Origin of the sequence: Streptomyces malaysiensis subsp. samsunensis (assembly GCF_024519315.1) — a bacterium.
Taxonomy (GTDB): domain Bacteria; phylum Actinomycetota; class Actinomycetes; order Streptomycetales; family Streptomycetaceae; genus Streptomyces; species Streptomyces malaysiensis.
This window is the reverse complement of sequence record NZ_JANIIC010000065.1, coordinates 1-55727: the sequence shown is the minus strand read 5'-3', so window position 1 is coordinate 55727 and position 55727 is coordinate 1. Positions and strand designations below refer to the sequence as shown.

The following is a 55727-nucleotide window of genomic DNA, read 5'->3' as shown; positions in this document are numbered from 1 at the left end:
GGCCGCGTTGGCCAGGGCGTTCGGGTGCGCCCGCGTCGTGTTCAACGACGCGTTGCGCATCCGGAAGGACGCCCACGAGGCCGGGAAGCCGTACCCGAAGATCGGAGACCTGTCCAAGCAGGTCATCACTGAGGCCAAGAAAGCCCCCGAGCGTACATGGCTCGGGGAGGTGTCCGCCGTGGTGCTGCAACAGTCCCTGCGGGACCTGGATACCGCATACTCCAACTTCTTCGCCTCCCTCAAGGGCACCCGCAAGGGACCGAAGATCGCCGAACCGCGCTTCAAGTCCAAGCGGGACCAACGGCAGTCGGTACGGTTCACCGCCAACGCCCGCTGGTCCATCACGGCCGGCGGTTATCTGCGCCTGCCGAAGATCGGCGAGGTGCGCGTGAAGTGGTCGCGGACCCTGCCGTCCACTCCAGCCACCGTGACGGTACTCAAGGACGCGGCCGGGCGGTACTTCTGCTCGTTCGTCGTGGAGACCGCTCCTGGAACCCTCCCGCCGGTCGCACCGGAGGTCGGCATAGACCTGGACCTGGGACACTTCGCAGTCCTCTCCGATGGCACGAAGATCGACAGTCCGCGCTTCCTGCGCCGGGCTGAGAAGCGCCTCAAGCGCGTACAGCAGGCCCTGAGCCGGAAGGCAAAGGGGTCGAAGAACAAGGAAAAGGCCAGGCTTCGCGTCGCCCGCACCCATGCGCGGGTGGCCGATGCGCGGCGAGAGTTCCACCACCAGCTCTCCACCAAGCTGATCCGCGAAAACCAAGCCATCGCGGTGGAAGATCTGGCAGTCAAGGGACTCGCCCGCACACGCCTGGCCAAGTCCGTCCACGATGCCGGATGGTCGCAGTTCGTCACGATGCTGGAGTACAAAGCCAGCCGGTACGGGCGCACCCTCGTGCGCATCGGACGCTTCGAGCCCACCTCACAGGTCTGCTCGGCCTGCGGCGTCAAGGACGGCCCCAAACCCCTGCACGTCCGCGAATGGACGTGTCAGGCTTGCGGGACCGTCCTGGACCGGGACATCAATGCGGCCGTGAACATCGGCCGGGCCGCCGGACTGGCGGTGACAGCCTGTCGAGCGCAGGTAAGACCGGTACCCGTACCGGCACAGCGCGGTGAAGCAGGAACCCACCGAGACGGTCAGCCAACCGTGGTAGGAATCACCTCCCTTTAGGGAAGTGAGCGGAGGTCAATACAAACTGGTGCACGCGGTGCTCCCGGTGAGCCACACCGATGGGAAGGCGACGCATGTCACCGAGTTCGCGAAGGAGGGCGAGCGGCCCACCACCACACCGCCGACCCCGGTGGCCTACGGGCCGATGTTCGGCGGCCCGCCCGCGGACACGCTGTGGATGCGGCTGTCGTACCACGCCGACACCGCGCGGAACGAGACCGAGGTGCGCGCCGCCACCAGCACGGACGGTGTGCGCTGGACGCACACCGGCGTCTGGACCCTGCCGACCGTGAGCAGGCTCAGGATCGGCCTGGTGGCACAGAACACCGCGGGCGCGGTCGCGCGGTTCGACTATGTGCGCACCTATCGCGGCTGAGGTTTCCACGTGGCCCCCGTCCTATCCTGATCGTCGTTGTTGACGTGAGGACGGGGGCCGCTTCGGCGGCCGGAGAAGGTGAGAGAGCGTGGCCAAGCCTGTACGTGCGGCGATCGGGGACAAGTGGATCACATGTGTGTTCTGCAAGGGCGACCTTTTCCGGGATCGCGAGGTGAAGCTCAACAGCACCGGCATGGAGTTGCTCAAGTTCGGCTGGGCCAACGAGTCGGCCACCGGGTTGATCTGCTGGAACTGCGGCTTTGTGCACCTTTTCGCCAACCGGGACATCGAACTGTACAAGGTCAAGAACGGCGAGATCTAGCCACCCGCACCGGCGGCCGCGCGAGGTCACGGCAAAAGTTGCTGCGCGGGATCTTTACAACGATGTAAACCGGTGATGGCATACCCCTGCCCGGTCGAATCCCCTGCTCCCCCGGAGATCCCATGGCACAGCCCGGCATAGCCTCGCCCGAAGTCTCGAACGCCGTTCCACGACCCGAATATCCCCGCCCCAACTTCGTCCGTGAAGAGTGGCTCAATCTCAACGGCAGCTGGCAGTTCGCCTTCGACCCCGGTGACAGCGGGCTCGAGCGCGGTCTGGTGCACCAGGAGCTGGACGAGCGGATCCTGGTCCCGTTCTGCCCCGAGTCCGAGCTGTCGGGGATCGGGGACACCGACTTCCACCCCGCCGTCTGGTACCGGCGCACGGTCCGGATACCGGCGGACTGGGCCGGCCGGCGGGTGCTGCTGCACTTCGGGGCCGTCGACCACGACGCCACCGTCTGGGCCGACGGCCGCGAAGTGGCCCGGCACAGCGGCGGCTTCACCTCCTTCACCGCCGACCTCGGCGAGGTGCCGGGCGCGGCGGGCGGCGACGCGGAGGTGGTGATCGTCGTACGGGCCCGGGACGCCCGGCACGGCCCCCAGGCGCGCGGTAAGCAGGCCACCGAGTACGCCAACAGCGACTGCCACTACACCCGCGCCACCGGCATCTGGCAGACGGTGTGGATGGAGCCGGTGTCAGAGGTCCATCTGCACCGGCCCCGGATCACCCCCGACCTGGCGTCCGGGGCCTTCCACCTGGAGCTGCCGCTCAGCGCCAACCGCCCGGGCCACCGGATCACGGCCCGGGTGAGCGACGCGGACGGCGAGACGGTGGCCGAGGCGACCGTGCGCGCCGACCTCGGCATGGCACCCCGCATGGTGCTCACGCTGCCCGAGGACCGACGTCGGCCGTGGTGTCCGGAGGACCCCCATCTGTACCGGGTGCGGATCGACCTGCTGGACGGTGGCGGCGCGGCCGTGGACCGCGCCGAGTGCACCGCCGGGCTGCGCTCGGTGGCCATCGACGGCAAGCGGCTGCTGCTCAACGGCCGCCCCGTCTTCCAGCGGCTCGTCCTCGACCAGGGCTGGTACCCCGACGGGCTGATGACCGCGCCCGACGACGCCGCCCTGGTCCGGGACATCGAGCTGTCGCTGGCCGCGGGGTTCAACGGGGCGCGGCTGCACCAGAAGGTGTTCGAGGAGCGCTTCCTGCACCACGCGGACCGGCTCGGCTATCTCGTCTGGGGCGAGTTCGGCGACTGGGGAGCCAATACGGGGCGCACCGCCTTGGACAACCAGCGGCCCACCGCCGGTTTCATCGCCCAGTGGCTGGAGGCCGTGGAGCGGGACTACTCCCATCCGTCGATCGTGGGCTGGTGTCCGCTCAACGAGACACACCAGGAACTCCACGACCGGCAGACGGTCCTGGACGATGTCACCCGGGGGATGTTCCTGGCCACCAAGGCCGCCGACACCTCCCGGCCGGTCCTGGACGCGTCCGGCTACTCCCACCGCGTGGCCGAGACCGATGTGTACGACTCGCACAGCTATGAGCAGGACCCGGAGGCGTTCCGCCGCCAGATGGCGGGGCTGGACAAGAACGAGCCGTTCATCAACCCCGACGACCGGGGAAACCCCGACAAGAAGGACACCGACGCGGTGTGGTCGCTGCCGTACCGCGGCCAGCCCTACTTCTGTAGCGAGTTCGGCGGCATCTGGTGGAATCCGGAGGAGGCGGATGCCGCGGCCGGTGACGACCGAGAGGTGTCCTGGGGCTACGGGCAGCGGCCGCGGACCGAGGAGGAGTTCCAGAGGCGGTTCGCGGGGCTGACCGGGGCGCTGCTCGACGACCCGCTGATGTTCGGCTACTGCTACACCCAGCTCACCGATGTCTTCCAGGAGCAGAACGGGGTCTACCGCTTCGACCGGAGCCGCAAGCTGGACGTGGAGCGGCTGCGCGCGGCCCAGCAGCGTCCCGCCGCCTTCGAGCGGCCAACCGGTGAGGAGGGGCGATGAGCGGTCTGTCACGGCGTGGTCTGCTGAGAGGCGCGGTGTACGGGGCGGGGGCCGCGTTGACGGCGTCCGCGCTCAGCGGCTGCGGTTCGATCGCCGGGAGCGTGGCGAGCGCGGACGAGATCCAGTACTGGACCCTCTTCACCGGCCCCGACGGCGAGCTGATGAAGACCATGACGCGGAACGTGGAGAAGCGCGTCCCGGATCTGAAGGTCAGGACGACGGTGCTGGACTGGGGCCCGCCGTACTACACCAAGCTGGCGATGGCCTCGGCCGGTGGCCGCTCACCGGATGTGGCGATCATGCATCTGACCCGGCTGGCGGGCTATGCCCCGGGCGGTCTGCTCGACCCCTGGGACCTGGATCTGCTGGCCGAGTTCGGGCTGAAGCAGGAGGACCTCAACAAGACGCTGGTCAAACGGAGTCTGTACCAGGGCGACCCGTATGCCATTCTGCTGGACACCCACCCCTTCGTGGTCTTCTTCGACCGGGACGTCATGGACAAGGCGGGTCTCCTCACGGGCGACGGGCGGCTGGTGCCCTTCGAATCGCCGAAGCACGCCCTGGAGCTGATGAACAAGCTCCGCAAGGACAGCGGCAAGCTGGGGCCCGTCTTCGGCCACGCCAACGACGCGGCGATGGGCTGGCGGATGTTCTGGACGCTGTTCAGCCAGACCGGCGCCACCTTCGACCTCACGGGCGAACGGGCCGAGATCGACGAGGACACCGCCGTCGAGGTGGTGCGCTTCATGACCGACCTGGCGCGCGACAGCCGCACCATGGACGTCTCGACGGCGATCGCCGCCTTCGCCAACGGCCGGTCGCCGATGATCTTCTCGGGCGAGTGGGACATGGCCACCTACAAGGCGGCCCTGAAGGACAGGCTGGGCGGCTCTCCCATTCCCACCTTCTACGACCGTCCGGCGGGCGCGTCGGACAGCCACGCCCTGGTGCTGCCGCACCAGGACAACCCGGATCCGGAGCACCGGCGGCGCACCCACCAGTTCGTGGCCGAGCTGGTCCGGTCCGGGCTGACCTGGGCCTCGGCGGGTCATATCCCCGCGTACACACCGGCCGTCTCGTCCGCGGCCTACGCCAAGCTGCGTCCGCAGTCGGAGTACGCGGACGCCGCCAAGCAGCTCGTACTCGACCCGCCGGTGTGGTTCGCGGGCTCCGGCTCGGACTTCCAGACCCGGATGTGCCAGGCGCTCGATCCCGCGCTCGGCGGTTCGTCGTCCGCCCAGAGCGCGGTGCGCACGATGGTCTCCCAGATCAACACCCTGCTGGCCCAGCCGAATCCGGCCTGATCGCGCGGAATCGCAATGGAAAGGAGCGATGTCATGGCTTCCGTCTCCACGCCCGCGCGGCAGGCCGCGACCGGATCCCGGCGCGCCGGATTCCGCCGGGCGACCGCCACGGACCGGCGCCGGTCCCCGGGCGGCGCGGGGTGGCTCTTCGCCACCCCCTTCCTGGTGTTCTTCACCCTCTTCCTCATCGTGCCGATCGGCATCGGCCTGTGGATGAGCTTCACCGACGCCAGTCTGACCGGGCACGGTGACAACGCCTTCGTCGGACTGGACAACTACACCGAGGCGTTCGGCGACAGCCAGGTGTGGCAGACCCTCGGCAACACGGTCTGGTTCACCGTTCTGACCACCGTCCCCCTCGTGGTCATCGCCCTGGTGATGGCCCTGCTGGTGTATACGGGGATGCCCGGGCAGTGGCTGTGGCGGCTGGCCTTCTTCGCCTCGCATCTGCTGCCGGTCGCGGTGGTCTACCAGATCTGGAGCATGCTGTTCCAGCCGGACCGCGGGATGCTCAACAGCCTGCTGGGGATCTTCGGGATCGATGGGATCGCCTGGCTGACGGACGAGAAGTACGCGATGTGGTCCATCGCGCTGGTGACCCTGTGGTGGACGGTGGGGTTCAACTTCCTGCTCTACCTGGCCGCGCTCCAGGCGATCCCCGACCACCTCTACGAGGCCGCCGCGCTCGACGGCGCCGGTGCGTGGCGCCGGCTGTGGTCGGTCACACTGCCCCAGCTGCGCCGGACCACCGCCCTGATCGCGGTGTTGCAGCTGATGGCCTCGCTGAAGGTGTTCGACCAGATCTATCTGCTGACCAAGGGCGGCCCGAACGGGGCCACCCGGCCGATCCTGGAGTACATCTACGACACCGGCTTCACCAACTACCGGCTCGGCTACGCCTCGGCGGTGTCGTATGTGTTCTTCGGGCTCATCATCATCCTCTCGATCGCACAGCTGAAGATCTTCTCGCGCAGGGAGGACTGATCGCACCATGACCACCGAAACACTCTCCCCCCGTACCCCCGGAAAGCACCGCTCGACCATGCCCCGGGAGGTGGTCCGGCGGCGCCGCTACGGCGGCCATGCCTGGCATCCCACGCTCGGGACGGGCCCGCTCCCCCGTGTGCTGACGCTGCTGGCGCTGGCGCTGATGACCGTGGTCTGGCTGGTGCCGTTCGGCTGGGGGGTGGACACCTCGTTCAAGACGGAGGTCGACGCCAGCGCGTCGGGCGCCGACTGGATCCCCAAGGCGGGCTTCACCCTCGAGGCATACCGGACCATCTTCGGTCAGGGCAATCTGCCGGTGTGGGCGGTGAACAGCGTTGTGATCGCCGTATGCGTCACGGCGATCACCGTGGCCGTCTCGGCGATGGCGGCGTACGCCTTCTCGCGCACCCTCTTCCGCGGCCGCCGTGTGCTCTTCGCCGTCACCGTCGCCTCGATCATGGTGCCGCCGCAGATCCTGATCGTGCCGCTGTTCCGGCAGATGCTCGCGATGAACCTCGTCGACACCTACGCGGCGGTGATCCTGCCGCAGGTGGTGGCGCCCGCGATGGTGTTCATCCTGAAGAAGTTCTTCGACGGCATTCCGCGGGAGCTGGAGGAGGCGGCCCGGATCGACGGGGCGGGCAGCTTCCGGGTGTTCTGGAGCGTGGTGCTGCCGCTGTCCCGCCCGATCCTGGCGGCCGTGGCGATATTCGTCTTCATCAACACCTGGAACAACTTCCTCTGGCCGTTCATCAGCACAAGCGATCCGCAGCTGATGACGCTGCCGGTGGGGCTGTCGACCGTGAAGGACTCCACCGGGCTGCGGAACGCCCAGGAGTCGGCCGCCTCGATCCTCGGCTCCATCCCCCTGCTGATCGTCTTCATGCTGTTCCAGCGCCAGATCGTCAGGTCGGTGGCCACCACGGGTCTGGGAGGTCAGTGAGCGACCCCGGTGACACCGCCCTCGGTGGACTCGCGGATGTGGAGCGTATGTCCGACGACGACCTCCTGGGCCGGACGGTCCGGTGCCTCGATCCGCTCCAGCAGCAGATCGACGGCGTGCCGGGCGATGGCGGCCTTGTCCGGCGCCACGCTGCTCAGGCTCGGTGTGCTGTAGCGGGCGGCCTCGATGTCGTCGAAGCCCATCACGGCCATGTCGTCCGGCACCCGCAGTCCACGCTCGTACAGGGTCCGCAGCGCGCCGAGGGCCAGCGCGTCGTTGAAGCAGAACACGGCGTCCGGCGGCTCCGCGTGGTCCAGCAGAGCCGCCATCGCCCGTGCGCCCTCGGCCAGGTGGTAGCGGGGGGTCTCCCGCTCCAGCCGGGGGTCGGGCGGCAGCCCGGCCTCCTCCAGGGCCTGGCGGTAGCCGGTCCTGCGCAGCAGCGGTGTGCCGATGTACGGCTCGGGCTGGACGCCGATGGCAGCGATCCGGCGGCGCCCGCCGGCCACCAGATGGCTCACGGCCTCCTTCGCGGCGGCGACGTTGTCGATCACCACATGGTCGGCGAGGCCGCCGCTGGGGCGTTCGCCGATGAGCACGAGCGGCACGGTGCCGAGGTGGTCCGCGAGCGCGCTGCCGTGCAGCGCGAGCGGGCTCACCACCATGCCGTCCACGACCTGGTCGCCCAGGCCGTGGATCACCGCGGCCTCCCGCTCGCGGTCGCCGAGGGTCTGCTCGATCAGCAGGGTGCGGCCGTGCTCCTCGGCCGTGGTGAGGAAGTGGCGCCCCAGCTCGGCGAAGTACGGGACGTCCAGCTCGGGCAGGACGAGACCGAGCATGCCGGTGCTGCCGCGGCGGAGGTTGCGGGCCACCCGGTTGGGCCGGTAACCGAGCTCTCTGATGGCCCGCTGGACCCGCTCCCGGGTCGCCGGGGACACATGCACAAAGCCGTTGATCACATTCGACACGGTCTTCGGGGAGACTCCGGCGAGCGTCGCCACGTCCTTGACGGTGGCGCTGCGGGCGGCACCGTCCGAGCGCTTCCGCCCCGGTGCCGCTTGGTCCCTGGTGGTCTGCTGCTTCACGGCGGTCACCGACCGATCCTAGAGCGTGACGGTGGCGGGCCGCACCGCCGGGCCCGCCGTGGGCCCCGCCGCCTCAGGTGACGGCCGGTCGCGAGGGCGCGGGCAGGGCCTGCTCCGTCCAGATGCACTTGCCCGTCGCCGTATAGCGCATGCCCCACCGATCGGAGAGCGCCGCGACCAGTTGAAGCCCGCGCCCGCCCTCGTCGGTCTCGGCGGCGCGGCGGATCCGCTGGGTGGTGAGGCTGCCGTCGGTGACTTCGCAGATCAGTGTTCTGCCGTACAGCAGGCGCAGCCGCGGTGGGCCCTTGGCGTGCCGGACGACATTGCCGACCAGCTCGCTGACCAGAAGCTCCGTGGTCATCGACAGCTCGTCCAGATGCCACGCCGACAGCTGTTCGGTGACCCGGCGGCGGGCCTCCGCGGCGGCGATGGGGCCGTCCGGGAGCGCCCAGCACACCACCCGGCCGGGCGCCAGCGACCGGGTCCGGGCGATCAGCAGCGCGGCGTCGTCGTGGGTCGCGGCCTGCTCCGGCACCAGTGCGCTGATGAGGGCGTCGCACAGCCGGCCGGGATCGACAGACAGGTGGCGTAGAAGTCATCGCCGAGGTCGCCGACCAGTTCGTTGAGGTGGGTGAGGAGCTCATCGGGGGGAAGCTCGAGATCGGCGAGGGTGTGGACGGCCGTGCGCAGCCGGCCCATCGTCGCCGCCTCGGACAGCCCATGGCCCATGACATCGCCGATGACCAGGGCGACCCGTTCACCGGACAGCGGAATGAGGTCGTACCAGTCGCCGCCGACCTGCACGCCCTCGGTGGCGGGCAGATAGCGCGCCTCGGCGGCGACCGCCGGGACGGCGGGCAGCGTACGGGGCAGCAGCCCGCGCTGGAGCTCCTGGGCGCGGGTGTGCTCGGCGTCGTACAGCCGGGCCCGTTCCAGCGCCTGGGCGACCAGTCCGCTCAGGGCGATGAGCAGGGAACGGTCCTCCTCGGAGAAGTGGCGCGGCCGTGCGAAGCTCACCACGCAGTAGCCGATCTGCTGGTCGGAGGCGATCAGGGGGAGGAAGGCCCATGCGTTCATCCCGCTGCGGTAGAGGTAGCCGAGGGCGTCGGGGTGCTGTTCGGCGTACTCCCGCGGGGTGGACAGGAAGTGCGGGGTGCGGGAGCTGAGCACCTGCACGATGGCGGACATGTCCGAGACCATGAATGTCTGGACGGTCTCCAGGAACTCCTCCGGGTACCCGGCCGAACCGACCATCCGCAGCCGCCCGTTCTCGATCAGCTGGCAGATCAGGCCGGTGGCGCCGAACGGTGGAAGCATCCGGTCGGCGACCGCCTTCACCACGTCCTGGACGGTCAGCGCCTCGGCGAGCGCCGAGGTCAGCTCCCCCAAGGAAACGCCGTGGGGCTTTCTATGCTGGCCGCGTGGAGGACGGGACACAACGAGCAGGCGACATCGTCATCGGTGGCGGGCGGACCCCGCCCCATGCCGATCTGAATCTGCTGCGCACCTTTCTGGCCGTCTACCGCTCCGGCTCGTTCACCGCCGCGGCGCCGTTGCTCGGACTCTCCCAGCCGACCGTCACCGCCCAGATCCGCACCCTGGAGCAGCAGACCGGGCGGGAGTTGTTCACCCGGCTTCCGCGCGGGGTGGAACCCACCCACCTCGCCCATGATCTGGCCGGACAGATCGCCGGGCCGCTCGACGCCCTCGCCTCCCTCGGGGGCCGGAGTACCGTACTCACCGGGCGCACCACCCCGGTCCACCTGGCGGGCCCGGCCGAGTTTCTGTGCACCCGCGCCCTGCCCGCACTCGCCCCGCTGGTCGCGGAGGGGGTACGACTGCGGATCACGATGGGGCTGACCGATCCGCTGCTGGAGGCGCTGCGGGCGGGCCACCACGACCTTGTGCTCGCCACCAGACGCCCCGGCGGCCGCGCGCTGACCTCGCTGCCGCTGGCGGACGAGGACTATGTGCTGGTCGCCTCGCCCGACTGGGCCCGGCGCATCGGGGAGCGTCTGGCGGCGGACGGGCCGTGTGCCGCGGTCCGTGATGTACCGCTGATCACCTACGCGGAGGACCTCCCCATCGCCCGCCGGTACTGGCGCAATGTCTTCGGCAAGCGGCTCACCGCCCAGGCCGCGGTGACCGTGCCGGATCTGCGCGGGGCCATGTCCGCCGTCGCCGCGGGCGCGGGCTACAGCGTGCTCCCCCGCTATCTGTGCCGGGACGAACTCACCTCCGGCGGGCTCGTTCTGCTCCATGAGCCCGAAGAGCCACCGCTCAACACGCTCTTCCTCGTACAGCGGCCGGGGGCCGACGCCAATCCGGACGTCGCCCGGGTCCGCGAGCGGCTTCAGCTCGCCGCCCGCGCCTGGTGACGGGCACACATCGGCGGAAGCGCACACACCTCAGTGGATCTGCCGGGTCACCGCCCACCATTCGGCGAGGGCTCGTCCACCATGCCGTGCTCCCAGGCCCAGGCCGCGATCTCGACGCGGTTGCGGGCGGCCAGCTTGCGCTGGACGTTGCCGAGGTGGGTCTTGACGGTGGACAGGGTGACATGCAGATCGGCGGCCACCTCCTCATTGGTACGGCCACGGGCGACCCGCCGGACGACCTCGGCCTCGCGCTGGGTCAGCGGCTCGATCAGATCCCCCGGCCCGCCCTTCCCCCGGCGGGCCGGACGGGCCTCGGAGCGGGCCGGCCGATCGCGGTGGGGTGCCATATGCGCGAGCAGACGGACCGTCACCGACGGGGAGATCAGCGAGTTGCCCGAGGCCGCGGCCCGCACCGCTTCGGTGAGCAGACCGGGCGCGCCGTCCTTGAGCAGAAAGCCGCACGCGCCGTTGCGCAGCGCGCGGTAGACGTATTCATCGAGGTCGAAGGTGGTGGCGATGAGGACGTTGAGCGGATCGGGCACATCGGGTCCGGCAAGGAGCCGGGTGGCCTCCAGACCGTCCAGCTCGGGCATGCGGATGTCCAGGAGGCAGACATCGGGCCGCAGGCGGCGGGCCTGGTCGACGGCCTCGAGGCCGGTCGCCGCCTGGGCGATGACCCGCATGTCCGGCTGGGAGTCGAGGATCATGCGGAAGGCGGCACGGACCATCTCCTGGTCGTCGGCGATGAGTACCTGGATCGTCATGTCACGCATGATCGCAGGCAGGCCGGCCGTCAGCCGGAGGAGGCCACGTTCGGGGCCGCCTTGCCGAGGGTGACCTCCGCCGGGGCCTTCTTGTCCGGTGTCGCATCGTCCGGTGTCGCATCGTCCGGTGTCGCATCGTCCTGGGTTGCCTCGTCCTGGGTCACCCTGGCCGAAGCCGTGTCCGGAGCCACCTTGGCCAGGGGGAGGACCGCCAGGACGTGCCAGCCACCGTCGTCCCTCGGCCCCGCCGTGATACGCCCGTTGGCCTTCTCGACGCGCTCGGCCAGGCCGATCAGACCGTAGCCGCTCCCCTCGGCCGACCGCTCGGCGGCGGGCGAGGCGCCGCCTTGTCCGTCGTCGACGACCGACACCTCCAGCCGCTCCGGGTCGCCGGGCCGTACACCGATCCGCACCTCGATCCGGCCGGCCCCGGTCGCGTGCTTGCGGACGTTGGTCAGGGACTCCTGCACCACGCGATGGACCGTCGTGGTGATACCGGGTGGCAGCGGACGGTCGGCGACTTCGGGGGCGAGGATCAGCTCGGCGGACGGCCCCACCTCGGAGAACTCCTGGGTGAGGTCACACAGACCGCGAAGGCCGCGCAAACCGTTCAGGCCCGCCGGATCACCCGTGGGCCGGGTCGTGGCGGCGCCGGTGTGGTCGCGCAGGCTGGAGACCATGGCGCGCATCGAACCCAGCGCCTGGGATCCGGCCCGCTCGATCTGGGCGAGCATCCGGTCCAGGTCCTCCGGGGACTGGGTGTGTCCGGCCGCGGCCGTGAAGCGCGCGGCTTTGGTCTGCGCGACGATCGCCGTGACGTGGTGGGCCACGAAGTCGTGCAACTCCCGCGCGTGCTCAAGGCGCTGGGACTGCCGGATGGCCTCCCGCTCCCGCTCCCGCAGCGTGTCGTACAGACGCAGGCACAGCCCCACCAGCACCATGAACGGCACGGCGCAGACCGCGATGACGGCGATCAGATTCTTGAGGTGGTCGTCCCACACCTCGATCCGCAGGGGAAGGACCACGGCGGCGAGTGCGGGCCCCATGGCCAGTCCGACCGCTCTCAGCGGCGGGCAGCGCCGCACGGCGCGGGTGATGAGCAGCAGCAGCGCGATCAGCTCCACCATGCCCGGGGTGTTCGGGGGACGCTCGGACAGCTGCGCCTCCGTGAAGGTCAGCGCGCATGAGACGGCCGCCGAGCCGATGGCGCAGGGCAGAAAGCGGCGTTCCGGCACGGCGAGCGCGGCCAGACACACCACGCCGGACACCATCGTCGCCGCGGCCATCGCCGGATGCGGCGCGTTCAGCCCCTCCAGGACCACGAGGACGACGAGGCTGACGCCGACCAGGCCCAGCCGGAGGTGGCGGAGGCGGAAACGGGACCGGAACTCGGAGATCATGGCAGGTCACGCTACGGCCCGGCCGCCGTCGCCACATCAGACTTTCGGCCGAGGAAACCGGGGAAGGGGCACGGACGGCTTCGGCATTCCGGTGGATCCGCCACTCCGCGCCGCCGCGAAGGATGGCACCAGGGGCGGCCGGAGAGCGCTGGAGCGCGCCGCGCCACGCCCCTCCCGACCGTTCCCCCCTTCCGAAGGCCGTCGATGTTCCGCACCGCCCTGCGCACCCTCCGATCCCATCGGCTCCGTTTCGCGATGCCCGCCCTCGCCGTCGTACTCGGCGTGGCCTTCGTGACCGGTTCACTGCTCTACGGCGACTCCGTCAGAGCGGCCGTGAACCGCGCCCAGTCCAACTCCCAGCCCGACGCGTCCGTCTCGATCACCGCGGACCCCGCTGACTCCGACCCGCACCGGCTCGATGACACGCTGCTGCGGCGGCTGCGGGCGCTACCGTCGGCGACCGCGGCGCGCGGTGTGGTGGAGGGCGGCTCGTTCCTCGTCGGCTCGGACGGCACTCTGGTGGGCGATCTGTTCCAGGCCGCGGGCGTCAACTACGTGCCCGACGGCAGCGGCAAGGACATCCGCTATCCGCTCATCGCGGGCCGCGGCCCCCGTGGCGCCGCCGAGATCGCCGTGGACCGGCGGACCGCCGAGCGCGCCGGGTACCGGGTGGGCGCCCGGGTGCGCATCGTCGTGGGCGGCACGGCCCGTGACGCACGGCTGGTCGGTGTCTTCACCGCCCATGACAGCCGGGTGGACTCCGGCGGTACGCTCACCGCCTTCGACACCGCCACCGCCCGACGGCACTTCGCCCCCGCGCCGAAGAGCTACTCGGCGATCACACTGACCGCAGCCGATGGCACTTCGGATGCCCAACTCGCCCAGCGGGCACAGAAGTTGCTGCCGACAGGGCTTCGGGCGGTCACCCGCGCGGACCTGGAGTCCGGTGCCGCCTCCGACGGGGACGCGGACAAGCTCACCACACTGTTGCTGAGCTTCGCCGGCGTCGCCCTGTTCGTGTCCACCTTCCTGGTCGCCAACACCTTCACCATGCTCAGCGCGGCCCGCGCCCGGGAACACGCGCTGCTGCGGGCGGTCGGCGCCACCAGGAACCATGTGCTGCGGATGGTCCTGACCGAGGCCGCCCTGGTCGGCACCGCCGCCTCGGCCATCGGCTACGGGCTGGGCATCGGCGTGGCGCACCTGCTGGGCAGCCTGTTCGACGCCTCCGGGGCGGGGAGCGCCGATGTGCCGCCGCTGTCCGCCGGGCCGCTGCTCGCGGCCTTCACCGTGGGCATCGGCGTCACCGTGCTCGCGGCCTACGTCCCGGCTCGCCGGGCGGCGGCCGTACCGCCCGTGGCGGCGCTGCGGACCGTCCAGCCGTCCACCGCCACCTCGCTGCGCCGCCGCAACACCATCGGGCTGATCGTCACCGCGGGTGGCGCACTGCTGGTCGCCGCCGCCGTCGGCGCGCCGGACCTCCTCTTCGGCGCCGCGCCCCTGCTGCTGATCGGTCTGATCGTCCTCACCCCGCTGCTCGCCCTGGGCGTCACCGGGCTGCTGCGCTCGCCCCTGACCCGGCTGGCGGGCGTCCGGGGCAAGCTGGCGGTGGAGAACGCCCGCCGCAATCCACGGCGTACGGCGGCCACGGCGACCACCCTGATGGTCGGCCTTGCGATGGTCACCGCCGTCACCGTGGCCGTCACCTCGGTGAACCGCTTCGACGAGGAGGAGGCCGACCGCTCCATGACCTCGGACCTGCGCATCACGGCCGTGGACTTCGGGGAGATCGGCGAGGGCACGGCCGCCCGGGTGAGGCGGCTCGCCGACGCCGAGGCCGTCACCAATGTCATCCACACCTATCTCGACCTCGCCGACAAGAGCTCCTTGGCGGTCACCGCGGTCGACTCCGCCGCGGTGGAGCGCGCGGCGTCGCTCACCGTCCGCGAGGGGTCGCTTGACCGCCTCGGCGAGGGCATCGCCGTCACCGAGGAGCTGGCCGCCGCCCACGGCTGGCGGCTCGGCTCCCGTGTCACCGGTGCCTTCACCGGCCCCGGCGCGGACACCGCGGGCAGCCGTATCCGCCTGCCCGTCGTCGCGATCTACGACGGCCCGGAGGATCTGACCCCCGCCCTCGTCTCCGATCGCGCCCTGCCCCGTCCGGCCGGTGCCGAGGACCGGCCGAACATCGACTCCGTCCTGGTCAAGGCCGCCCCCGGCCGCACCGCCGCGCTCCAGGAGGAGATCCGGCGCACCCTGGACAACCCTGCGCTGCTCGTCCAGGACCGCGCCGACGCAAGGGCCACCGCCACCGCGCGGACCGCGCCGTTCCTCAACATCATGTACGCCATGCTCAGCGTCACCGTGCTGATCGGCGCCCTCGGGGTGGTCAACACCATGGGCATGGCCGTCTTCGAACGGGTGCGGGAGATCGGGCTGCTGCGGGCCATCGGACTGGACCGCGGTGGTGTCGAATCCGTGTTGCGCCTGGAGTCGGTGACCATCTCCCTCTTCGGCTCCGCGCTCGGGGTCGCCGCCGGTACGGCCATCGGCGCGGCGGCCGTCCTCGGCCAGGAGGTCGTTCCGCTCGTCATCCCCTGGGGCAGGACGGTCGTCTTCTTCCTCGCGAGCGCCGCGATCGGTGTCCTGGCCTCGCTCTGGCCGGGGCGTCAGGCGGCGCGCATGCCGATGCTGAAGGCCATCGGCGCGGACACCGAATGACGGTCGTGGGGCAACCGACCGGCTTGCCCCACCACCCGGCGTGTCGCGGCCGGGAAACCACCGGAAGACGACGGAGGTGGGTAAAGGTGTTTTTCCGGGAGGGGGGTCTCAGCGACGAGTGAGGAGCGCCCGTGCCCGCTGTCGACCAGTATCCGTGGCAGCCGGCCGCGGCCGTGGTGAGGGATTGGCTGGCGGGCCCGGCAACGTCCGGCGATCTGTCGGCGGCCCGCGCCCAGATGGGTTTCTCGCTCGCCTGGCACATCATCCTGGCCTGTCTGGGCGTGGGGCTTCCGCTGCTCACGCTGATCGCCGAGTGGTGGGGGGTGCGCACCGGCGACCCCTCGTACCGGCTGCTCGCCCGGCGCTGGGCGCGGGCCATGGGGGTGCTGTTCGCCGTGGGCGCGGTCTCCGGCACGATCCTCAGCTTTGAGATGGGGCTGCTGTGGCCGGGGCTGATGGGCCGTTACGGGCAGGTCATCGGGCTGCCGTTCGCCATCGAGGGGATCGCCTTCTTCATCGAGGCCATCTTCCTCGGCATCTACCTCTACGCATGGGACCGGCTGCCGCCGCGCATCCATATGCTCACCGCGGTCCCCATCATCGTCGCCGGTATCGCCTCGGCGTTCTTCGTGGTGTGCGCCAACGCGTGGATGAACGAGCCACATGGCTTCACCGTCCGCGACGGCCGGGTCGTGGATGTCGATCCGCTCGCCGCGATGTTCAACCCCGCCAGCCCGCCGCAGACCGTCCATATGATCCTCGCCGCGCTGATGGTGGCGGCCTTCCTGACCGCGAGCGTGTACGCGGTCGCCCTGCTGCGCGGCCGCACCGACCGCTACCACCGCGCGGGGTTCTTCATCCCGTTCATCCTCGGCGCCGTCGTCTCGCCCGTCCAACTCGTGGTCGGCGACTGGATCGCCCGCTTCGTGGCCGACCACCAGCCGATCAAGCTCGCCGCCATGGAGGGCGTGTTCACCACCTCCAGCCATGTGCCGATCACCTTGGGCGGCATCGCGGGCGACCACGGCATCAAATACGGTCTGGAGATCCCGAACGGCCTGTCGCTGCTGGTCGGTTTCAGCCCCAACACGGTCATCGAGGGGCTGAACCAGGTGCCACCCGCGCTGCGGCCCCCGGTCACCGGCACCCATCTGTCGTTCGACCTGATGGTTCTCGGCGGACTGTTCCTGCTCGGGCTCGGGGTCTGGCTGCTGCTGGCCTGGTGGCGCACCCGGCGCCGGGGCGAGACCGACCCGCTGGCCCGCCGGGGCACGCGCCTGTTCCTGTGGCTGGCCTCCCTCAGCGGCCTGGCGTCGGTCGTCTCGCTGGAGTGCGGCTGGGTCGTCACCGAGGAGGGCCGCCAGCCCTGGGTGGTGCAGGGGATTCTCAGTGTCCGGGACGCGGTGAACCCCGCCCCCGGCCTGATGATCGGGCTGTGGCTGCTGCTCGCGGTGTACGCCGCGATGACGGTGGCCACCGTCTATGTGCTGCGCCGGCTCGCGGGCGAGCGCCCGGTCCCGGTGGCCCCGCAGGAAGCCGATGTGACCGGTTATCCGGTCACATGAACCGCTGGAGGCCCTGATGCTCGCGGACACCGTCCTGGTGGTGATGTGGCTGGGTCTGATGTGCTACGCCCTCTTCGCCGGGGCCGACTTCGGGGCCGGGCTGTGGGATCTGGTGGCCGGTGGCAGCCGTCGTGGACGGCCGCAGCGCGCACTGATCGAGCACGCCATCGGACCGGTCTGGGAGGCCAACCATGTGTGGCTGATCTTCGTACTGGTGATGTTGTGGAGCGCCTTCCCCGAAGTGTTCGCCGCCGTGATGTCCACCCTCTATCTGCCGCTGACCCTTACGGCGCTCGGCATCATCGCGCGCGGCGCCGCCTTCGCGTTCCGCAAGGCCAGCACCGAGCTGTGGCAGCAGCGGCTGTTCGGGGGCTGCTTCGCCACCTCCTCGGTCATCACGCCCTTCTTCCTGGGCGCCGTCGCCGGTGGCGTGGCCTCCGGGCGCGTACCGTCCGGGCTGGCCGCGGGCAGTACGGTCACCAGCTGGATCAATCCGACGTCCATGCTCGGCGGTGTGCTGGCCGTGGTGACCTGCGCCCATCTGGCCGCCGTCTATCTGTGCGCGGACGCGGCCCGCGGCGGCGGGCCCGAGATGGTACGGGCGTTCCGGCTGCGCGCCCTGGTCAGCGGGCTGGTGGCGGGCGGCGTCGCGCTCGTGGGCATCGCCGTGCTGGACGCCGACGCGCCCCGGCTGTTCCACGGACTCACCCATCGCGCCCTGCCGCTGGTGGTGCTGTCCGCCGTCGCCGGGGTGGCCGGGCTGCTCCTGCTGCTGCGGTCGCTGTGGGGATGGGCCCGGGCCGCCGCCGCCCTCGCCGTGGCCCTCATTCTCTGGGCCTGGGGCGTGGCACAGTACCCGCTGGTGCTGGAACCGGACCTCACCGTGGCACGGGCGGCCGCTCCGCCGTCGGTACTGGCCGCGGTGCTGATCGTGTTCCTGGCCGGAGCGCTGCTGCTGATCCCGTCCCTGGGGTGGCTCTACACGCTCTTCCAGCACCCGAAGACCGGTGCCGCGGCGGGCGCCGAGGAGGCGCGCTGAGCGGTCAGGCGGCGTCGATCAGCGCCAGGTCCGGGGGGACGAGCGTGGTCGACATCATCAGGGCGCGGATCAGATGGTCGTTGAGCGCGTTGCCGACCGGTTCGCCGACCTCCTCGCGGGTCAGCCAGGGCACTCCGTCCCGGGAGAGCATCATGCGGACCCGGTTGACCAGGTGCTCGACGCGCTTTTCCCGCCAGCCTTCATCGGGGCGCACCTCCGCGAGCTGGGCGGCCGTCTGCTTCCAGGTGAGGGGCTGCGGCCGGGGTTCATGGAGCAGATACCGCTGGCCGAGGACGACGAGCGCCAGCTTCTCCTCGTCGGTGAGCACCCATACACGAGGCGGGCGGGTGACATCCCCGGGCAGCGGTACGGGCCGCTCGGTCTCGGGGCCGCTGACGAAGACCTCCAGCAGATGCTCACGGTCGCGCGAGCCCCGGACGAACAGCGGGGTGTAGCCGGTTTCGAGGGGCAGTGGCTCCTCGCCCGTGAAGAGCAGCCGCGACGGGAAGCGGAGGGGCAGCCGGCCGTTGTTGGCGACCCACCACCGGCCGTGGCGGTGGGTCAGTCTGCCCTGGCAGCGGCTGACCTGGGGGTCGTCCTCGCCCACACAGACGTGCACCTCGGGGCGGTTCCGCCCGAAGAGCAGTTCACGCCCGTCGCCGGGGCCCAGGGTGATGCCGCCGGTCAGGGCGAGCGCGAAGGCGGTGCCCGGCACCGGCGCGGTCACACCGCGGGCCAGGCTGCCGTGCGCGGCGGGCAGGAGACGGCCGCCCGCGGCGGGGCGGCCGGGGGCGGGGCGACGGGCGGCGGGGGCCCGTCCGGTGGCGCGGTGGTCGCTGCCGGGAGGTGTGCTCATGATGTCGGTAGTTTCTTCGCGGCCGTGGCGGCGAGCGCCTTGGCGGAGTGGCAGAGCGTTTCGGTGGACTTCGGCCCGTGGACGTTCAACGACACCATCTCAACGGTGTCGTCACCGAGGGAGTTGCGGTACGAGCGGTGGAGCATCCGGACGAGGCATGAGTCGTCGTCCCATTCATTGGGCGACACGACGCTCCGATTGCCCGCGATCACCGCCCGCTGACCGCCCTCCGAGGTGAACTGATTGTCCCGGTTGAACACCAGCTTCACCCCGGCGTCGCCCGAGCCGTTCGTCCACTCGCACTGCCAGTCCCCGAAGCCCGCCTCATGGTCCTCCACCTGGACACCGGAGGCCCGCTTGATCTCATCGCCGTCCAGCACCCGGCATGCGTGTCCCCGCAGCAGAGAACTCGCGGCCGGCTGCCCCGAGCGCCGGGGCACCTGGCCGCGGTCCAGCACGCTCACCGCGTAGTCGGTGGCGGCGTCGCCCAGTTGGCACGGATCGGGGGCCGGGGTGTCGAGCCGCTCGGTGATGATCCAGATCTGCTTGCGGTCGGCGGACGCGATGTTCCGCAGGCACTCGTCCCCCTCGCGCTGGAACGCGCCGACGGTGACATTGCCGACCCTTCTGGTGGGCACATCGCCGCCCGGCTCCGGCGGTTCGGAGGAGAAGTTGAGCTGGACGTCGGCGATGTCATCGCCGCTTTTGCCGTGCAGCAGGACATCGCATCGATCGATCTCGCCGTAGTCCGGGTCGAGTACGGTCTCGCCGAAGCGGCTGAGCGAGGCGGGATTGAGCAACTTGCAGGGATCGGCCGTCCGCGCGTCGCCCACGGTGCCGGCCGGTCCGTGCGGGGACACCGAGTCGGTCACCCCGGACGCGCCGCGCCCGCCGTCCTTGCCGGACCCGCGGCTCTCATCGGAGAGCCCGCCGCTCCAGGGTCCGAAGAGGGCGGCCCAGGCCACCAGGACCGCGGCGGTGCCCAGCGCGGCCGCGGCGATCACCACCCGGCGGCGCGGGCGGCGCCAAGACCCTCGGACCAACGGCTTCACCAGCCGCATCGTGAAGGGGGTGCGGTCCAGCGTCTCGCCGTCGCGGGGGTCCTCGGCGCTGTCGAGGTCCTCGATGTGCGGGGATGCCGGGGCGACCCGGCGCAGCAGCCGCACGGCCTGCTGGGCGGCGGGGCGCCGCTTCGGCTCCACGTTCAGCAGCGCGGTGAGCGTGTCCACCAGCGGACCGGCCCGGTGCGGGGTCTCGATATAGCCCTCGATGGCCCGCGCCACATAGGCCATGGGATGCGATGCCTCGCCGTACGGGGACCGGCCCTCGATCACCGCGTAGAGGGTCGCGCCCAGCGAGAAGACATCGGACTTACGGTCGGCCGCCTCCCCCCTGGCCACCTCGGGCGGCAGATACGGCGGCTTGCCGCGCACCCCGCCCGTCCTGGTCATCGTGGCCTCGCTCCACAGCGCCCGGGAGATGCCGAAGTCGGTCAGCTTGGCGACCCCGTCCTCCGTGATCAGCACGTTCTCCGGGGTGACATCGCCGTGCACCACGCCCTCGGCATGCGACTTCGCCAGCGCGGCGGCGATCTGGCAGCCGATGGAGCCGGCCTCCTCCGGGGAGAGCGCGCCCCGGCTGCGCACCATGTCCGCGAGGCTGCCCCCGGACACGTACTCCATGACGATCCAGCAGACCTCGCCCTCGTCCACGAAGTCGAACACCGACACGATATGCGGATGGTGCAGCCGTGCGGCGTTGCGCGCCTCGTTGGTGAGTCGCAGCACCGCGCGGTCGTCGTCCGGACGCGCGCACTTCACCGCGACCTGGCGGTCCAGCAACTCATCGTGGGCCCGCCAGACCACTCCCATCCCGCCCCTGCCGATGGGCTCCTGGAGGAGATATCGGCCGGCGACCCTGTCACCGGCCTCCGCCATCACCCGCACCCCCGCTACCCCGCTTCTTCGCACCAGTCACGTTCCATTGTCGCCACGGAGAGTACTTGCCCATGACGTCAGTGGGTAGCGCTTCCGGCGGATAGCCCCGGAAAGAGGGAAGCCTCCGGCGCACGGCGGTCGCTTCCGCAACGGGGCGGCGGGCGTTGGCCGGTGGAGCGCCATCGCGCGCCTGCCCATGTCACCCCTGCCCCGGACCGGCGTTCCGGGGCAGGGGTGATGCCATCAAGTGGCCGAGACGGGTGGCCCCACCCGGGTCACGGCACGATTTCCTCCTTGACCACGATGTGGCCGGAGTCGGGGTCGAGGACGCCGCCGAGCCGGGCGTACGCCCCGTCGGTCAGGTCGAGGCACTTGGGCACCGACGGGGTCCACGCGAAGGTGCCGCGGTCGTTGATCCGCACGACCAGCGACGCGTTGTTCGCGAGGTTGGTGACCTTCACCCGGGTCCCGAACGGCAGTTGCGGATCACGGCTCAGCGAAGTCGCCGCGGTGTCCGCGTTGTTGTCGAAGAGCTCGCCGCTGGCGGTGTAGGCACCGGGAGGTATGTAGCCGTAGTGCGTCGCCCAGCAGGGCTCACCGGCCGGCGGGGTGTCGCTGGTGGCGGCGGTGCTCGCCGGGGCGACCCCCAGCACGGCGGTCAGTGCGACGGCCGCGGCCGCCACTCGGCCGATCAGCGTTCCCTTGCGCATGGCGAAGGACCTCATTCCGGGTTGTCGTGGTGTGGGATGGGCGCGGGAGGGCCGTTCGTCAGCCGGCCGCGCGGTAGGCGGCGCCCGACTGGTTGGGCGTCGCACCGTTGTAGAGCCCGGTGCCGCCGCGATCCGCGGACAGCGTGAACCACGCGTATCGCTCGACGAAGGACAGCCCCTGGAGCATGGCGGTGGACTTCGTCACGAAGGCGGCCTGCTGGGCCTGGGTCGGATACCTCGGCGTACCGGTCGAGAAGTCGATCAGCGCGTACTCGGTGAGCCAGATCGGCTTCTTGTAGCGGTCGTACGTGGCCTGGAGATAGCTCCGCAGCTGGTCGGTCGCGCGGGTGGCGTCGAAGTCCCCGCCGTACCAGTGCAGCGGGATGAAGTCGACCTTGTGGCCACGGTCGGCGGCGCCCTTCATGAAGCGGTCGAGCCAGCCATTGGCGACGTCGCCGCCGTAGGCCACGGCGGGCGCGCCGAGCCGCATACCGGTCGACTGGAGCCGGGGCCACAGGTCGAGGGCCTTCTCCACGGTCATATTGGCCTGGCCCGCCATGTCCGGTTCATTGAAGCCGAGCAGGGTCGTGCCCTCGCTCTTGGCCCGGTTGAGTTCGGCGTCGGTCACCGAGCCCGAGCCCCAGATCATGGGCACGAACTCGACACCGGCAGGTGCGTTGATCTGCTCCCTGCCCGAGGCCCAGGTGTAGAACCAGCCGACCTTGGCATCGGACATCGCGGCGGTGACCCCGTTGAAGTTCCAGGCGCTGACGCCCTTCTTCTTCGCCGCGGCGGTGGCGGCATCGGTGGCGCCCGCCTGGCTGCCCGCGGTCAGCAGGGTCAACACCGCAAGCAGTACGGTCAGCAGGCGTACCCCGCGTGCTCCGCGTACCCCCCGAATCCCGTGTGTAGCGCGCATCCTGTGCACCTCGTCTCTCCCTTCCTCTCCTCATCCGGCCTGGTGGGTCAAGTGGCGGACCGGCCGGTCAGGCGGCGCTGTGGAAGGTGACGGTGAAACCGCTGCACCGGGCGCACTGCTGCATCACCTGGTTGCCCGGCTCCTGGTCCTGCTTGGACCATCCGTAAGCCTTGGGGCAATGGGCGGCGATCATGTCGCTGTAGGGCGTCTTGGCGTCCCGGTTGGGGCTGGTGCACAGCATCGGCTCGCCATCCGGCCAACTGGTCAGATCGCCGGGAGGGCACAGCGGCAGCAGGTTCTCCGAGCAGCCCATCGTGCCGCACCCTCCGCCGCCCGCGGCATCCTTCGGGGCGATGGTGACGGGCTGCGAGAACGCGTTGACGTAGCTGACGTTGTACCAGGGGGCGAGCGTGTCCTCGGTGTCGAAGTTGAACTCCGCGAGGCTGGTGGGTTGTTCACCGGTCTCGCAGTGGTCGGCGAACTTGCCGCAGTCCCCCACCAGGCAGTGGAAGGTGCTGCCCGATGCCCCGGTGCATCCTTGGCGGGCGAAGAACTTGCCACGCCAGTGGCCGGGTTCCGCCGTCCCGGGAATCGTCACCGTGCCCGACTGGCCCGGCTCCAGGATGGGTAGCGTGGCGAACGGCTTGGATCCGTCGTTGTTGACATCGCCGCCGATCCACACCTTCTTGCCGGTGTCGTTGACGAACGTGACCGTGTGATCGGCCGCCGTGGCCGCGGCAGGTGCGGCATCGGACAGCGTGTGCACGCCGGTGCCGGGGGTTGCGCCCGCGCTGGTCCCCGCATCGGGGCTCAGGGCCACCAGGACCGCTACGGCCGTGGCGGCCATGGCGGTCACGACTTTCCGCAAGGCGCCGTAGCGCTCCCATAAGCCGAATCTGTCACGATCATGACAATCTACACGCACCTAGAACTCTCCGAGGTCCGGCCTCGGTTGAGGGCATCAACGCGAGGACACGCTCCAGAGCTGACGGTCCCCCATGACAGCGTCCCGGGCCATATGTGTCAATGGTCTGGACCAAATTCGGACACCGGGAAGCATGGAGGGAACGCATCGAACCGTAGCCCGGCGCGCCATGAGCCGCTCCCCGATTCGGCAGGTGTCACGCCACGCCACTGGGGCGGAACTGGATGCTGATCCGCGGGCCGGTGGCGCGGGAGGATTTGGGGATCGCGTGTTCCCAGGTCCGCTGGCAGGAGCCGCCCATCACCAGCAGGTCGCCGTGGCCGAGCGGCCGTCGCAGGGCACTGCCGCCGCCACGCGGGCGGAGCAGCAGGTCCCGGGGCGCGCCCACGGACAGGATGGCCACCATGGTGTCCTCGGTGCCGCCGCGCCCGATGCGGTCGCCGTGCCAGGCCACGCTGTCCCGGCCGTCGCGGTAGTAGCACAGCCCGGCCGTGGTGAAGGGCTCCCCCAGCTCGGTGGCGTAGTACGCGGAGAGCGCCTCCCGGGCCTCGGACAGAACGGGGTGCGGCAGTGGGTCCTCGGCGCCGTAGAAGGCGAGCAGCCGGGGGACGTCCACCATCTGCTCGTACATATGCCGCCGCTCGGCCTTCCAGGGGACCTCGGCGACGAGCCGGGTGAACAGGTCGTCCGCTCCCCTCAGCCACCCGGGCAGCAGATCGATCCAGGCCCCGGACCCGAGCTCGGTCCTGCGCGTCCCGCGCAGCGAGCCGAGGCCGATGTCATCGGCCTGGTCGAAGAGCGAGCCCTGGAGATACGCACCCATATGGGCAGCGTACCCGCGTAATCGAGCAAGCGTTCCACAGGTGGTGGAGGTGGACATAGGGGGCGGACTCATCGTTGTTATGGCGGTGATATCGCAGGTCAGCGGCTGTTCGCCACGGCAGGCGCCAACGACGACATCGTCCGAGCCGTCGCGGGACACTTGGACCCTGACGAGTTCCCTTCCGCGTCGGCCGGGGACGGGCCCATGACCATGCGCACACCACGCGGCACACCGCGTCCGGCCGCCCCGGCGGCGCCACTCCCGGGGCTGGGGCCCAGGACCTGGGGCGAGGTGCCGCGCCGGTCCCGGCAGGTCCTGGTGGTGGCGGGCCGCGACCGGAACGCGCCGGTGTCCACGGCGGTCCTGTACGAGCACACCGGGGCCGGCTGGCGGGCCGGGCCGAGCCGGCCGGCACACAACGCGCTCAACGGCTGGACCGGCCACCACCGGGAAGGCGATCTGCGCTCCCCCATCGGCGTCTACACCCTCACGGACGCCGGCGGACGGCTCCCCGACCCCGGCACCCGGCTGCCCTACGACTGGTCGGCCGACTTCAGCGTGGGCGGCACGGGCTTCGCGGGCGAGCCCCTGGCCGGCTCGTTCGACTATGTGGTCGCCATCGACTACAACCGCCGGCCCGGCACCTCGCCCCTGGACCGGACCCGCCCCCTCGGCCCGGAGCGCGGCGGCGGCATCTGGCTGCATATCGACCACGGCGGCCCCACACGCGGCTGTGTGAGCCTCGGGGCGGACGCCATGAAGGAGCTGCTCCGGGCGCTGGACCCCGACCACCGGCCCGTCGTCGTCATGGGCGACGCGGCTTCCCTGGAACGCTGAGGGGCTTCGCCGGGACGCTCAGGGGCTTGGCCGGAACCCTGTGGGCTTCGCCGGTACGCCGTGGGTTTCACCGAAAGCCGCGGGTGTCACGGAACGCCGTGGGTTTCACGGACGCCGCGGGCCGGGGCGTCCGCGGCGGAGCACCGGTGCGCTGATGGCCGTCACGGGCCCGGATCACTCCGGGAAGCGGCTGCGGTGGGCACAGCGCGTCAGCGGCTCGGCGATGGCCCGCACCAGCCAGTCCAGTTCGGCCTGATGGGCCCGTACCGGGTTGCGCAGGGTGCCGACCCCCTCGATGGAGATCTCCACCACGTCCCCGGCGCGCAGCGTGAAGTCGAGTGCGGGCACGATGCCGGTGCCGGTGGACAGCACGGCGCCGTCGGGGAAGGGCTGGGAGCGCCACAGGTGGTCCACCAGCCCCTGCGGGGTGCGGTGGAACGCGGCCGTGGAGGTGGCCGCCTGATAGGCCGCCTCGCCGTCGCGCCACACCGCCATGGTGATCTCCAGCGCGTCAGGGGCCTCGATCTCCCAGGCGGGCACGATGGCGGAGGACACGGCGGCGCTTCCGGCGTAGATCTTGGCCTGGGGGAGGTAGAGCGGGTTCTCGCCCTCGATGGACCGGGAGCTGACGTCGTCGGCGACCAGATAGCCGACGGCCTCGCCGTGCCGGTTGAGGACCAGCGCCAGCTCGGGCTCGGGGACGTTCAGCTCGGAGTCGTCCCGTACGGCGATGGGCTCGCCGTCGGTCACCACGCGCCAGGGCGGCGATTTGAAGAACAGCTCCGGGCGCTCGGCGTCGTAGATCCGCTCGTACACCGACTGCTCGGTGCTCTCCTCCACCCTGGCCTCGCGTGAGCGTTCATACGTCACCCCCGCCGCCCACAGCTCCATCAGTCCGTCCAGCGGCGGCAGCGGCAGGACGTCCCGCTCATGGGCGGCCGCCGGGCCGGAGGCGGTGTGCTCCACCAGGGCCCGCAGCTCCGCCATGGACAGCCGCAGCAGCTCGGCGATGAGCGGCGCCCCGGGGAAGGCCCGGATCCCGCCGGTGTCGTCGGCCACTCCGGTCCGGACGGTCCCGGTGTCATCGGCGAAACGCACGATGCGTGTCATCTGTCGCCCTCTCCTCTCGTGACGCTGTGGTCGGGCCTCCCTACGGACCACACCGTCTCGCGGAAACATCTGCTCGCTTTCCCTCGCCCTTCTGCCCTCAGGAGGGCGCGCCGACCCCTCGTGCCGTCGATACCGAGATCACCGATGTCCGCTTCCCGACCTCCCAGCACCTCGACGGCTCCGACGCCATGAACACCGACGAGGCCACGTTCGACCGGCTCCAGGAGCGGATCGAGCGGGGTCAGATGTCGCGCCGGGCGAGGAAGCCCAGCAGTGTGCGCAGCTCCGCGCCCGCCCGGGGCGCCAGCGGCAGACTCGCCAGGCATGTCTCCACGGCGGCGATGTGGCGGTCGGCCTCCGCCAGGGCCGCGGAGCGGCCACCGGCCTGCTCGATCAGAGCGGCAGCTCGGCGTGTGGTGGCGTCGTCCGGGGTGTCCGGGAACTCCTCCAGGAGCGTGGCCAGCCGCTCGGCGGCCGGGGCGCCGGGGCCGCGGGCGCCCAGCGCGGCGAGCACGGGGAAGGTCTTCTTGCGCTGCCGCAGATCGCGGTGGACGGGTTTGCCCGTGACCGCGGGGTCGCCCCAGATGCCCAGCAGATCGTCCACCACCTGGAACGCCACGCCCATGTGCCGTCCGGCCCGGTCCAGGGCGGCCACGGTGCTCTCCGGCGCCCCGGCGAGTTCGGCACCCAGGGCGGCGGCGCAGCCGAGCAGCGCGCCGGTCTTGTGCTCGACCATCGTGCGGTACTCCGCCGGCCCCACCGCCGTGGGCCCGGTCCAGGGGCGCGACTCGAAGAGCAGGTCGTCCGCCTGACCGCGGACGAGGTCGCCCAGTGCCGCGCTCAGGCGCCGCACCGCGGCCGCCGCTCCGGCACCGTCCACGGCGGCCAGCGCCTCCACGGCCAGCGCGAACAGGGCGTCACCGGCGAGTACGGCCGGGCCGGTCCCGTATGCCTTCCACACGGTGGGGCGGGTGCGGCGGGTCTGGTCGCCGTCCATGATGTCGTCGTGCAGCAGCGAGAAGGTGTGCACCAGCTCCACCGCCACCGCACCGGCGACCGCCGCCTCACCGGATGCCCCGGCCGCCTCCGCGCACAGCACGGACAGGGCCTGCCGTATCCCCTTGCCGCCCGCTCCCTCGGCGGGCGTGCCGCCCACATCGCACCAGCCGAAGGAGTACGCGGCCATCTCGGCCACCCAGGGGTGCAGCCGCCCGACCGTCCCGACCAGCGTCGGGCGCACCAACTCCCGGCAGCGGCCCAGGATTTCGCCCGCGGTCGCGGTGGTCTCGTCCGCCCCGAGGAGCACGGGGAACGCCGTTGTCACAGCGCCACCTCCATGACCTCCGTGAGACCGAACTCCTCCCGGGCACGGTCCACCATCCGGCAGGCGTGCCGCAGCCCGATCCGCTCCAGCTCACCGGCCAGTTCGGACAGGTCCTCGGCGGTACGGGCACGGTCGCGGCCCAGCCGCGCCAGGGACTTGATGAGCCCGAGGCGGGCGAGCCCCTCGCCGCGCGGCTCACTCATGTCGCGGAACTCTTCCAGCGCCTGCTCGTACATCGCGCGGGCCGCCTCGTAACGGCCCGCGCGGTAGAGCACATTGCCGCGCATCTTGTGGTTGTAGGCCAGCGCGCTCACCAAGTTCATCTCACGACAGGTCAGTTCGGCCTCGGAGAGCAGTTCCAGCGCGCGCTCCACGTCCCCGTCGCGTACGGAGACGATGTCGGCCATGCCCCGCAGCGCCCATGCGTGTCCGCGCTGGTCGTCGGCCTTGGCGGCTATCTCCGCGGCCTCCTGGAACATCGCGTGGGCCGAGTCGTACGACCCGGTGTTGCGATGCATCTGGGCGATGCCCTCCAGCGCCCATACGGTGTGCCGTGCCTCGCCGCGCTTCCGCGCCTCGGCGAGGAGCCGCTCGTGCAGTTCGCCCACGGCCTCGTAGTCGCCCTGGATGCGGCCGGTCTCGGCCATCCCGGCCAGCGAGTAGCCACGGACGACGATGTCCCCGCCGCGTTCGCCGAGGTCGGCCGCGAGTCCGAGCAGCCGCCACGCCAGCGCCAGCGCGCCACGCTGCCGGGCGAGCGTGCCTCCGCTCCACAGCGCCCACGCCATCGCTCCGACGTCACCCGCCGCACGGGCCGCGCGGTAGCTGGCCTTCCACTCGCGGTCGGCCTCGTCCACCTGCCCCAGCCTCCGGTACGCCTCGGCGACCGCGAGCCCCGCACGGGCCGCCTCGCCCGGGGAGCCGCCCCGCTCGGCCGCCCGCAACTGCTTGGTGCCAGCCGCCAGTACGTCGGCCAGCGAGGAGTTCACGGACAGGGTGGTGAGGGAGCCCTGGTACTCAGGTGCGAATGCCTTGCCGTACATGGATGCCTTTCCGTCTGTTGTCCCAGGAGCGCGCGACCGCATCTATACGCGGAATGTATACGTCGAACGTATACATCGCAGGTATGCGCCCCATGTATACACGCCGCGTATAGGCGCCGGGAAACCGGGCCCATCAGGAGCACACTGCTGCGCGTCCGTTGTGGATCAAGACGCCATCGGGCCCGTTGAGGTTTATCGCGCGGCTCCGGGAGTGGCAAAAACTTATGGACCCGGTCGCGCGCCGTCCGCCACCTCGCGTTCGATCCAACGGCAGATCACATCCACCGCATAGGTCCGCTCCGCGCGGGTCAGCTCCCGCCCCTTGGGGATCTGGTGCCAGCGCTCGACGCAGGTACGGCAGCAGGTGGCAGTGGCATGCTGGGCGACGAAGACGGGGTGGCCGCGGTAAGGCGTCTGCTTGCCGTCTTTTCGGGGCTCGGCGGGAGCCAGCCGCTTGGCGATCACGTCGTACGCGTACCAGCGCATCGTCGACGGACCGCTCAGCTCGGCCGTGGCCAGGTCACGACCGCGCAGATGGAACTTCGCGCGGAACGGGTGGCGCGCGATGGCGGCCAGCCGCTGGTCGAGCGAGTCGGACATCAAAAGCTCCCGGAGACGGCAGAAGCCCCCTTCGATCCTATGACGACGGGCCCGCGCCACCATTGGCCGGTGCCCGGCCTTGCGGGCCGGTGGGACCAGAGGCACCGTGACGGCCATGGTGGACACGCAGTTCTCCGATCGCCGGCTGGCCGCGCTCTACGACCTGTTCTGCCCCTGGGACGAGCGCGGCGACTTCGCGTTCTACCTGCCCCTGGTGATGTCCGCCCGCTCCGTCCTGGACGTGGGGTGCGGAACGGGCGCGCTGTTGCGCAGGGCGTGGGAGGACGGGCACACGGGGCGGCTGTGCGGACTGGACCCCGGGGCGGGGATGCTGGAGGTGGCGCGGGAGTGCCCGGATGTGGAGTGGGTGCTCGGTGACCTGCTCTCGGCGCCGGGGTGGGACCGTGAGTTCCAGCTGGTGGTGATGACCGGCCACGCCTTCCAGGGGCTTCTCGGCGACGATGAGTTGCGCGGTGCGCTGGCCGCGGTCGCCACGGCGCTGACCGACGACGGCCGCTTCGTGTTCGAGACCCGCAATCCGCTGGTGCGGGAGTGGGAGGACTGGAACACGCGGTACTCGGGCGAGGTGGTGGACTCCGCGGGGACCGTGGTGCGCTGCGTGTGCGAGGTGGAGACGCCGGTGCGCGGCGATCTCGTCTCCGCCACGCACACCTACACCGGCGGGGGCTGGGAGCGGCCCCTGCTGAGCCGCAGCACGCTGCGGTTTCTCGGCCCGGACGCGCTGGCGGAGCTCCTGGACGAGGCGGGGCTGGTCGTGGCCGAGCAGTTCGGGGACTGGGACCGCGGGCCGCTGACGGACACCAGCCCGGAGATCATCACCGTCGCCCGCCGCCCCCGCTGACCCGGCGCCCGGCCGTCAGTGCTGGTCGCCGCAGCGGTGACGGTGATCGTCATGGGCTACCACAACCCCGCAAAGTCGCGAACTATCGCATCCGCCCAGGAACGCGTACTATCGCGTTCGGGTTGATCGAGACCGCCCAACTCCCCCCGCACGCCTTTGAGTTCCCCGAGGAGCACTCCCATGCCCACACTGCTGGACCCGGTCCTGGACCTGCTGATGCTCCGTGGCACCGTCACCGAGGCCGAACCGATCACCGCCCGTATGCGCCGACTGCGCATCGAGGGCGACACCCTCGCCGGGCTCGCCGTCCGCCCCGGGCAGCAGGTGCGCGTCCTGGTCGGCTCCGGACTGACCCGTCGCACGTACTCCGTATGGCGCTACGACCCCTCCGGTGCCGTCGAGTTGTGCGTGCTGGACCACGCCGGAGCGGGACCGGGAGCACAGTGGGGCAGGAGCGTCGAGGTCGGCGAGCGGGTGCGCCTGGGCAAGCCCGAGGGGTCGTTCACACTCCGGCCCGAGGCCGCGCACCACGTCTTCGTCGGGGAGGAGACGGCATCCGTCGCCTTCGGCGCGATGCTGACCGCACTGCCGACCGGGGCGCGCGTCTCCGGCTGCGTGGAGACGGAGACGGCCGCGGACCGGCTGCCCCTGCCCCACTCGGACCGCCTCGACTGGCTGACCAGGGGCGCAACTTCACTCCCGGACGCGATACGACGCCTCGCCCCCGAGCCGGGCGGGATCGCCTACGTGGCCGGGGAAGCCCGTACCGTGCAGCAGGTGCGGCAGGTGCTCGTCCGGGAGGCGGGCTGGGACCGTCGCGCGGTGCTCACCAAGCCGTTCTGGGCGCCGGGAAAGCGGGGACTGGAGTAGGTCGGCCAGGTCCCGCGCCCACCGCACACCCGCCGGGCGGAAGGAGCCGTCTCCGCCGACGATCCCGGGGGCCGGCCCGCGGCACCTCGGCCGCCCGGCGCTGCGAAGCCTGCCGCGGCGGCTCAGGCGGCCTCGGCCCGGGCGCGGCGCGCCTCGTGGAGGAGTTCCCCCCACCACAGCAACTCGTCGAGCATCGCCTTCGCGGCGCCGTTCGGGCCCTCCGGGTCCCGTAGCCGGCCCTCCGGGCCGAAGAGCTCGTAGTAGCGGGGGAACGTCACGGCGTTGCGCACCGTATGCGCCTGGAGCTCGGCGAAGACCTGGCGGAGCTGCTCGATGGCGAGCAGGCCGCCGCTGGCTCCGCTGTAGCCGACGAAGCCGATCGGCTTGGCCTCCCACTCCGTGTAGTGCCAGTCGATCGCGGCCTTCAGGGAGGCGGGGAAGCTGCGGTTGTAGTCGGGCGTCACCACGACCACCGCGTCGGCCTCCTCGAGCCGCCGGGTGAGGCCCGCCATCCCGGCGGGACGGGCCATACGGGGTTCGAGGGCGGGTGGCACCGCCGGGAGGGCCAGTGGCAGGGGCGTGTCGGCGAGATCGACGAGGTTCACCGTGAAGCGGCCGTACTCCTCGGCCCGCTCCGCGAACCACTTGGCGACCACCGGGCCGAAGCGGCCCTCCCGGACGCTGCCGATGACCACGGCGAGGTTGAGGGGTTCACCGTTCCGGGGCTGACCGTTCATGGGCTCAGTGGGCATGGTGGTTCGGCACCTCTCCTTGTGCTGGGGTCCGTTGGATCGCCTTCGAATCTGCCGTGGTTGCCGGGTGCCAGGAAGGCCGGGCCGAGGCTGGTAGTGGCAGGGCCACGATCCGGACGGGCGCGGCTGTTACGTTCACGGGGTGAGCGACAACGAGCTGGGTCTCTTCCTGCGCAGCCGCCGCGAGGCCGTCGCCCCCGCCGACGTGGGCCTGCCCACCGGGCCGCGCCGCCGCACGCCGGGGCTTCGCCGGGCCGAGCTGGCCACGCTCGCCGGGGTCAGCGTGGAGTATGTGACCCGGCTGGAGCAGGGGCGCGACCGCAGGCCGTCCGCGCCCGTGCTCTCCGCCCTCGCCGACGCGCTGGGGCTGACCGCGAGCGAGCGGGTCCATCTGCACCGGCTCTCCAAGGGGGCCGAGGGCGGGTTCACCTGCCGGGGCGGGGCGGTGCCCGGTCGCGCGGTGCGGCCCACCGTGCGGGCGCTGCTGGACCGTCTCGAGCCCGCCCCGGCCGTTCTGCTCAACGGGCTGGGCGAGCTCCTGGTCTGGACGGAGGCGTACGAGCGACTCACCAGGCCGCTGGGGCTCCTCGACGCGCACGGGGCGGACGAGGGGCCGCCCAGCCTCGTCCGCTTCATCTTCACCGACGCGCGGGCACGCACCGCCTACCCCGACTGGGACCGGGTCGCCGATGACCAGGTGGCCGCGCTCAAGCAGGGGCCGTTCCGCGCGGACCCCCATATCGCGGCGGTCGCCGACGAGCTGACCGTGACCGCCGGCCCGGACTTCACCGAGCGGGTGACGACCCTGCCCGGTCTGCCGAGGGCGAACGGCGTCCTGCGTCTCATCCACCCCGAGGAGGGGGCACTCCGCCTGGCGTACGAGACGCTGGAGCTGCCCGCCGACGACGATCAGCGCCTGGTGGTGCACATCCCCGCCGACGACGCCTCCGCCGCCGCGCTGGACCGGCTGACGGGCCGCCGCTCCGGGGCGCTGCGCGCGGTGTCCGGCTGAGACCGCCGGGGCCCGCGCACTCTTCGAGATCGGCTCGCTCGGCGTGCCCCGGGGAGCAGCGGCTCGGGGGCGCGGCCACGGTCAGTCAACAGCGAACCACCACTCCTGGGCTTGGGGCCGACCCCGAGCCCAGGAGCTGTGGTCTATCGGGATGCGTCGCCGGGGTAGGCGGCGGTCGCACGGATCTCGACGAGGAGTCCCGGGCTGGCGAGGCCGCTCACCCCGATGATCGTCCAGGTCGGGTAGGGCGCTTGGACGAGGCGCTGTTTGGCCTCGACGAAGCCGGGCAGGTGCTGGCGGATGTCGACGTGGTAGCTGGTGACGTCGACGAGGGCGGACAGGTCGAGGTTCTCGAGCCGAAGGATCTCCTCGATCTTCCGGATGGCGATCTCGGTCTGCTCCTCGATGGTGTCCGGGATGGTTCCGTCGGCGCGGCGCCCGATCGTTCCGGCGATGAACAGGAGGCCGTGCGCGCGGACCGCGGCGGAATAGCCGAAGCTCGCGAAGGCGCTGGTGGTTTGCCCGAAGACTGCGTTGTCCTCGGGGATCTCGACGGTGTGGACGGTCATTGCGGTGCTTCCCATTTCTTTGTTGAGGGGGTTCTTTGTTGGGGGGTCGTGCTTCCTTGTCGAGGGGGTCGTGGAGCCCGTGGGGTCAGTTGCCCCAGCGGGACGAACGGCAGGCGTGCTCCAGCCGGGTCCGGCCGAAGGTCTCGCGTTCACGGAGGAATTCACCGGGAAGCGCGTACCGGGGTGCGTTCTTCGGGCTTTTCGCGGCTTGCGCGACGATCGCGTCGGTGAGTGAGCGGATCATTTCCAGCCGTGGGTAGGCGGCGTGGACGGCATCGGCCTGCTCGTCGGTGACGGCTTCGACGTGGTTGGCTCCGAGCGCGCCGCCGAAGTCGAGCGCGACGCCTTCGCGGACGAGCACGCACAGCGTGCCGCGGCGTTCCGCGATGCCCGGGGAGGTGTGCAAGGCGATGGCCTGCCAGACCTCGTCGGCGGCCGCCGCGGGCACTCCGCGGTCGACGAGGAATGCGGCTGCCCGGTCGGCGCCTTCTACCTCGAACCGCTGACTGTGCGGGCCGTCCGATGCCACGCCCAGGTCGTGCATCGCGCACGCGGCGAAAAGCAGGTCGTCGTGGTAGTCGTGGCCGACGACCAAGCCGAGCCGGTCGGCCACCAGCCGGGCGAACAGGTAGCTGCGGACGCTGTGGTTGAACACGGACGGCGTTTCCACCGGTCGGATGAGGTTCATGACGGCGTCGGCAAGCGGAGTGCCGGGCAGTGTGATCAGGTCGGCGGTCGCCTCGCGAGTAGGTCCGGTCATGTTTTGAGTCTGGCCGCGACCGCCCTGACCAGGCGAGAGGCAAAATTTCCTCGCTTCGATAGAATCTTGCCATGGTGCATCGAGTAGCGGTACTGGCGCTGGACGGGGTCACCCCGCTCGACCTGGCGATCCCGACACAGATCTTCACTGCCCGGCCGGAGACTCCGTATGAGATGACCCTGTGTGCGCTCGACTCGCAGGTGGCCACCACCGCGGGCTTCGCCCTGGTCGCCGCTGGGGGCCTGGAGCAGGTGCGCGCCGCCGACACGGTGATCGTGCCGGGATACGAGCCGCTCCTCCGGCCGCCGGAGGCCGCGCTCGGCGTGCTGGCGGAGGCCCGTGATCAAGGCCGGCGGGTGGTGTCGATCTGCACGGGCACCTTCGCGCTGGCCGCGGCGGGCGTGCTGGACGGGCTGCACGCCACGACCCACTGGAAGCACATCGATGCCCTCGAGCGGGACTTCCCCGCCGTCAAGGTCGACCGCGACGTGCTCTACGTCGACGAGGGGGACGTGCTCACGTCGGCCGGAGTGTGCTGCGGCATCGATCTGTGTCTGCACCTCGTCCGCCGCGACCTGGGGGCGGTGGTGGCCAACCAGATCGCTCGCGGCCTGGTGGCCGCCCCGCACCGCGACGGCGGGCAGGCCCAGTACGTACCGGCTCCGGTCGCGGCGGCCGGTGAGGCGTCGCTCTCCGATACCCGGGGATGGGCCCTGCTCCGGCTCGACGAACCGCTCACGCTGCGCGTGCTCGCCCGGCACGCGGGCGTCTCGCAGCGGACCTTCATGCGCCGCTTCACCGAGGAAACGGGCACGACCCCGTTGCAGTGGTTGCTCAACGCCCGTCTCGGCAAGGCGCGGGAACTGCTGGAGACCACGGACCACTCGGTGGATCGGGTGGCGCGGGACTGCGGGCTGGGCACACCCGCCAACCTGCGGCTGCACTTCCGGCGCGCACTGGGCACCACCCCCACCGCCTACCGGCGCACCTTCACGCGATGACGGCGACCGGAACATCCACGCTTGTGTCCCACCGTGTAGAGCGTGTGCTCACCGCGCACATGCCGACGTCTCGGGCGCCACGCGCGGAAACGGCTGTCTATCAAGCCATCGTCTTATCGTGCTGCCGTCGCACCATCTCGGTGATCCAGATGGGCGCGAACGGAGATGTGCAGCCCGGGGGAGTCGGGTAGTCCTTGAGCACCTCCAGGCGCTCACCGATGTCGATCGCGCGGGCGCGGTGCTCGGCGTGCTCGATCCCGATCTGAGCCAGGCAGTGGTTCATCGCCCACTGGAGGCGGTCCGGGGCGTCTTTCATCTCCGCCTCGATGAGGTCGAGCAGTCCCGCGAGGTCGAGACCCTCGGGTTTCTTCGTCACGCGTTCGGCGGTCAGCGCCCAGCCGGCGCTCGCGACCGCTGGATCCGGATCGGCTGACCAGGCCAGACGCAGCTCTTCGGAGTGCGGGTTCTTCTTCACCACGTAGTTCACGAGCCAGTCATGCGCCTTGGGTGTGCGCGCCTCGCGCAGCATGACGTCCAACTCGTCACGCTCGAACGCCTTCGGGCGGCAGATCAGGATCGCCAGCAGCCTCGCCGCGGTGTCATCCGTCTCCCAAAGCCGGCACGCGAGTTCCTGCTGTGTCTTCAGCCGCTTCGCGAGCGCGCGCAGCTTGCTGAGGTTCACACCGTGATCGTCACCGTGCTTCTCGTTGACCTCGCGTGTCTTCTGGTCCGCGAGCTCGGCCAGCTCGGCCATCGTCTCGGTCAACCTTGTCTCGGACACCTCGGCCTCCTGCCCTTCACATGCGGGATTCAGCCTACGGCGGACGTCGGCCTCCCGGCGTAGGCGCCGACCCTACGGCATGGGCATGAGCGCCTTGGTCGGTCGGCGCTTCGCCGGGGAGGCCATGGAGCCCCGCCCGGCGGCCACGGGCCGGTCAGGAGGGGGCGGCGGGCCCGGTCTGCTCCAGCCGCGAGCGCAGGGTGGCTGCGAACTCCTCGGCGCGGGCCAGCTGACGGTGCAGCTCCTCGATCTTCCGGGCGGCGGCCGTCTCCTCGTAGTGCCGGATGGTGCGCAAGGACAGCTCCGTACGCGCGGCGACCTCGCCGATCTGCATGTGCTTGCCGCAAGCTCACCGGCGAACTCACCGCTGGCCACTGCCCCCTCCTCCGCCCTCAGCCACGGGTTCTGCCGGTGACGAGGCCGGGGCCGACGTGGCGGGCGGCGACGGCGGTGAGCGTCGGGGGCGGTGAGCGTCGGGGCGGGCCGGTCCGGCGGGCGAGTTTATGGGACCCGGTACGGTGCCCAGCCGTTTCCCGGCCGTCCGGCCGTGAGCTACACCGCCAGTCGGCCGTTCGGCCATCAGCTACACCGCATTCGCCATCCGCACGCCGCCGCTGCTGCTGCTCCGCCACCGGTCGGCGCGCCGCTCAGGACGGCGTTTCGCCTGCCCGCCACTCCGGTGCGAGTACCGCCCAGATCTCCATGTCGTACCGGCTGCCACGGTGCACATAGCTCTGCCGCAGTACGGCCTCCCTCTTCATCCCCAGCCGCCGGGCCACGGCGATGCTGGCCTCGTTCTCCGCTTTCGCCCACCACTCCACGCGGTGGATGCCCCGCTCCACCACGGCCCAGTCGATGATCACGCGCGCGGCCCGGGTCACCAGCCCCTTGCCCACCGCCGACGGCTCCAGCCAGCAACCCGCCTCCGCGGTGCCCTGGTTGACGTCCATCGTACGGAAGAGGACTCCGCCGACCAGCTTGCCGTCCGTCCAGATGCCGTAGATCCGCCCGGCGTCGGCCGCCGCCTTGTCCGCGTACCCCTGGAGGAACTCCCGGGCCGACTCCAGGTCGGCGACGGCGTCCGCCAGCGCGATGTACCGCCCGATGAACTCCCGTCCCCGGTCCATATGGGCGAGGAACTCCTCGGCCTGCCACGGCTCCAGCGGGCGCAGCTCCGCGCCGTCCTCACCCAGGGGTATCGCGTACATCGTCACCTTCCACGGTTTCCACGGTCCGACCCAGCGCGCACTTACGCCGGGATCCTCTCACCGAGGGAGCCGTCCGCGCGTTTCCTTTTGTACCTACTAGTATGTAAGATCCTGCCCATGGACACCCGGGAACGACTCATCGCAAGCACCCGTGAACTGCTGTGGGAGCGCGGCTATGTGGGCACGAGCCCGAAGGCGATCCAGGAGCGATCCGGGGCGGGCCAGGGAAGCATGTACCACCACTTCCGCGGCAAGCCCGATCTGGCCCTCGCCGCGATCGGCCGCAGCGCCCAGGAGTTGAGGGGCAGGGCGGAGGCCGAGTTCGGCGGCCCCGGCACGGTGGTCGAGCGGATCACCGCCTATCTGCGGCGGGAACGGGACGCCCTGAAGGGCTGTCCGGTCGGCCGCCTCACCCAGGACCCCGATGTGATGGCGGACCCGGACCTGCGCCGACCGGTGGAGGAGACCTTCGCCTGGCTCACCGACCGGCTGGCCGGGCTGCTCGCGGAGGGCCGGGCGAACGGTGAGCTCGACGCCGGGCTCGACCCGGTGGCCACGGCCACCGCGCTGGTCGCGGTGTTGCAGGGCGGCTATGTGCTGGCCCGCGCCGCCGACTCGGCCGAGGTGTACACCCGGGCCATGGACGGAGCGCTCGGCCTGCTCACCGCGCACGTCCGCTGACCTTCCACCGGCCTTCCGCTGGACTTCCGTCGGCCTTCCGCCGACCGACTCGCCCGAAAGAGAGTCCCGACATGCCCTTCGTTCGCATCGACGCGCTACGGGCCCGTACGTCGATGGATAACCGAGTCGCTCTCTGGCCTATTGGCTGAGCCAATGAGCCACCACGCCACTAGGCCACCGAGCCCCCGCATGGCGAGAATCCGTTGACATCTGTCATTCCAGCCTCTGGGTGATCTTCTCTCGGCTCTCTAGCGTGAGGCGGGCACCACCCGGTCCACGCTCGAAAGGAGACACCGGTGCCTGCCACATCCGACAGGCGGCCGGACGCCACCCGATGACCAAGATCCTGCTCTCCCTGCACGTCCTGGCCGCCATCGTCGCGATCGGCCCCGTCACCGTAGCGGCCAGTATGTTCCCGCCCGCGGCGCGCAAAGCACACGCCCCCGCCGAGGGCGAGGCGGACCTGGGCACGGTCCGGCTGCTGCACCGCATCTGCCGCATCTACGCCAAGATGGGCCTGGCCGTGCCCGTCTTCGGCTTCGCCACTGCCGCCGCGATGGGCGTTCTCAGCAGCGGCTGGCTCACCGCCTCCATCGCCCTGACAGCCGCGGCCGCGGGCATCCTGGTGGCTTTCGTCCTGCCCCGCCAGGACGAACTCATCCACACTCTCGGTACGCACAAGGTCCTGGAGCGGTCCGACACCGTCCAACTGGCCATGTTCACGGGCGTGTTCAATCTGCTGTGGGCCACGGTCACCATTCTCATGATCGTCCGCCCGGGCTCGACCACAGGGGCCTGACCCCGCCACGCCACGGGAGCCGACCCGACCGACCACGACCGACTCCGACCGAGCGTGGCCAGCCGCGGCCCGTCGCGGCCCGTCGCGGCGCGGGATAATGATCGGGAGTGCCGGGGCCAGGAATCAGAAGGCGGTGCGGTGAATGCACGGTGAGTACAAGGTGCCGGGCGGCAAGCTGGTCGTCGTGGACCTGGATGTCCACGACGGCACGCTGCGCGAGGTACGGGTCGCGGGCGACTTCTTCCTGGAACCGGACGAGGCGCTGCACACCATCGACCGGGCCCTGGAGGGCGCCCCCGCCGACGCGGACGCGCAGGCGCTGGCCGCGCGCATCGAGGCGGCGCTGCCCACCGGCACCGTGATGTTCGGCTTCTCCGCCGAGGCCGTGGGCATCGCGGTGCGGCGGGCGCTGGCCCATGCCACCGACTGGACGGACTACGACTGGCAGCTGATCCACGAGGGGCCGCAGGACCCGGCGCTGCACATGGCCCTGGACGAGGTACTGACCGACGAGGTCGCGGCCGGGCGGCGGCCGCCCACGCTGCGGGTGTGGGAGTGGGACCGTCCGGCCGTCATCATCGGCAGCTTCCAGTCGCTGCGCAACGAGGTCGACCCGGCGGGCGCCGAGCGGCACGGAGTGACCGTCGTCCGGCGGATCAGCGGCGGCGGGGCGATGTTCGTCGAACCGGGCAACACCATCACGTACTCGCTGTACGTACCCGACTCGCTCGTCTCCGGCCTCTCCTTCGCCGACAGCTACGCCTATCTGGACGACTGGGTGCTGGGCGCGCTGGGCGAGATGGGGGTCAAGGCGTGGTACCAGCCGCTGAACGACATCGCGACGGAGGCCGGGAAGGTCGGCGGGGCCGCGCAGAAGCGGATCGCGGCGCACGGCGGCGCAGTACTGCACCACGTGACCATGTCGTACGACATCGACGCCGCCAAGATGCTCGAGGTGCTGCGCATCGGGCGGGAGAAGCTGTCCGGCAAGGGCATCGCCAGCGCCGACAAGCGGGTGGACCCGCTGCGTCGCCAGACCGGGCTGCCGCGCCACGCCGTCATCGAGCGCATGGTGGCCTCGTTCCGCGGCCGGTACGGGCTCACGGACGGCAAGGTGACGGACGAGGAGTCGACGGCGGCGCGGCGGCTGGCGGCGGAGAAGTTCGGTTCACCGGAGTGGACATCTCGGGTGCCGTGAGCCGCGCCGTGGCGAGGTATCGCCCCGTCCGGGGTCGCGGCACGTTTCCGCTGAGATGGTGGCGGGGGCGTGCCCTGGGGTCAGTTGCTGTAGACCCGCTCGGGGTGGACGAAGACCGCGGCACGGCCCTGCTCGACCATCACACGGTCGTAGGCGGCCCAGTCGTCATGAGTGCCGCCCGCGGCGGTGAAGATCTCGCGCAGCAGCAGACGCAGACGCTCCTGGTCGACCCCGGGGAACGGGTCGTCGGGCCCAGCGATCTCGGTGCGGCCCTCGACGGCGGCCCAGTTCCATCCGGCGCGGAAGACCACGGTGGCGCGCGGCCGTGCCCGTAGATGGGCGAGTTTGGCGCGGCCGTAGGTGACGAAGGCGACCACCGGCTCACCGGACACCGGATGGCCGACGATCCCGGCGTTGACCACTGATGCCTGGACCGAGCTGTCGGCGCGCGTCGTCGACACGACCGCCAAGTGGTGGTCGGCCGCGGCGATGCGGTCCACTTCCTGAAGATCCGTCATCGAGTGCCTTTCTGGGCGGACCGGTCCCCCCACCATGGCATCCCCGGGGCGTGGGCGCACCCTGCTCGCGTCCATGCCGGTCAATCCCGGGTCGGGGGTGGGGTGTAGCGGGCTCCACCGTCGAAGGGGCGGCCCGCTCTCCCGCGCCTGCCCGGACGGTCTTCTAGCCTCGTCGGCATGGGTAGGACGATGCGCCACTCGGCGCGGGCCACTGCCGTGCTGACGTCGGCGCTCGCCTTGGCTCTCGGCGCGTATCTGCGCCACCGGCGGCCCGGCCCGATGGACACGGCCGTGTACATGGACAGGGGCACAGCCACGGCCACGGATATGGACACGGACACCGCGCGGCTGGCCGAGCGGGTGGCGGAGCTGGCGGAGACCCGGGCGGGTGCCGTCGCGGCACACGGCGCCGAACTCCGCCGTATCGAGCGGGAGTTGCACGACGGCACCCAGGCCCGGCTGGTCTCCCTGTCCCTGCGGATCGGGCTGGCGAAGCGGGCGTACGACCGGGATCCGACGGCCGCGCGCGGGATGCTGGACGACGCACAGGACCTGGCCGAAGAGGCGCTGACCGAGCTGCGCCACGTGGTGCGCGGCATGCACCCGCCGGTCCTCACCGACCGTGGCCTGGCCGGGGCGGTACGGGCGCTCGCCGCGAGCAGCGAGCTCGATGTCACCGTACGGGTGGACGATCTTGCGGAGGGGGTACGAGCGCCGACGGTGGTCGAGGCGGCCGCGTACTACGTCGTGGCGGAGGCGCTGGCGAACGCGGCCGGGCACAGCGGCTCCGACCGGGCCGAGGTCCGGCTGGCCCGCACGCCGAGCGGGTTGTGGGTCTCGGTGCGTGACGAGGGACGGGGGGCGGGTGGCACCGAGGCCGCCACCGGCGTGTCCGGGGCCGGGGAGACGGGTGGCTCCGACCCTGGCTCGCAGCTCGGCTCCGAGCCCGGAGCCGGCACCGGCCCCGGCCCTGGCTCCGGACTCCTCGGGATGCGCCGTCGCGTCGCCGCGCTCGATGGAACGGTGACGGTGACCAGCCCGCGTGGCGGCCCGACGGTCGTCGTGGTGGAGCTGCCCTGCCGTTGGCGATAGCCCGGGAGTCCGCGTGGCCGCCGCCGCTACGGCTGGCCGGACGCCTCGAGCAGGTCGCGCAGCTGGGAGCGGGCGGTGACACCGAGTTTGGGGAAGCTGCGGTAGAGGTGCGAGCCGACGGTGCGCGGGGAGAGGAAGAGCCGTTCGCCGATCTCACGGTTGCTCAGGCCCTGCGCGGCCAGCCGGATGATGTGCTGCTGCTGCGGGGACAGCGAGGTGAGGGCATCGGGCGTGGCGGGGGCGGATTCGACGCCGGCGGCACGCAGTTCGGCCTGGGTACGGTCGATCCAGGAGCGGGCGCCGAGGCGGCGGAAGGTCTCCAGCGCGGTGTTCAGCTGGTGGTGGGCCTCGGTGACGCGGTGGCGGCGGCGCAGCCATTCGGCGTGGTCCAGCAGGATCTGCGCCCGTTCGAAGGGCCATTGGCGCCCCTCGGGCTCGGCGAGGGCCGCGGTGAAGTGTGGCTCGGCCCCTGACGGTTCGAGCAGCGCACGGGCGCGGTGGATCAGGATGCGCATCCGGGGCGAGGGGTCCTCGGCGAGCCGGTCGGCGGTGCGCTCCACGATGGCGGCGGCCTCGGCGCCATTGCCGGTACGGACGGCCGCGGCGGCCAGTTCGGCGAGCCCGGCGTAGGAGCACGCGTAGTGGACGGGGTCGCCGTCGGCGGTGAACAGCGGCCGGAACTGCTCGTACGCGCCGACATGGTCACCGTCGGCCACCGCGGCCATGCCCAGCGCCCACCGGGCCCGGACGGCGACCGCACGGCTGCGGTGCGGATCGACGAGGGTCAACGCGGCCGAGCCCGCGGTGCGGGCCTCATCGGTCCGTCCGGCCAGTGCGAGGGCCGCGGCCTCCAGCGACCGCGCGGCGGCGTCGAGGTGCGGCAGTCCGGCACCCGCGGAGCTGGTGTTCACGGCGGCGGTACGGGCCTGCGCCCACAGCCCGTGGTCCAGGTACGCCCACCCGGCCGAGCAGCCGAGACCGATGGCAGGGGAAAGCCGGAGAACGGCGCCGTGGCCCCGCCCCGGATGCCCTCGCGTGCGTCCCGGGTTCCGGCCAGCACGGCGAGGGGCTCGTCGCCGATGCGCCGGGCGGCGAAGGCGAGCAGCTCCAGCGATCCGGCGTCGATCCACTGGAGGTCGTCGGCGACCACCAGGACGGGCGACTGCCGGGCGAGGTCCGACAACAGGGTGAGCAGCGCGACCCCGAGCAGCAGCCGGTCGGGCGGGCCACCGTGGCGGCCGTCTTCGCGCCCGGTGCCCTCGGAGCCGGTGTCGCCGCAGCCAGGATCCCCGAAGCCGGAGCCCTCGAAGCCGCCATCCCCCAGGCCGATGGCCCCCAGCAGCGCCGACCGCTGCCGCCCCGGGAGCCGGGTGGTCTCCCCCAGCACCGGCCGCAGCAGCTGGTGCAGCCCCGCGAACGTCAGGTTGGCCTCGCTCTCGGTGCCCGTCATCCGCAGCACCCGGCCCCGGTGACGATCCGCCGCGAGGCCCAGCAGGGTGCTCTTGCCCGCACCCGGTTCACCCGTGAGGACCAGCACACCGCTGGTCAGATCGAGTACGGCCGCGCTCTCACTTTCCCGCCCGACCATGGTCATCCCCCGACTCTAGCCCGTGGTTGCAGTCATATGACCGATACCGCCGACGCCCGCCGACGAGCAGGCTGGAGTCATGGACACCATCACGCTTGGAAACGTCGAGATCACCCGCGTGGTAGAGGTGACCCCGAGGGGTCTGGCACGCGACTTCATCTTTCCCGACGTGGCCACGGAGCACTGGCGCGCGCACGAGAGCTGGCTGGTCCCCCAATTCCTGGATCCGGCCGCCGATGAGATCCACACGATGATCCAGACCTGGCTGGTCCGCAGCGAGGGCCGGACGATCCTGATCGACACCGGCATCGGCAACGACCGGGAGCGGCCGCATATGCCGCACTTCCACCACCTCCACACGAACTACCTGGGGGAACTGGCCTTGGCCGGGGTCCGCCCGGAGGATGTGGACCTGGTGATCTGCACCCATGTGCACGGGGACCACGTCGGATGGAACACCTCCTGGCAGGACGGTGAGTGGCGGCCGACCTTCCCCAACGCGGAGTACGTCATCCCCCGCATCGACTTCGACTACTGGAACCCGGAGAACGGGCACCGGACCCGCTCCGGCCTCCGCATGATGAATGTGTTCGAGGACAGCGTCACCCCCGTCCACCAGGCCGGGCAGACCGTGCTGTGGGAGGGCGGCCACTACGACATCGACGGCGGGCTGCGCATCGAGCCCGCCCCCGGCCACACGCCCGGCTCCTCCGTGGTGCGGCTGCGGTCCGGTACGGATCGGGCGATCTTCGCGGGCGATGTGCTGCACAGCCCGCTTCAGATCGTCGAGCCGGACGACTGCCCCTGTTTCGACGAGGACGAGCCCAGGGCCCGGGTCAGCCGACGCCGGGTGCTGGCGCAGGCCGCGGACCAGGGCGCGCTGCTGTTCCCCGCGCACTTCCCCGGCCCCGCCGCGACCGAAGTGCGGCGTGATGGCGAGCGGTTCGCGGTGAAGGAGTGGGCGGCATGGCGATGAGTGTGTTCCGGAACATCCCGTACGCGGCCGCGCCGACCGGCGCCGCGCGGTTCGCCGCGCCGACCCCCGTGCACGGTGCGCCCGGCGCCGATGGGCCGGGGCCCACCGCTCCGGCGCCCGAGCGGCCGTTCGCGGTGGATCTGAGCCCGGCGATCGGTCAGGGCTGGGTGCGTGGCGATGACTATCTGACGCTCAACGTCTGGACACCGCGGACCGACGGAAGCGCCCCGGTGATGGTCTTCGTGCACGGCGGCGGTTTCCTCTCCGGCACCGGCCAGGCGCCGCTGTACGACGGAGCCCCCTTCACCCGCGACGGTGTGGTCCTGGTCACCCTCAACTACCGTCTGGGCGCGCCGGGTTGGCTCGATCTGCCGGGCGCCCCGCGCAACCGGGGGCTGCTGGACGTGCTCACGGCGCTGCGGTGGGTGCACGAGCACATCGCGGACTACGGCGGGGACGCGGACCGGGTCACGGTGTTCGGACAGTCGGCGGGCGGGATGATCGTCAGCTCGCTGCTGGTGACACCCGAGGCCGCCGGGCTGTTCCGGCAGGCGATCAGCCAGAGCGGTGGGCTCTACACCCTGACCGGCGCGGAGGCGGCGGAGACGACCCGGGCCCTGGCCGACCGGCTGGGCGTACCGGCCACGGTCGAGGCGTTCGCCGCCATCCCCGACGAGCGCCTGGTGTCGGAGCTCGCGGGGCTGCCCCAGGCGGGGTGGCGGCTGTCGCCGCTCGGCGTGGTGCTCGACACGCTCGACGACACGCCACCGCCGCATCCGGTGGAACTGGTGGCGGGCACGAACACCCAGGAGTCGCGGCTCTACCAGCGGCCGGAATACAGCGCGGCCATCGACGCGATGTTCCGCGACGCCCGGGAGCGGCTGGTGTCCCGCTACGACAAGGCGTTCACCTACGACTTCGACTGGCGGGGCGGGCCGTTCGGCGCGTGTCACACCGCCGAACTGCCGTTCGTCTTCGACAACACCGGTCTGCCCGCGCTCCGTTCGGCGAACGGACTGCTCGGACCGGACATCCCGCCGTCGCTGGCCACGGAGATGCACGGTGCGTGGGTGCGCTTCGCCACCACCGGGGATCCCGGCTGGTCGGGAACACACCGGTTCCACTGAGCGCTCCGCCGAAGGTGCGCCGAGCTGCCCACGACTCGTCCGCGGCTCCGTCGTGACCGGTCGCCCACGCGGCGGAGCCGCACATCGGCACAGCCGCGGCGGAGCCGCACTTCGGCACAGCTCCGCACCCCTTCGGGGCGCCTGTCGAACCGCGGCCGACTTCCGCCGAGCTGCCGAGGTCCCATGGGGTGTGGCGGGGCGGCCGGGGCGGCGGGGCGGTCACGGCCGGTCCCGTCTCGCCCCGGACCGGCCGCGGGTTCACCATGGGCGGTACTCCTGGCCGCCGTGGGGCGGGGCCGGGCGGCCCTCCCGGGCCCGAACGGGATCGTCCGGCGGCCGGCTCGGCCAGACCGGACGAGGCGGTGGCGGCGGGGGCCGACGTCGGCTGTCCGCCTTCTTCTCGTTCCACTCCCCCTCGCCCAGCACCAGCAGCGGATCGAACATGATGATGGTCCCCGCGATCACGAGGAAGACCACCGGACCGATCAGCAGGGGGAGGATGAGCGATACGGGCGCTTTGCCACCCACGGAGGCGCTGAGCACATCGTCCAGCCGCACTCTCACCGCCGCCATGCCCGTGTAGTGCATCCCGGTCGCCGCGACCCCCATCACCATGCTCGACCCCAGGCTGGCGCGGAAGCCGTGGATGGTGACGGCGGCCCAGAGGGCCGCGGTTCCGGCCACGACCGCGATCAGGACGGAGAGCAGGACGGTCGGCACGGAGTACTCCAGATGCCCCTGCATACGCATCGCGGACATCCCGATGTAGTGCATGCCCGCGACGCCGAGCCCGGTGAACACACCGGCCGGGAGCAGCACCGCTCGGGACGTGCCCCGGTAGCCGACCATGAAGACGCCGATGCCGACGACGACGATCGCCACCGCGAGGCTGAGCAAGGTGATCGGTATGTCGAAGCTGATCGGGGTCTCCTTCACATGGAACCCCATCATGGCGATGAAGTGCATCGTCCAGATGCCCGAGCCGATCGACGCGGATCCGAGCGCGAGCCAGCCCGGCTTCCAGGAGGGCCGGGTGCGCACCGACCGGGCGGTGCAGCGTAAGCCGAGGGCCGCCCCGAGACAGGCCATGAGGTAGGCCGCCACCGGAGTGGCGGCCCCGTAGCTGAACCCGTCGACCGTGCCGTACATGTATGCCCCATCCTTCTCGCCACGGGAATCCTGTGCAGAAATGTTGAACGTGCGGCGAGAGTAGAGCGCGGTCGAGCACGCCACCCACACATTTGGTCACGCATTGATAAAGGTGTCTCACCTGGCGTGACGGGATATCACGCCATTCACCCCATGCCCCTTTTCTCTTGATCACGAGGCGGGCGGTGTCATGCCGGGGGCATGTGCCTGACAGGAGGCGACACGGGGGCGGCCCGGGAGCCATCCGTGGCACCCGCGCCATCCGCGCCGCCCCGGAGCTTCTAGGTCGCGGACGAGTCCTCCGGATGTCTTACGGCCTTCTTCACCGCCCGCTCCACCTCGAATCTGCTCAGCCCGGCCGACGCGGCGTGTTCGGTGATCGCCGCCTGCACCCGCTCCGCCGCCACGCGCCACCGCTCCCACTGGGCCCGTCGCTCCTCGCCGTCCAGCCCGGACACCCGCTGATGTTCGGCATCAGCGGACTTTTGCAGGTCAATCAGCTCATCGGTCACCAGATCAGACATGCGAGCGATTCTAAGGAAACCGTGCGAAGAAGAGCGGAGGCGCCGCGGGAGTTTCCACGCGGCCTCCGGCGTACGGATCCGACCGGGCGATTCGCGGACGTCTTCCGGTCGGTTTCCGGATGGACCGATCAAAAGGCTCCTGCGCTCGTGCGCGGGGGCGGATGATGAGAGGGGCACAGCACCGGGGGATGGGGGGACGTTTCATGCACGGCACGGATGTCGCGGCGTTGCGCGACCGAGCGGAACGGGCCGCGACCGACGCGCTGGCATGGATCGTCCCTCCCCCGTCGAACGACCCCGCGGCCAAGCGCCCGCCCGCCGGAACTGACTCGCGGAGCTCGTCCCACGGTCCGGGGGCCGAGCGAGCGCCCGACGACCCGGTGGCCAAGGGCTCCCCCGGCGCCACTCGCCCGCCCGCCGGCGCCGATCCCGCGTCGCTCGACCGCTTCATCACCGAACTGGCCGAGCTGGAGACCGCGTTGGCGGCGGCCGTGCCGGACGAGGACGCGCTGCTGTGCACCGTACGCGCCCGGCTCGGCGGCCTGTACGCCGACCGCTACCGGCGCCATCCCACGGACGACGACCGGAGTCGGGGCCTGCGGGTGCTGCGGGCGGCGCGCGCGCCTGGGGTGCTCGACCCGAGGGACGAGCGGGTCTCGGCCCTGCACCTGGTGCAGTTGCTGCTGACGCCCAGCATGGTCGCCGGATGGGACGGCACGCTGTCCCGCCTCCTGGAGTCGTTCGCCCTGGGGCGCCAGGTGGTGGTGGGCGACTCCGAGCTCAGCGCCGATCTGACCGAGCTGCGCGGTCTGGTGGCCGAGGTGGCGCCGACCCTGCCCGAGGCCGTCGCCGAACCCCTGTTGTGGGCGGCCGAGGCGCTGGAGCGGGTGCCCGCCGCCGCGCGCTCCGGGGACTTCGAGCAGATGGCCGACCTGGCCGCGCAGCTGGCCCAGCGGATGCCGGGCCGCGGCTCCGAGCTGGTGCGGGCCCTGAGCGGGATGGCCGCCGAGTTCGCCACGGCCGGGGCGGGCGGAGACGGCGATGCGACCGATCCGCTGGAGGAGCTCACGGAGGAGGAGGCCGCCCTCACCTTCGCGCAGGCCGCGCTCATGCTGGAGATCGAGGTGCCCGGCACCATCCGGGCGGAGGATTTGACCACCCTGGTCGACGAGGTGAGCAAGGGACCGGCCGGCGAAGAGGCGGAGACCGCGATGCGGGCCGCGATGAGCCGTATGGCGCACGGTGTGCGCACGGGTGACGCCGATCGGCTGGCCGAGGCGGCCGAGTTGATCGGGGCGGCGGCCGGGAAGGGGTCCGGCCGGGTGGGCTGGATGGCCGGGCTCATCTCGCCGGGGCTGCTGGCCGCGGCCAACACCCTCGGCGGCAACCTCACCGACCGCGACCAGGCACGGGCCCGTCTCGACGCGCTCTTCGGCCCCGCCTCCGCGGTGTTCGACTCGGCACACGCCACCGGGCCCGGCGCCGAGGGGCTGCGGATCTGCAACCGGTGTATGCACCTTCAGCTGCGCATCACCGAAGCCCTCGCGGAGGAGGACACCGACAAGCTCGAGGATCTGCTGGACGAGCTGCTCGACCTGCTGGAGGAGACCGAAGACGGCGAATGGCAGTTCCTGGTCCTCTTCCTGCTCGGCCAGGCCCAGTTGAGCCTGGCCACGCTGGACGGCGGGGTCACCGCCCTGCGTACGGCCGTCGCCTATCTGGAGGAGGCGGCGGGGCATCCGAAGGTCCCCACGTTCGCGCGGCCCCTGATGGACGCGTGCTGGGCGCCCGCGCTGGCCCTCTCCTCCCTGATCGAACCGGATCCCGGGCGGGTCTCCGAGGCCGTGACCCGGGCCCGCGGGGCGCTGGACGGCCCCGCCTCGACGCCCGACCAGCATGTGCGCGTCCGGCAGGCCGTCGTGTACGCGCTGCTGGCCATCCACCGCTCGACCGACGACCCGTCCGTGCTGGAGGAGGCGGTCGGCGAACTGGAGCGGGCCCGCCGCGACCTCACCGAGCGCACCAGCCCGGACATCCGGCAGAAGGTGCTCTGGGAGCTGGCCGAGGCGTACCGGCTGCGCGGTGACCGGGGGCGTGACGACATCGATGCCGCCCTCTCGACGGCACAGGAGTCGCTGCGGGTGCTGGCCGAGGACGTGCTGCTGCAACTCGGCGCCGAGCACGGCCTCGAAGTGGCCAGGGCGGGGGCCAGCCGCGGGCTGCTCGCCGCCCACTGGGCCGCGGTGGACGGCCGGATCGAGGAGGCCGTGGAGTCGCTGGAGAACGGGCGGGGCCTGGTGCTGCGGGCCGCGGCCGCGGCCGCCGGGGTCCCCGAGCAGCTGGCCGCCCGGGGCGAGGCGGAGCTGGCCGAGCGGTGGCGTACCGCCGTACGGGACCTTCCGCCCCGGGCCGCGCCGACCGGCGGCGGACTCGCGCCCGGCGTCGGTGGCGGCACTCCGGAGGAGGTCCGGACGGCGCTCGCGCGGGTCCTGCCGGCCGAACTCGACCCCGGTCTCGCCATCCCCAGTACCCTGCGCCGCCGTGCGCTGGAGGCGCTGCGGCGGCCGGACGGCGACTCCGAGGCGCTGCGCGGGCTGCTCGGCGCGCCTGGTATCGCTCAGTTGCGGGAGGGGCTGTGCGCCACCGGCGCCGACGCCCTGGTGTATCTGGTGCCCGGGCAGGGCACCGCCGACGGCGTGGCCGTCCTGGTGGGGAGCGCCGGTGACCCGGCGGCGCTGCCGCTGCCGGGGCTCGGCGCGCTCGGCCGGGAGCCGCTGGAGCGCTATCTGGACGCGGGCGCCCGGCGGTCCGCCGTGTCCGAGCGGGGCATGGACGCCTACGCCGAGGCCCATCGCCGCTGGGAGGCGGCGCTGGAGGGGCTGTGCGACTGGGCGGGCCCGGCGGTGCTCGCCCCCGTACTGGACGCGCTGGGCGCCCGGGCGGAGGGCGGGCGCGGGGCACGCGACGCGCCGGTCCGGCTGGTCCTCGTGCCGTGCGGCAACCTCGGTGCCGTTCCCTGGCACGCCGCCCGCCTCCCCGGGTCATGGTCCGGTGCGCCGCGCCCGTACGCGTACGCCTGCGAAGCCGCGGTGATCTCGTACGCCGCGTCCGGGGGTGAGTTCCTGCGGGCCGCCCGGCGCGGCCGGATGCCCGCGGGTGAGCGCGCGGTGCTGGTGGCCGACCCCAGCGGGGATCTGACGTGGGCGCAGGACGAGGTGACGGCCCTTCGTACCGCGTACTACACCGGGGCCCTGCTCTACGGCTGGCACGAGGACGCGCCCGAGAGCGCGCTGGGCACCTCCGAGGACGTGCTCTCCCACCTCCCCGGAGGCCCGGCGGTGCCCGCCGCCTCACTGCTGCACCTGGTGGTGCACGGCCTGGCCGGGCTGCGGCCGACCGATTCGGCCCTCCACCTGGCCGGCCCGGACCCCGCGGACACCCCGGACCCCGCGGACACCCCGGATCCGGGCAGGCTGACGGTGACGCGCATTCTCGACGTGCCCGCCGTGGAACAGTCCACCGCCGGGCCGCTGATCGTGCTCAGCGCCTGCGAGACGGACCTCAGCAGCCGCGACCACGACGAGGCGCTGACCCCGACCACCGCGCTGCTGGCGCGTGGCGCCACGGATGTGGTCGGCTCGCGGTGGAAGGTCTCGGACAGCGCGTCCGCCGCGCTGATGGTGGTCTTCCACCATCAGCTGACCGTCGCCGGGCTGGCCCCGCCGGACGCCCTGCGCGCCGCCCAGCTGTGGATGCTGGACCACGACCGCCGTCCCGTCCCCGGGCTGACCGGGCTCCTGCTGGCCGAGACGCAGAGCGACGCGGGCGGCTTGGCCCGGGTCGTCTCCTGGGCCGGATTCATCCACCAGGGCAGCCCTGCTCCCCACGCATCCGCGGAAGGACGACAGCCATGACCACCGACGATCTCCTGGAGCTGCTGCGCCGGCATCTGCCGGAGATCCGCGCGTCGCTCACCGCCACGCAGTTCAGCGGGTTCCAGGACGGCGTGCTGCGGCTGCGGGCCGCCGGAGACGACACCAGGGCCGTGCGCGGTGCGCTGCGGGAGGTGCGGCTGGCGCTGCTGCCCCTCCCCCGCGAGATGGAACTGCGCAGAAAGCTGGACCAGTTCAGGTCCGGCGGCGCCGCCCCTTCGGCGGTGCTGCCGGACGCCGACCGGCTGGCCGAGCTGATCCGGCTGCTGGAGTCCGTGGACTGGCCCGCGCTGGACCCCGTGAGCGCCGAGATCGCGCGGGCCGTACAGCAGCGGCTGCTGACCGCCCCCGCGCGGGGCCCGGAGCGGCTCACCGGCGCCGCCGCCGAGGATCCCGCCGGGGCCGGGCTGATCCGTCTGTCCGACCCCGAGCGCGGCGACCGCTACCCGGACTTCCAGTTCGACCCGGACACCGGTGAGCCACGGCCGGTGGTGCAGCGGATCAACCGGATGCTGCTGTCGGACCAGGACCCGTGGGGCGCCGCGGACTGGTGGCTCGGCGGCAACACCTGGTTGCGCGACGCACCGGCCGCCCTGGTGGGGCGGGTGCCGGACGCGCGGCTGACCGAGGCCGCCGCCGCGCTGATGGGAGAGGGCGGATGGTGAGGCAGGCGCCCCCCGAGGGCGCGCGCATGAGCCCGAACCTGTCCGTTCTGAGCGCGGGCACCGAGCTGTGGAGGTGCCATGAGACCGCCTACGCCTGCACCGAGTTCAACCCGAAACCCGCGCACTCCTTCTTCGGCGGCAACCGCTTCGACGCCACCGCCGAGGACCGGTACGGGTATCTGTACGCGGCCGTGGAGCCGACCACCACCCTGGCCGAGGTGATGCTGCGGGACATGGAGTTCACCGGGCCGGAGGGGCGGCGTCAGGTGCCGTGGGCGCTGGCGGCCACCCGCTCGCTGTCCAAGGTGCGGGTGACCGAGGATCTGACCCTGGTACGGCTGGTCGGGGAGGAGGACCTGGCCGCGGTGTTCCAGACCTCCTGGCTCCTGGAGACCGACGATTACGCGCAGACCCGCGCCTGGGCGCGGGAGATCCGGCGCCAAGTGCCGGGCGCCCATGGGCTGATGTGGCAGTCGCGGCGGCACCGCCCGCACCCCGCCCTGGTGCTGTTCGGCGACCGCTGCGGGGCGGAGCCGCTGAAGGCGGTGCCAGGACAGACACACAACCTGGGCACGTTCGAGGGGGCCAGTGTGGCCAACCGGCTGCTGGCACCGCTGCGGGCGGTCGTCATTCCGCCCGGTATGCGGACATGAGCGTCGCGGGGCGGCACGGGGGTTGCCGCCCCGCGACACCGCCCGGCACCGGCTCAGCCGGTGCCGGGCCCCGGTCCGTACAGCCGTACGGTGAAGCTGATCCGCAGCCCGAGCCGCAGCTGGTCGCCGTCGCGGACGGGGGTGCGCACGCCCGCCGCGATCCGGGCGCCGTTGAGATATGTGCCATTGCGGCTGCCCGCCTCGGGCTCCTCGGCCCAGGCGGTTCCGTCCGGCTCCACCGTGATGGACACATGGCGCCGGGAGACCTTGTTCCAGCCGGCGAACGCGGCGGCGGTCCGCGGCGCCCAGTCCGCGTGGCGGCCCAGGCGCAGCGGAGGGCCAGGGCCGTGTCTGAGCTCCAGACACGGCTCGGAGCAGACCAGCAGCACATGGGTGCGGGCCCGGCCGCAGGACGCGCAGCGGGTGTCCCTGGGGGCCACCGCGGCACGGCAGTTCCAGCAGGGCGCGGACACTTCGACGCCGTCCGGGCCCGGCGCGGGCCCGGACGGGGAGGTGGTCCGGGGATCCGGCTCCTGGGTCTCGTACGTCTTCTCCGCCCGCTCCGCTTCCGGCGGTTGTGATGCCTCCGGCGGTCGCGCCGGCGCTTCCGCTTCCTCGTCGTCCGGTTCGCGCCACCACCCCGGGGGAGCGGCTCCATCGCTCATCGGCCGCCACCCGGGCCGGGGCCCTCGGCCCCGGTGCGCACCGCCCGCAGGTCCAGCGCCACCGTGCCGTCCCCTACGGGCCGCACACCGGTGACGGTGACCGCCGTGCCCGCCAGCCGCTCCTGGTCGAACAGCGCCCGTGCCAGCGGGTTGATCAGATGCGTCTCCAGCAGCATGCCGATGCCCCGGCCGCCGTTGTCGACATCCGCCGTGCAGTAGGTGGACAGCGCCTGATGTGCCTCGTCGGAGAGGCGCAGATGGACCCCCTGCTCCTCCCGCAGCACCCGCTGGATGTTGCCCACCTGCGAGTCGAAGATCTCGGCGGCCACCTTGGCGTCGATGTAGTCGAATACCACCACATTGCCACCGAGCCGGTTCATCAGCTCGGGGCGGCCGATCTCCTCGACGAAGTGTTCCTTCACATTGGCCAGGATGATCTCCTCCAGCTGGTGGTACGGCATACCGGGCTCGGCCACCCGCCCTTCGCGTCCGCCGCCCTCGCCGGTCCGCTTCCTGACCCCGAGGTTGGAGGTGAAGATCAGCACACATTCGCTGAAGTACGTGGTGACGCCCTGCCCGTCGGTGAGCCGACCGTCCTCGAGCACCTGGAGGAACTTGTCGAGCACTCCCTTGTCGGCCTTGTCGATCTCGTCGAACAGCACCACCCGGAAGGGGTCGTTGCGCACCGCCGTGGTCAGCTCGCCACCCGCCTCGTAGCCCACGTATCCCGGCGGTGCGCCGAGCAGCCGGTCCACCGAATGCGGTGCGGAGAACTCGCTCATGTCGAAGCGCAGACACGCGTCCTCGGTGCCGAACAGCAGCTTGGCCACCGACTTGGCCAGCTCGGTCTTGCCGGTGCCGGTCGGCCCGGCGAAGAACAGCACACCGCGCGGCCGGCTGCCGGGGTGGGACGCCTGGGCGCCGGAGAGGCCGAGCGCGGCGCGCTTGAGGATGTCGAGGGCCTTGCCGACCGCCTTCTCCTGGCCCTTCACCCGGGCCCGCAGGTCCGCCTCGCCCCGTTGGATCTGCTCGCGGATGTAGTCCGCCTGCCACGGGTTGTCCTTGACGCCGAGCTGGTAGACCCGGACCGCGTCCCGCATCTCGGCGAACGACAGCCCGCGGTCGAGCGCGATCCGGGCGCTCTCCCGCATCGCGCGCAGGGTCAGCCCGGCGGTGGCGCGGGCGAAGGTGTCGATATCGTGCTCGTCCGGCCGCCGTGGCTTGCCCAGGCTCACCGGCCCGTCGTCCTCGGGTGCGGAGGCGGCGGTGTGCTCCTCGGCCAGCAGCTCGGCCATGCGCCGCCTGCCGCCCAGATCGGGCAGTGGGATGCCGATGGTACGGACCCGTTCGCTGCCCGCGACCAGCCAGGTGGGCAGGTCGCGCTCCCCGTCGGCGAGCCAGATCACGGGGTTGAACAGCCGCCGTCCGCTTCCCGGGGAGGGGAGCGGCCGGGCGTCCTCGGCCAGCTTCAGGCAGTTGAGGAAGAAGTCCCGCTCCGGATCGCTGAGCCGGGTGACATCGGTGGGGATCCGGGCCGCGTAGTCGATCAACAACACCACCCGGTAGGGCTGTTGGCGCTGTGCGGTGTCCGGTCGGGGCCGGCCGTCCGGTGTCTTCGGCCGGGGCCCCTGCTGCTTCCAGCCGGTGACGATGTCGCGCAGGGTCCGCTCCGCGTCGGCCAGGTGGACGGGGGCGTCGGCGCGCCGGGCGCGTCCGGGCCTGGCCGCGTCCCGCCCGTGCAGCAGCTCGCGGACCTCCTTGGCCGCCGGGCCCGCGACGGCGGTGAAGCCGTCCGCGATGTCGAAGCGGATCAGCGCCTCGTACCCCTCCTGCCACAGGGCGTTCCACAGCACCTCGGTGAGGGTGTGGTGGGCGTCGTATCGCCGCTCGGGACCGCCCTCGTCGGGGTTCTTGTCGTGGCGGACGAGGTGGATGTCCCGGATGTTGCCGTGCAGGACGTACTGGGACTGGACGCCGAGCGTGCCGACCAGCTCCTCGGCGAAGGCCGGGAGCCTGCGGTCGCCGCGGCCCGGGGACGTCGCTGACTCGGTCATGACGGTGCCTCCTGGTCACGGCGGCGGACCTTGGGTCCGGTGCGGTGGTCATGGCTGGACCGGGCCGCCGTGCGCGGGACCGGCCGCGCGGGTGGCTCGTCGAAGTCGAACGGCATGCTGAGCCCGGCGCGTTCGGCCAGTTTCCGCAGCTCCTCCAGATGGTCGGGGGCCTCGGCGCAGCGCCGCCAGTCGAGGTCCAGATCGTCGTCGGTCTCCTCACCGGGGTCGCGCTCACGGTGCATGGTGGAAACGCGGGCGGTGCCCCGGGCGTCCAGGCTGATGCGGAGCCAGTGTTCGTCCCCCCAGCCGGGCGGGGTCCAGTCGATGATCTGCACCGCTCCGGAGGTGGTGTATCCGGCCGTCTCGGGCTCCGAGTGCCGGACCGCCGCACGGATCACCTCCGTGGCGTACATCCGCTGATACGCGTCGACCCGCTCGCCGACGCGGGCCTCGATACGGACCCGCTCGGCCTCCTCCAGCGTCCCGCCCTGGTGCAGAAGGCGCTTCAAAACGGCGATCTCGGCGGTGGCGTCGGGCAGGGGCACGGGGGTGCCGGGGTCGGCGCGGAGGAAGGCGAGCTGCTGGGCGGCCCACTCCTCGGTCTCCTGCCGTCGCTCGGCGTCGCGGGTCACCCGCTCGGCGAACCGGGCCGCCTCACGCAGATGGCGCTTGGCCGCGGCGGGCCGCCGGGCGGCGACCTCCGTGGCGACGGCGACCTTCTCCTCCACCAGCCGGTAGTCGGCCACCGACACCTGGCGCGGAAGCATGGCGAGCAGATCCCCGCCCAGCCGCAGCACCTCCTCCTCGGTGAGCTCCGCGGTGGGAGCGGTCGGCGGTTGTGGCAGCGAACCGCGTGCCTCGGTTTCGGTGGCCGCCTCCTCGTACGCCTCCAGCGCCTTGCGGCGGCGGGCGCGCAGCTTGGCGTGCCAGCCGGTGCTCTCGGGGTGCGCTCCGGCCACCGGACGGGCCGCGGCCTCCATCGTGGCGCGGGCGTACGCGGCCTCGGCGTGGCGCAGCCGGCAGTCGGTGTCGGCGAGCCGTCGCCACGCCTCGTCCAGGCTCAGGCCCGTCAGGGCCAGCGGCGGCGGCAGGTCGGGCGGTTCCGGCGGCCCGTCGGGGCCTGCGGCGGGG

49 protein-coding genes and 3 pseudogenes (1 of these 52 running past the window's edge) are annotated in these 55727 nt (G+C 71.7%); 25 read left to right on the top strand and 27 right to left on the bottom strand.

What is annotated here, in order from left to right:
* From NQU54_RS39160 to NQU54_RS39130, 7 genes are all read left to right on the top strand, one after another.
* Positions 1 to 1177, top strand: the 3' portion of a protein-coding gene (locus NQU54_RS39160; protein ID WP_257635152.1) for an RNA-guided endonuclease InsQ/TnpB family protein. The gene continues 47 nt to the left of window position 1, outside the view; only the last 1177 of its 1224 coding nucleotides appear in the window; its start codon lies beyond the left edge, outside the window; it ends in the stop codon at positions 1175 to 1177.
* 4 nt (positions 1178 to 1181) lie between these two features.
* Positions 1182 to 1553, top strand: a complete 372-nt coding sequence (locus tag NQU54_RS39155) for a DUF1349 domain-containing protein (protein ID WP_257635151.1) — start codon at positions 1182 to 1184, stop codon at positions 1551 to 1553.
* An 88-nt stretch (positions 1554 to 1641) separates the two neighbouring features.
* The gene (locus NQU54_RS39150) at positions 1642 to 1875 is read left to right on the top strand and encodes a hypothetical protein (protein WP_257635150.1); all 234 of its coding nucleotides are present in this window, start codon (positions 1642 to 1644) and stop codon (positions 1873 to 1875) included.
* 122 nt (positions 1876 to 1997) lie between these two features.
* Positions 1998 to 3893 carry a glycoside hydrolase family 2 protein gene (locus tag NQU54_RS39145; protein WP_257635149.1) on the top strand — a complete coding sequence of 632 codons (1896 nt, stop codon included), beginning with the start codon at positions 1998 to 2000 and terminating at the stop codon, positions 3891 to 3893.
* Positions 3890 to 5197: an extracellular solute-binding protein gene (locus NQU54_RS39140; RefSeq protein WP_257635148.1), complete on the top strand. Its 1308-nt coding sequence runs from the start codon at positions 3890 to 3892 to the stop codon at positions 5195 to 5197. Before NQU54_RS39145 ends, NQU54_RS39140 begins: the two co-directional genes overlap by 4 nt.
* A gap of 33 nt (positions 5198 to 5230) precedes the next feature.
* The gene (locus tag NQU54_RS39135; RefSeq protein WP_069867676.1) at positions 5231 to 6181 is read left to right on the top strand and encodes a carbohydrate ABC transporter permease; all 951 of its coding nucleotides are present in this window, start codon (positions 5231 to 5233) and stop codon (positions 6179 to 6181) included.
* A 7-nt stretch (positions 6182 to 6188) separates the two neighbouring features.
* Positions 6189 to 7127 carry a carbohydrate ABC transporter permease gene (locus NQU54_RS39130; RefSeq protein WP_087684149.1) on the top strand — a complete coding sequence of 313 codons (939 nt, stop codon included), beginning with the start codon at positions 6189 to 6191 and terminating at the stop codon, positions 7125 to 7127.
* Here the strand turns inward: NQU54_RS39130 and NQU54_RS39125 are convergent.
* Both NQU54_RS39125 and NQU54_RS39120 read right to left on the bottom strand, forming a co-directional pair.
* Complete coding sequence (locus NQU54_RS39125) at positions 7121 to 8218, bottom strand: LacI family DNA-binding transcriptional regulator (RefSeq protein WP_079153248.1); 1098 nt, start codon at positions 8216 to 8218, stop codon at positions 7121 to 7123. The genes NQU54_RS39130 and NQU54_RS39125 overlap by 7 nt on opposite strands.
* A 64-nt stretch (positions 8219 to 8282) precedes the next feature.
* Positions 8283 to 9598 (bottom strand): annotated as a pseudogene (locus NQU54_RS39120) (ATP-binding SpoIIE family protein phosphatase); the annotation flags it as partial.
* Positions 9599 to 9630: 32 nt separating this feature from the next.
* Here NQU54_RS39120 and NQU54_RS39115 point away from each other — a divergent pair.
* Positions 9631 to 10587, top strand: coding sequence for a LysR family transcriptional regulator (locus NQU54_RS39115; RefSeq protein ID WP_372506251.1), 957 nt, complete (start codon positions 9631 to 9633; stop codon positions 10585 to 10587).
* A gap of 47 nt (positions 10588 to 10634) precedes the next feature.
* Here the strand turns inward: NQU54_RS39115 and NQU54_RS39110 are convergent, their stop codons facing one another.
* Both NQU54_RS39110 and NQU54_RS39105 read right to left on the bottom strand, forming a co-directional pair.
* On the bottom strand, positions 10635 to 11360 hold the full coding sequence (locus tag NQU54_RS39110; RefSeq protein WP_372506249.1) for a response regulator transcription factor: 726 nt from the start codon (positions 11358 to 11360) through the stop codon (positions 10635 to 10637).
* Between the two features lie 20 nt (positions 11361 to 11380).
* Positions 11381 to 12751, bottom strand: coding sequence for a sensor histidine kinase (locus NQU54_RS39105; RefSeq protein ID WP_257635146.1), 1371 nt, complete (start codon positions 12749 to 12751; stop codon positions 11381 to 11383).
* A gap of 204 nt (positions 12752 to 12955) precedes the next feature.
* Between NQU54_RS39105 and NQU54_RS39100 the strand changes: the two genes are divergently transcribed.
* From NQU54_RS39100 to NQU54_RS39090, 3 genes are all read left to right on the top strand, one after another.
* Positions 12956 to 15472 carry an ABC transporter permease gene (locus NQU54_RS39100; protein ID WP_257635145.1) on the top strand — a complete coding sequence of 839 codons (2517 nt, stop codon included), beginning with the start codon at positions 12956 to 12958 and terminating at the stop codon, positions 15470 to 15472.
* A 131-nt stretch (positions 15473 to 15603) separates the two neighbouring features.
* Complete coding sequence (locus NQU54_RS39095; RefSeq protein ID WP_372506247.1) at positions 15604 to 17037, top strand: cytochrome ubiquinol oxidase subunit I; 1434 nt, start codon at positions 15604 to 15606, stop codon at positions 17035 to 17037.
* Positions 17038 to 17053: 16 nt separating this feature from the next.
* A complete protein-coding gene (locus tag NQU54_RS39090; RefSeq protein WP_257635144.1) occupies positions 17054 to 18076 on the top strand; it encodes a cytochrome d ubiquinol oxidase subunit II in 1023 nt (340 codons plus the stop codon).
* 4 nt (positions 18077 to 18080) lie between these two features.
* On the opposite strand, the gene NQU54_RS39085 is transcribed toward NQU54_RS39090, so the two are convergent.
* From NQU54_RS39085 to NQU54_RS39060, 6 genes are all read right to left on the bottom strand, one after another.
* On the bottom strand, positions 18081 to 18932 hold the full coding sequence (locus tag NQU54_RS39085) for an FHA domain-containing protein (RefSeq protein WP_257635143.1): 852 nt from the start codon (positions 18930 to 18932) through the stop codon (positions 18081 to 18083).
* Positions 18929 to 20869: a serine/threonine-protein kinase gene (locus NQU54_RS39080; protein WP_257635142.1), complete on the bottom strand. Its 1941-nt coding sequence runs from the start codon at positions 20867 to 20869 to the stop codon at positions 18929 to 18931. The genes NQU54_RS39085 and NQU54_RS39080 overlap by 4 nt, the downstream gene beginning before the upstream one ends.
* 275 nt (positions 20870 to 21144) lie before the next feature.
* Positions 21145 to 21579 carry a septal ring lytic transglycosylase RlpA family protein gene (locus NQU54_RS39075; RefSeq protein WP_231981586.1) on the bottom strand — a complete coding sequence of 145 codons (435 nt, stop codon included), beginning with the start codon at positions 21577 to 21579 and terminating at the stop codon, positions 21145 to 21147.
* A 58-nt stretch (positions 21580 to 21637) separates the two neighbouring features.
* Entirely contained in the window at positions 21638 to 22498 is an 861-nt protein-coding gene (locus tag NQU54_RS39070) for a glycoside hydrolase family protein (RefSeq protein WP_257635141.1), read from the bottom strand.
* Between the two features lie 67 nt (positions 22499 to 22565).
* Positions 22566 to 23366, bottom strand: a complete 801-nt coding sequence (locus NQU54_RS39065) for a thaumatin family protein (RefSeq protein WP_257635140.1) — start codon at positions 23364 to 23366, stop codon at positions 22566 to 22568.
* Between the two features lie 253 nt (positions 23367 to 23619).
* Complete coding sequence (locus NQU54_RS39060) at positions 23620 to 24246, bottom strand: alpha-ketoglutarate-dependent dioxygenase AlkB (protein WP_069867666.1); 627 nt, start codon at positions 24244 to 24246, stop codon at positions 23620 to 23622.
* Positions 24247 to 24381: 135 nt separating this feature from the next.
* Here NQU54_RS39060 and NQU54_RS39055 point away from each other — a divergent pair, with 135 nt between their 5' ends.
* Positions 24382 to 25083 (top strand): L,D-transpeptidase family protein, encoded by a 702-nt coding sequence (locus NQU54_RS39055; RefSeq protein ID WP_372506255.1) that lies wholly within the window; start codon positions 24382 to 24384, stop codon positions 25081 to 25083.
* Between the two features lie 174 nt (positions 25084 to 25257).
* Here NQU54_RS39055 and NQU54_RS39050 read toward each other — a convergent pair whose 3' ends face one another.
* From NQU54_RS39050 to NQU54_RS39035, 4 genes are all read right to left on the bottom strand, one after another.
* Positions 25258 to 26193 carry a fumarylacetoacetate hydrolase family protein gene (locus tag NQU54_RS39050; RefSeq protein ID WP_257635139.1) on the bottom strand — a complete coding sequence of 312 codons (936 nt, stop codon included), beginning with the start codon at positions 26191 to 26193 and terminating at the stop codon, positions 25258 to 25260.
* A 241-nt stretch (positions 26194 to 26434) separates the two neighbouring features.
* Positions 26435 to 27517: a polyprenyl synthetase family protein gene (locus tag NQU54_RS39045; protein WP_257635138.1), complete on the bottom strand. Its 1083-nt coding sequence runs from the start codon at positions 27515 to 27517 to the stop codon at positions 26435 to 26437.
* Complete coding sequence (locus NQU54_RS39040; protein ID WP_257635137.1) at positions 27514 to 28560, bottom strand: tetratricopeptide repeat protein; 1047 nt, start codon at positions 28558 to 28560, stop codon at positions 27514 to 27516. The genes NQU54_RS39045 and NQU54_RS39040 overlap by 4 nt, the downstream gene beginning before the upstream one ends.
* Positions 28561 to 28782: 222 nt before the next feature.
* Positions 28783 to 29160, bottom strand: a complete 378-nt coding sequence (locus NQU54_RS39035; RefSeq protein ID WP_257635136.1) for a DUF4186 domain-containing protein — start codon at positions 29158 to 29160, stop codon at positions 28783 to 28785.
* A 115-nt stretch (positions 29161 to 29275) separates the two neighbouring features.
* On the opposite strand from NQU54_RS39035, the gene NQU54_RS39030 reads away from it, so the two are divergent.
* Positions 29276 to 30022 (top strand): class I SAM-dependent methyltransferase, encoded by a 747-nt coding sequence (locus tag NQU54_RS39030; RefSeq protein ID WP_257635135.1) that lies wholly within the window; start codon positions 29276 to 29278, stop codon positions 30020 to 30022.
* 180 nt (positions 30023 to 30202) lie between these two features.
* Entirely contained in the window at positions 30203 to 30892 is a 690-nt protein-coding gene (locus NQU54_RS39025) for a siderophore-interacting protein (RefSeq protein WP_257635134.1), read from the top strand.
* Between the two features lie 122 nt (positions 30893 to 31014).
* Here the strand turns inward: NQU54_RS39025 and NQU54_RS39020 are convergent, their stop codons facing one another.
* Positions 31015 to 31644 (bottom strand): NADPH-dependent FMN reductase, encoded by a 630-nt coding sequence (locus NQU54_RS39020; RefSeq protein ID WP_232564295.1) that lies wholly within the window; start codon positions 31642 to 31644, stop codon positions 31015 to 31017.
* A gap of 142 nt (positions 31645 to 31786) precedes the next feature.
* Between NQU54_RS39020 and NQU54_RS39015 the strand changes: the two genes are divergently transcribed.
* Entirely contained in the window at positions 31787 to 32656 is an 870-nt protein-coding gene (locus NQU54_RS39015) for a helix-turn-helix domain-containing protein (protein WP_257635133.1), read from the top strand.
* A gap of 143 nt (positions 32657 to 32799) precedes the next feature.
* On the opposite strand, the gene NQU54_RS39010 is transcribed toward NQU54_RS39015, so the two are convergent.
* Together NQU54_RS39010 and NQU54_RS39005 are read right to left on the bottom strand one after the other, a co-directional pair.
* A complete protein-coding gene (locus NQU54_RS39010) occupies positions 32800 to 33225 on the bottom strand; it encodes a RidA family protein (RefSeq protein WP_257635132.1) in 426 nt (141 codons plus the stop codon).
* An 85-nt stretch (positions 33226 to 33310) separates the two neighbouring features.
* Entirely contained in the window at positions 33311 to 33985 is a 675-nt protein-coding gene (locus NQU54_RS39005; protein WP_257635131.1) for an HD domain-containing protein, read from the bottom strand.
* 71 nt (positions 33986 to 34056) lie between these two features.
* Between NQU54_RS39005 and NQU54_RS39000 the strand changes: the two genes are divergently transcribed.
* Positions 34057 to 34986, top strand: coding sequence for a GlxA family transcriptional regulator (locus NQU54_RS39000; protein ID WP_257635130.1), 930 nt, complete (start codon positions 34057 to 34059; stop codon positions 34984 to 34986).
* A gap of 100 nt (positions 34987 to 35086) precedes the next feature.
* Here NQU54_RS39000 and NQU54_RS38995 read toward each other — a convergent pair whose 3' ends face one another.
* The 3 genes from NQU54_RS38995 to NQU54_RS38985 form a co-directional block, all read right to left on the bottom strand.
* Positions 35087 to 35740, bottom strand: coding sequence for a DNA alkylation repair protein (locus NQU54_RS38995; protein WP_257635129.1), 654 nt, complete (start codon positions 35738 to 35740; stop codon positions 35087 to 35089).
* Between the two features lie 181 nt (positions 35741 to 35921).
* On the bottom strand, positions 35922 to 36101 hold the full coding sequence (locus NQU54_RS38990; RefSeq protein ID WP_257635128.1) for a MerR family transcriptional regulator: 180 nt from the start codon (positions 36099 to 36101) through the stop codon (positions 35922 to 35924).
* Between the two features lie 313 nt (positions 36102 to 36414).
* Positions 36415 to 36975, bottom strand: a complete 561-nt coding sequence (locus NQU54_RS38985) for a GNAT family N-acetyltransferase (protein ID WP_257635127.1) — start codon at positions 36973 to 36975, stop codon at positions 36415 to 36417.
* 117 nt (positions 36976 to 37092) lie between these two features.
* Here NQU54_RS38985 and NQU54_RS38980 point away from each other — a divergent pair, with 117 nt between their 5' ends.
* From NQU54_RS38980 to lplAB, 3 genes are all read left to right on the top strand, one after another.
* Positions 37093 to 37656 carry a TetR/AcrR family transcriptional regulator gene (locus NQU54_RS38980; RefSeq protein ID WP_257635126.1) on the top strand — a complete coding sequence of 188 codons (564 nt, stop codon included), beginning with the start codon at positions 37093 to 37095 and terminating at the stop codon, positions 37654 to 37656.
* 334 nt (positions 37657 to 37990) lie between these two features.
* A complete protein-coding gene (locus NQU54_RS38975) occupies positions 37991 to 38455 on the top strand; it encodes a hypothetical protein (protein WP_257635125.1) in 465 nt (154 codons plus the stop codon).
* A gap of 142 nt (positions 38456 to 38597) precedes the next feature.
* Positions 38598 to 39653, top strand: a complete 1056-nt coding sequence (lplAB, locus tag NQU54_RS38970) for a lipoate-protein ligase LplAB (RefSeq protein WP_257635124.1) — start codon at positions 38598 to 38600, stop codon at positions 39651 to 39653.
* Between the two features lie 80 nt (positions 39654 to 39733).
* Here lplAB and NQU54_RS38965 read toward each other — a convergent pair whose 3' ends face one another.
* The gene (locus NQU54_RS38965; protein ID WP_069867650.1) at positions 39734 to 40171 is read right to left on the bottom strand and encodes a TIGR03618 family F420-dependent PPOX class oxidoreductase; all 438 of its coding nucleotides are present in this window, start codon (positions 40169 to 40171) and stop codon (positions 39734 to 39736) included.
* Positions 40172 to 40513: 342 nt separating this feature from the next.
* Between NQU54_RS38965 and NQU54_RS38960 the strand changes: the two are divergent.
* Positions 40514 to 41263, top strand: a pseudogene (locus NQU54_RS38960) (sensor histidine kinase); the annotation flags it as partial.
* 29 nt (positions 41264 to 41292) lie between these two features.
* Here NQU54_RS38960 and NQU54_RS50600 read toward each other — a convergent pair.
* Positions 41293 to 42800: pseudogene (locus NQU54_RS50600) on the bottom strand (AAA family ATPase); the annotation flags it as partial.
* A gap of 130 nt (positions 42801 to 42930) precedes the next feature.
* Here NQU54_RS50600 and NQU54_RS38945 point away from each other — a divergent pair.
* Both NQU54_RS38945 and NQU54_RS49535 read left to right on the top strand, forming a co-directional pair.
* On the top strand, positions 42931 to 43827 hold the full coding sequence (locus NQU54_RS38945) for an MBL fold metallo-hydrolase (RefSeq protein ID WP_257635121.1): 897 nt from the start codon (positions 42931 to 42933) through the stop codon (positions 43825 to 43827).
* On the top strand, positions 43818 to 44954 hold the full coding sequence (locus NQU54_RS49535) for a carboxylesterase family protein (RefSeq protein ID WP_306279512.1): 1137 nt from the start codon (positions 43818 to 43820) through the stop codon (positions 44952 to 44954). Before NQU54_RS38945 ends, NQU54_RS49535 begins: the two co-directional genes overlap by 10 nt.
* A 258-nt stretch (positions 44955 to 45212) precedes the next feature.
* Here the strand turns inward: NQU54_RS49535 and NQU54_RS38930 are convergent, their stop codons facing one another.
* On the bottom strand, positions 45213 to 46103 hold the full coding sequence (locus tag NQU54_RS38930) for an MHYT domain-containing protein (protein ID WP_257635120.1): 891 nt from the start codon (positions 46101 to 46103) through the stop codon (positions 45213 to 45215).
* 281 nt (positions 46104 to 46384) lie between these two features.
* Positions 46385 to 46627 carry a hypothetical protein gene (locus tag NQU54_RS38925; protein WP_257635119.1) on the bottom strand — a complete coding sequence of 81 codons (243 nt, stop codon included), beginning with the start codon at positions 46625 to 46627 and terminating at the stop codon, positions 46385 to 46387.
* Between the two features lie 203 nt (positions 46628 to 46830).
* On the opposite strand from NQU54_RS38925, the gene NQU54_RS38920 reads away from it, so the two are divergent.
* From NQU54_RS38920 to NQU54_RS38910, 3 genes are read left to right on the top strand one after another with little or no spacing between them, the layout of a single operon-like run.
* Positions 46831 to 50541, top strand: a complete 3711-nt coding sequence (locus NQU54_RS38920) for a CHAT domain-containing protein (RefSeq protein WP_257635118.1) — start codon at positions 46831 to 46833, stop codon at positions 50539 to 50541.
* Positions 50538 to 51224: a hypothetical protein gene (locus tag NQU54_RS38915; RefSeq protein ID WP_257635117.1), complete on the top strand. Its 687-nt coding sequence runs from the start codon at positions 50538 to 50540 to the stop codon at positions 51222 to 51224. Before NQU54_RS38920 ends, NQU54_RS38915 begins: the two co-directional genes overlap by 4 nt.
* Positions 51225 to 51250: 26 nt before the next feature.
* A complete protein-coding gene (locus tag NQU54_RS38910; RefSeq protein WP_257635116.1) occupies positions 51251 to 51877 on the top strand; it encodes an RES family NAD+ phosphorylase in 627 nt (208 codons plus the stop codon).
* Between the two features lie 53 nt (positions 51878 to 51930).
* Here NQU54_RS38910 and NQU54_RS38905 read toward each other — a convergent pair whose 3' ends face one another.
* The 3 genes from NQU54_RS38905 to NQU54_RS38895 all read right to left on the bottom strand — a co-directional run.
* A complete protein-coding gene (locus NQU54_RS38905; RefSeq protein ID WP_257635115.1) occupies positions 51931 to 52542 on the bottom strand; it encodes an FHA domain-containing protein in 612 nt (203 codons plus the stop codon).
* On the bottom strand, positions 52539 to 54596 hold the full coding sequence (locus tag NQU54_RS38900) for an AAA family ATPase (protein ID WP_257635114.1): 2058 nt from the start codon (positions 54594 to 54596) through the stop codon (positions 52539 to 52541). The genes NQU54_RS38905 and NQU54_RS38900 overlap by 4 nt, the downstream gene beginning before the upstream one ends.
* The coding region (locus NQU54_RS38895; RefSeq protein ID WP_257635113.1) for a hypothetical protein at positions 54593 to 55727 on the bottom strand (1135 nt) is incomplete at its 5' end. The genes NQU54_RS38895 and NQU54_RS38900, both read right to left, overlap by 4 nt.

What these genes read in the sequence shown, in the direction of transcription:
- NQU54_RS39145 (WP_257635149.1), top strand. Translation starts at nt 1,998, where the DNA reads ATGGCACAGCCCGGCATAGCCTCGCCCGAAGTCTCGAACGCCGTTCCA.
- NQU54_RS39140 (WP_257635148.1), top strand. Translation starts at nt 3,890, where the DNA reads ATGAGCGGTCTGTCACGGCGTGGTCTGCTGAGAGGCGCGGTGTACGGG.
- NQU54_RS39135 (WP_069867676.1), top strand. Translation starts at nt 5,231, where the DNA reads ATGGCTTCCGTCTCCACGCCCGCGCGGCAGGCCGCGACCGGATCCCGG.
- NQU54_RS39130 (WP_087684149.1), top strand. Translation starts at nt 6,189, where the DNA reads ATGACCACCGAAACACTCTCCCCCCGTACCCCCGGAAAGCACCGCTCG.
- NQU54_RS39110 (WP_372506249.1), bottom strand. Translation starts at nt 11,360, where the DNA reads ATGCGTGACATGACGATCCAGGTACTCATCGCCGACGACCAGGAGATG.
- NQU54_RS39105 (WP_257635146.1), bottom strand. Translation starts at nt 12,751, where the DNA reads ATGATCTCCGAGTTCCGGTCCCGTTTCCGCCTCCGCCACCTCCGGCTG.
- NQU54_RS39100 (WP_257635145.1), top strand. Translation starts at nt 12,956, where the DNA reads ATGTTCCGCACCGCCCTGCGCACCCTCCGATCCCATCGGCTCCGTTTC.
- NQU54_RS39090 (WP_257635144.1), top strand. Translation starts at nt 17,054, where the DNA reads ATGCTCGCGGACACCGTCCTGGTGGTGATGTGGCTGGGTCTGATGTGC.
- NQU54_RS39085 (WP_257635143.1), bottom strand. Translation starts at nt 18,932, where the DNA reads ATGAGCACACCTCCCGGCAGCGACCACCGCGCCACCGGACGGGCCCCC.
- NQU54_RS39080 (WP_257635142.1), bottom strand. Translation starts at nt 20,869, where the DNA reads ATGGCGGAGGCCGGTGACAGGGTCGCCGGCCGATATCTCCTCCAGGAG.
- NQU54_RS39075 (WP_231981586.1), bottom strand. Translation starts at nt 21,579, where the DNA reads ATGCGCAAGGGAACGCTGATCGGCCGAGTGGCGGCCGCGGCCGTCGCA.
- NQU54_RS39070 (WP_257635141.1), bottom strand. Translation starts at nt 22,498, where the DNA reads ATGCGCGCTACACACGGGATTCGGGGGGTACGCGGAGCACGCGGGGTA.
- NQU54_RS39060 (WP_069867666.1), bottom strand. Translation starts at nt 24,246, where the DNA reads ATGGGTGCGTATCTCCAGGGCTCGCTCTTCGACCAGGCCGATGACATC.
- NQU54_RS39050 (WP_257635139.1), bottom strand. Translation starts at nt 26,193, where the DNA reads ATGACACGCATCGTGCGTTTCGCCGATGACACCGGGACCGTCCGGACC.
- NQU54_RS39040 (WP_257635137.1), bottom strand. Translation starts at nt 28,560, where the DNA reads ATGTACGGCAAGGCATTCGCACCTGAGTACCAGGGCTCCCTCACCACC.
- NQU54_RS39035 (WP_257635136.1), bottom strand. Translation starts at nt 29,160, where the DNA reads ATGTCCGACTCGCTCGACCAGCGGCTGGCCGCCATCGCGCGCCACCCG.
- NQU54_RS39030 (WP_257635135.1), top strand. Translation starts at nt 29,276, where the DNA reads ATGGTGGACACGCAGTTCTCCGATCGCCGGCTGGCCGCGCTCTACGAC.
- NQU54_RS39025 (WP_257635134.1), top strand. Translation starts at nt 30,203, where the DNA reads ATGCCCACACTGCTGGACCCGGTCCTGGACCTGCTGATGCTCCGTGGC.
- NQU54_RS39020 (WP_232564295.1), bottom strand. Translation starts at nt 31,644, where the DNA reads ATGCCCACTGAGCCCATGAACGGTCAGCCCCGGAACGGTGAACCCCTC.
- NQU54_RS39010 (WP_257635132.1), bottom strand. Translation starts at nt 33,225, where the DNA reads ATGACCGTCCACACCGTCGAGATCCCCGAGGACAACGCAGTCTTCGGG.
- NQU54_RS39005 (WP_257635131.1), bottom strand. Translation starts at nt 33,985, where the DNA reads ATGACCGGACCTACTCGCGAGGCGACCGCCGACCTGATCACACTGCCC.
- NQU54_RS39000 (WP_257635130.1), top strand. Translation starts at nt 34,057, where the DNA reads ATGGTGCATCGAGTAGCGGTACTGGCGCTGGACGGGGTCACCCCGCTC.
- NQU54_RS38995 (WP_257635129.1), bottom strand. Translation starts at nt 35,740, where the DNA reads ATGGCCGAGCTGGCCGAGCTCGCGGACCAGAAGACACGCGAGGTCAAC.
- NQU54_RS38990 (WP_257635128.1), bottom strand. Translation starts at nt 36,101, where the DNA reads ATGCAGATCGGCGAGGTCGCCGCGCGTACGGAGCTGTCCTTGCGCACC.
- NQU54_RS38985 (WP_257635127.1), bottom strand. Translation starts at nt 36,975, where the DNA reads ATGTACGCGATACCCCTGGGTGAGGACGGCGCGGAGCTGCGCCCGCTG.
- NQU54_RS38980 (WP_257635126.1), top strand. Translation starts at nt 37,093, where the DNA reads ATGGACACCCGGGAACGACTCATCGCAAGCACCCGTGAACTGCTGTGG.
- NQU54_RS38975 (WP_257635125.1), top strand. Translation starts at nt 37,991, where the DNA reads ATGACCAAGATCCTGCTCTCCCTGCACGTCCTGGCCGCCATCGTCGCG.
- lplAB (WP_257635124.1), top strand. Translation starts at nt 38,598, where the DNA reads ATGCACGGTGAGTACAAGGTGCCGGGCGGCAAGCTGGTCGTCGTGGAC.
- NQU54_RS38965 (WP_069867650.1), bottom strand. Translation starts at nt 40,171, where the DNA reads ATGACGGATCTTCAGGAAGTGGACCGCATCGCCGCGGCCGACCACCAC.
- NQU54_RS38945 (WP_257635121.1), top strand. Translation starts at nt 42,931, where the DNA reads ATGGACACCATCACGCTTGGAAACGTCGAGATCACCCGCGTGGTAGAG.
- NQU54_RS49535 (WP_306279512.1), top strand. Translation starts at nt 43,818, where the DNA reads ATGGCGATGAGTGTGTTCCGGAACATCCCGTACGCGGCCGCGCCGACC.
- NQU54_RS38930 (WP_257635120.1), bottom strand. Translation starts at nt 46,103, where the DNA reads ATGTACGGCACGGTCGACGGGTTCAGCTACGGGGCCGCCACTCCGGTG.
- NQU54_RS38925 (WP_257635119.1), bottom strand. Translation starts at nt 46,627, where the DNA reads ATGTCTGATCTGGTGACCGATGAGCTGATTGACCTGCAAAAGTCCGCT.
- NQU54_RS38920 (WP_257635118.1), top strand. Translation starts at nt 46,831, where the DNA reads ATGCACGGCACGGATGTCGCGGCGTTGCGCGACCGAGCGGAACGGGCC.
- NQU54_RS38915 (WP_257635117.1), top strand. Translation starts at nt 50,538, where the DNA reads ATGACCACCGACGATCTCCTGGAGCTGCTGCGCCGGCATCTGCCGGAG.
- NQU54_RS38910 (WP_257635116.1), top strand. Translation starts at nt 51,251, where the DNA reads ATGAGCCCGAACCTGTCCGTTCTGAGCGCGGGCACCGAGCTGTGGAGG.
- NQU54_RS38905 (WP_257635115.1), bottom strand. Translation starts at nt 52,542, where the DNA reads ATGAGCGATGGAGCCGCTCCCCCGGGGTGGTGGCGCGAACCGGACGAC.
- NQU54_RS38900 (WP_257635114.1), bottom strand. Translation starts at nt 54,596, where the DNA reads ATGACCGAGTCAGCGACGTCCCCGGGCCGCGGCGACCGCAGGCTCCCG.